Raw genomic sequence first — 56,890 nt, 5'->3', positions numbered from 1 at the left:
GGGGAATGCAGAACGTCTTGTGCAGGTTCATGTGTGAAACATCGGCCCCAATGTCTGCGGGGCGCGCCAGGCCCACCTGGGCATTGAGGTTGGCACCGTCCATGTAAACCTGGCCACCGTGCTGGTGCACCACAGCGCAGATTTCGCGTATCCCCTCTTCGTACACACCATGGGTCGAGGGGTAGGTGATCATCAGGCACGACAGACGCTCCCCGGCCGCGTGTGCCTTGGCTTTCAAGTCTGCCAGGTCGACGTTGCCATCGTTGTCGCAGTCGACAATCACCACTTCCATGCCAGCCATCTGTGCCGACGCCGGGTTGGTGCCGTGGGCCGACGACGGGATCAGGCACAACGTACGCATCGGCTGATGGCGGCTGCGGTGATAGCGCGTGATGGCCATCAGGCCGGCGTATTCACCCTGAGCACCGGAGTTGGGCTGCATGCAGATCGCATCGAAGCCGGTGATCGCGCACAGCCAGTTTTCCAGTTCGTCGATCATCGCCTTGTAGCCTGCCGCCTGGGCAGCAGGGGCGAACGGATGCAACTGGGCGAAGCCGGGCCAGGTAATGGGGATCATCTCACTGGTGGCGTTGAGTTTCATGGTGCACGAGCCCAACGGGATCATCGACTGGTTCAGCGCCAGGTCCTTGTTCTCCAGTTGCTTGAGGTAGCGCAGCATCTCTGTTTCGCTGTGATGCAGGTTGAACACGGGGTGGGCGAGGAATGGCGTGCGTCGCACCAGGCTGGCGGGGATGCCTTCAGGCAGGGCCAACTGGTCGAGGGCGGTGATTTCCAGGCCGTGATCCACCCCCAGGAAGATGTCGAGCAGGCGCAGCACCGTCTGCTCGTTGCAGGTTTCGTCCAGGCTCACCCCCAAGTGCCCGCGACCGAGAATGCGCAAATTGATGTGCGCGGCCTCGGCGCTTTCAATGATGGCCGCCTGGGCACCGCCAACATCCAGGGTAAGGGTATCGAAGAAGTGCTGATTGAGGCGTTTGATGCCCTTGGCCTCGAGGCCGGCAGCCAGGATGAAGGTCAGCCGGTGCACACGCTGAGCGATGCGCTGCAGGCCTTCCGGGCCGTGGTACACCGCGTAGAAGCCAGCAATGTTGGCCAGCAGCACCTGGGCCGTGCAGATGTTGGAATTGGCCTTTTCGCGGCGAATATGCTGCTCGCGGGTCTGCAGGGCCATCCGTAATGCGGTGTTGCCACGGGCATCGCGCGATACGCCGATGATGCGCCCCGGCATAGCCCGCTTGTAGTCGTCGCGACAGGCGAAATAGGCCGCGTGAGGCCCGCCATAGCCCATCGGCACACCAAAGCGCTGGGTCGAGCCCAGCACCACATCGGCGCCCAGCTCTCCGGGCGGCGCCAGCACCACCAGGCTTAGCAGGTCAGCGGCTACGCAGGCCAGGGCCTGCTGGCTGTGCACCTGGTCGATCAACGGGCGCAAGTCGCGCACTTCACCGTGGGTGTCGGGGTACTGCAGCAAAGCGCCGAACACGGAGTGCTTGGCAAGATTATCCACAGAGTCGACGATCAGCTCGAAGCCGAAGCCCTCGGCGCGGGTCTTGAGTACCGATAGGGTCTGCGGATGACAGTGCTCGTCGGCAAAGAAGGTGTTGCTCGTGTTGCGTGCCACCCGCTTGGCCAAGGCCATGGCCTCGGCGGCAGCAGTGGCTTCATCGAGCAGCGAGGCATTGGCCAGAGCCAGGCCAGTGAGGTCAATGACCATTTGCTGGAAGTTCAGCAGCGCCTCCAGCCGGCCTTGGGCAATTTCGGGTTGGTATGGCGTGTAGGCGGTGTACCAGCCGGGGTTTTCCAGCACGTTGCGCAGGATGACCGTGGGGGTGATGGTGCCGTGGTAGCCCATACCGATGAGGCTGGTCCAGACCTGATTCTGTTCGGCGTAACCGGCGAGCTTGGCCAGGGCGGCTTGCTCGTCCAGTGCCGCTGGGAGGTCGAGGGGGCGATTGAGGCGGATGTCGGGCGGAACGGTCTGCTCGATCAGCTCGTTGCGGCTGGCGATACCCAGCGCGTTGAGCATGGCCTGCTGCTCTGTGGCATCGGGGCCCAGGTGACGGCGCAGAAATGGGTTGAACTCTTGCAGTTGATGCAGGCTTGGCGACTGGGACATGACGACGCTCTCTTCCTGGACCAGGTCTCATGGAGACTTACAAGTCTAGGAAGGGATTGCCGATTGTGCGGGGAAACTTGTCTGCAGGCCCGGCCTCTTCGCGGCTAAAGCCGCTCCTACAGGGGCTGCACCCGCCTCGAATGCAGTGCTGTACCCGTGTAGGAGGCTTTAGCCGCGAAGCAGGCGACGCGGTCTTACTCGCCAATCAGGGCCTTGTAGCCAGCAGCATCCAGCAACTTGTCCAGCTCGGCCGGGTTGCTTGGCTTCAATTTGAAGATCCACGAATCGTAAGGCTCTTCGTTGAGCAGTTCCGGGCTCTCAGCCAGCTCTTCGTTGACCGCAATCACTTCGCCACCGACCGGGGCGTAGATGTCCGAAGCGGCCTTGACCGACTCCACCACACCCGCAGCGTCGCCAGCGCCAAACACTTTGCCGACTTCAGCCAGCTCGACGAACACCACATCACCCAAGGCTTGCTGGGCGTGATCGCTGATTCCCACGGTCACACTGCCGTCGGCTTCCAGGCGAGCCCACTCATGGCTTTCGGCAAAACGCAGGTCGGCGGGGATATTGCTCATGTCTTGAATTCCTCGATTGGCTCAGCGGTACGCCCGCCGGTTATAAATTGTTCAGATCAGGATCTTGCCGTGGCGCACGAAGGTCGGTTTGACCACCCGCACCGGGTACCACTTGCCGCGAATTTCTACCTCGGCCCGATCACCGGTAGCCATAGGCACGCGCGCCAACGCAATGGACTTGCTCAGCGTAGGCGAGAAACTACCACTGGTGATCTCCCCTTCGCCAATACCGGCTACACGTACTACCTGATGGGCGCGCAGTACACCGCGCTCTTCCAGCACCAGACCCACCAGTTTTTCCTGCACGCCGTGCTCGATTTCCGCAAGCAGGCCGGCACGGCCGATGAAGTCGCGCTCGGCCGGTTCCCAGGCGATGCTCCAGCCCAGGTTGGAGGTGAGCGGGGTGTGGTTTTCGTCGATGTCCTGGCCGTACAGATTCATGCCGGCTTCCAGGCGCAGGGTATCGCGGGCGCCCAGGCCGCTTGGGGCGATACCGGCACCGACCAGGTCGTTGAAGAAGGCCACCGCCTGATCGCCCGGGAAGATGATCTCCAGGCCGTCCTCACCGGTATAGCCGGTGCGGGCAATGAACCAGTCGCCGTCGGCAACGCCCTCGAACGGGCGCAGTTCGCGGATGAGTGCAGCGCGCGCGGGGCTGAGCAAGGCCGCGACCTTTTCGCGGGCACGCGGCCCCTGGATGGCAAGGATGGCCAGATCAGGGCGGACCTGGAAGTCCACGGAAAAACCGGCACGTTGCAATTGCAGCCAATCGAGCACCTTGGCACGGGTGGCGGCATTGGTGACCAGGCGATAGCCGGTTTCAGTGCGGTAGACAATCAGATCATCGATCACCCCGCCCTGTTCGTTCAGCAGCGGGCTATACAGCGCCTTGCCGGTGTCGTCGAGGCGGGCCACGTCGTTGGCCAGCAGACGCTGCAGCCAAACAGTGGCATCAGTGCCGTCGACATCGATCACGGTCATATGAGAAACATCGAAGACGCCGCAATCGCTGCGCACCTGATGGTGCTCCTCGACCTGCGAGCCATAGTGCAGGGGCATGTCCCAGCCACCGAAATCGACCGTCTTGGCGCCTAGCGCCAGGTGCAGGTCATACAAAAGCGTGCGCTGTCCCATGGGTTTCTCCTTCCGGGCGTGGCGAAGCGGCGGCGGTCGATGACGTTGGGTCGTCAGCTGTTCTTGTTACTCACACCCGCCGCGCGAATGCCGCGCATTGTAGCCGCAAGGTCGCAAGCTGACATCCTCAGTGACTGTGACCGGGTCGGCGGGCCGAACGGCGAATCAGTCCGATGACCGGCAGCAGCCCCACCATTACCAAGGTCAGTGCCGGCAGCGAGGCTCGCGCCCATTCGCCCTCGCTGGTCATCTCGAACACCCGCACAGCGAGGGTGTCCCAGCCGAACGGCCGCATCAGCAAGGTGGCGGGCATTTCCTTGAGCACGTCGACGAACACCAGCAGCGCGGCACTAAGGGCACCGGGTACCAGCAGCGGCAGATATACCTTGAAAAACAATCTTGCGCCGCCGACACCCAGGCTGCGCGAGGCTTCGGGGAGTGAGGGGCGGATGCGTTCCAGGCTGCTCTCCAGCGGCCCGTAGGCCACCGCGATGAAGCGCACCAGGTAGGCCAACAGCAACGCCGAGAGGCTGCCTAGCAGCAGCGGCTTGCCGGCGCCGCCCAGCCAGCTGGACAGCGGAATGACCAGGTGGTTGTCGAGGTAACTGAAGGCCAGCATGATCGACACCGCCAACACCGAACCGGGCAGGGCATACCCCAGATTGGCCAGACCAACCCCGGCGCGGATACCGCCCGTCGGTGCCTGGCGCCGGGCAAAGGCCAGCAGCAGCGCCACACATACCGTGACCAGCGCCGCCATGCTGCCCAGGTAAAGGGTGTGCAGCACCAGGCCGATATAACGCTCATCCAGGTCATGCCGGCCGCGCTGCCAGAACCACGCCAGCAACTGCAGCAACGGGATGACGAAAGCGCAGGCGAACACCAGCAGGCACCAGCCACTGGCCAGCAGCGCCTTGAGTCCACGCAGTTGATAAAGCGCCTGCACGCGTGGTCGTTCGTTGCCGCTGCGGCTGGCACCACGGGCGCGGCGCTCGCCGTACAGCACCAGCATCACCGCCAGCAACAGCAAGCTGGCCAACTGGGCCGCACTGGACAAGCTGAAGAAGCCGTACCAGGTCTTGTAGATGGCCGTGGTGAAGGTGTCGAAGTTGAATACGGCCACTGCACCGAAGTCGGCCAGGGTTTCCATCAGCGCCAGGGCGATACCGGCACCGATCGCCGGCCGCGCCATGGGCAGGGCCACCCGCCAGAACGCCTGCAGGGGTGACAACCCAAGTACCCGCGCCGCCTCCATCAGCCCCTTGCCCTGAGCCAGGAAGGCCGTGCGTGCCAACAAGTAGACATAGGGGTAGAACACCAGCACCAGAACGGTGATTACCCCTCCGGTGGAACGCACCCGGGGCAGGCGCATTGGCCCGAACACCTCGCGCAGGGCGCTTTGCACCGGGCCGGCAAAGTCCAGCAGGCCGACGAAGACAAACGCCAGCACGTAGGCCGGGATGGCGAACGGTAACATCAGCGCCCAGTCCAGCCAGCGTCGACCAGGGAAGTCGCAGAGGCTGGTGAGCCAGGCCAGGCTGACGCCCAGTACGGTGACACCAATGCCCACACCCACCACCAGGGTCAGGGTATTGCCGAGCAGGCGGCCCATCTGGGTGTCGAGCAGGTGGGACCAGATCTGCAGGTCGATGGATTGCCAGGACAGCAGCAGCACGCTCAGGGGCAGCAGCACCAAGGCGGCGATCAGGGAGACCGGGAGGTACCAGCGGCGTTGGGGGGTGTGGGGCAAGGCTGAAATCTCGAGTGCGATGGCGACCGCTGCGCGGTCGTTCGCGGGTAAACCCGCTCCTACGGGGACCGCGCAAGGCAGTGCAGATCCTGTAGGAGCGGGTTTACCCGCGAAAGGGCCCTAACGGGCCCAAAGAGGATAAAGCCTGGCGCTTAGTTGTAGCCAGCCCGATCCATCAGGCGAATGGCTTCAGCCTGGCGCTTGCCGGCAATTTCCACCGGAATGCTGTCGGCCTTGAAGCTGCCCCACGCCGCCACTTCCTCCGATGGTTTCACCTTCGGGTTGGCCGGGAATTCCTGGTTGATGTCAGCAAACAGCTTCTGAGCTTCTTCGCCGGTCATCCATTCAACCAGTTTCTTCGCGGCTTCCGGGTGTGGCGCGTGCTTGGTCAGGCCGATACCCGAGAGGTTCACGTGAACGCCACGGTCACCCTGGTTGGGCCAGAAGATCTTCACCGGCAGGTTCGGGTTCTGCTTGTGCAGACGGCCGTAATAGTAGGTGTTGACCACGCCCACATCACACTGCCCGGCCTCGATGGCCTGGATCACCGCGTTGTCGTCGGAGAACACATCGGTGGACAGATTGTTGACCCAACCTTTGACGATTTGCTCGGTCTTGGCCTCACCGTGGGTTTCAATCAGGGTGGCGGTCAGCGACTGGTTGTACACCTTCTTTGCCGTGCGCAGGCACAGACGGCCTTCCCACTGTTTGTCAGCCAGGGCTTCGTAGGTGCTCAATTCTTCGGGTTTGACCCGCTCGGTGGAGTAGATGATGGTGCGGGCGCGCAGGCTCAGGCCGGTCCAGTCGTGCGACGAGGCGCGGTACTGCGACGGGATGTTCTGGTCGATGACGTCGGACTCGATCGGCTGCAGGATGCCCATCTGCTCAGCCTGCCACAGGTTGCCTGCATCGACGGTCAGCAACAGGTCGGCCACGCCGTTGTCGCCCTCGGCCTTGATGCGCTGCATCAGCGGGGCTTCCTTGTCGGTAATGAACTTGATCTTGACACCGGTCTTGGCGGTATAGGCATCGAACACCGGCTTGATCAGCTCGTCGATGCGCGAGGAGTACACCACCACTTCGTCCGCTGCCTGGGCAGTGCCGCCGAACAGGGTCAGGGCCAAGGCGGCCAGTAGGGGCTTGCGTGGCAACATTTTAAGCACTCCTCGATCGTATGAGAGGTGCGAATGGTAGTGAATCCCATTTTCTGGCTCACCTACCTAGGCGTTACCGGATGTTGCAAAGGACTACCACAGGTGATTGCGCCACGCTGTGGGAGCGGCCTGGTGTCGCGAAAGGGCCGCAAAGCGGCCCCGCCACTCTCAAGCCTTGGCCAGATCCGGCAGGTCACCACTCAAACCCAACGCTTGGCGCACAAACAGCGCCTTGGCCTCCGGCATCTGCTCCACCAGCTTCAACCCGCTGTTGCGCAACCAGCGCAACGGCAGCGGATCGGCCTGGAACAACCTCTCGAACCCCTCCATCGCCGCCATCAACGCCAGGTTGTGTGGCATGCGCCGCCGCTCGTAACGGCTCAGCACCTTCACATCGGCCAGCCTCTCGCCACGCTCGCAGGCATTGACCAACACCTCGGCCAGCACCGCCGCATCGAGAAAGCCCAGGTTCACGCCCTGCCCGGCCAACGGGTGAATGGTGTGTGCAGCATCACCGATCAAGGCCAGGCCTTCATCCACATAGCGCTTGGCGTGACGCTGGCGCAGCGGCACGCACACCCGTGGGTCGGCCTGCAGCACGTCCCCCAGACGCCCTTCGAAGGCCCGCTCCAGGGCCTGCAGGAAGGCCGCTTCATCCATCGCCATCAGCTGCTCGGCATGCTCCGGGGTGGTCGACCAGACGATCGAGCACCAGTCCTGCAGGCCATCGCGGGTCAACGGCAGGAACGCCAGCGGACCTTCGTCAGTGAAGCGCTGCCAGGCCGTGGCCTGGTGCCCGGCGCTGCAACGCACGCTGGTGACAATGGCATGGTGCAGGTAATCCCACTCGCGGGTTTCGCAGCCGGCCAGACGCCGCACCGCCGAATTGGCACCGTCGGCAGCGATCACCAACGGTGCCCGCAGTTGCCGGCCATCCGCCAGGGTCAGCAGCCACTCATCGCCGGAGCGACGCAATTGCTCCAGCCGCGCATTGGCCAGCAGGCCGATGTCGCTGTCGTGCAGGCGCTCCAGCAGGCCGTCCTGCACCACCCGGTTCTCGACGATATGGCCGAGCACCTGGGCATGCACACTGGCCGCCGAAAAGTGAATCTGCCCGGTGCCGCTGCCATCCCACACATGCATGTCGGAGTACGGCGTGGCGCGCCGCTGGGCAATGCCGTCCCAGGCGCCAAGGCGCTCGAGGATGCGCTGGCTGGCCGCCGATAGCGCGCTGACACGCGGCTCGAACGGGGCCTGGGCATCGAAGGGTACAACCGTCAGCGGGCCACCATCGAGCAACAAAATTTGCAGGCCACTGTGGCGCAACGCCAAGGCCAGGGCGCTGCCGACCATACCGGCACCGACAATCAACAGATCTGCGCGCATTTCCATGCCTTACGCCTGCCTCGCTTGCGGCTTGAGCCGCACGTATAGGGTTTTATCGACCCGCGCCACCAACTCGCCGGCGCCATCGCGGATATCGACCTGCAAACGCGGCAGGCATTTCTTGCCGGTGGCGGCCTGCTGGCGAATTTCGTCCAGCAGCGCATCATCGACGTGGAGTTCGGCATACACCGGGCCTTTGCCCGGCGAGATGAAATCGATGCTGGCGGCCTTGTCCCAGACGATGTAGTCACGCCCCAACTGCTCGATCAGCAGCAGCATGTAGAACGGGTCGACCATGGCATACAGGCTGCCACCGAACTGGGTACCGACGTAATTGCGGTTCCAGCGGGTCAGCTTCATCGCCACCTTGACGCTACGCAGGTCCGGGCTGATGTGCTGCACACGGATACCGGCACCCAGGTAAGGTGGGTAGAGGTTCAGCATCCAGCGAAGCATGCGCGCCCGGCGCGCCAGTTTACGCGGGTTGCTCATGCCTGGCCCCGCGGATCAGGGCGGGTGCCCAGGCCCATGGCCTGGCGGGCGAACCAGCTTTTTGCCGGTGGCAACAGGTCGAGCCCGAGCAGGCCAAGGTTGCGCCCGGCCGTCAGCAACGGCTGATTGCTGCCGAACAGACGGGTGACCTGGTCGGAGAAGCCGATGGTCATCGCCTGGTCCAGGCGCTGGCGCTGGTGATAGGCCTGCAACGTGGTCAGGTCGCCAGGCTGCTGTGGACCCGCCAGCAGTGCTTCGGCCAGGGCCTGCACGTCACGCAGCGACAGATTGAAACCCTGGCCCGCGATGGGGTGCAGGCTGTGTGCTGCGTTGCCCAGCACCACCAGGTGCGGCCGCACCTGCTCCTGGGCCTCGATCAAGGACAGCGGGTAGAGGTGCCGTACACCCACCTGGCGCAGCGCGCCCAGGCGGTAGCCGAACACACCCTGCAGTTCGCGCAGGAAACTGCGCTCGTCGATGTCGGCCAGGCGCCGCGCATCCATGCCCTGGCGGGTCCACACCAATGCGCAGCGGTTTTCCGGCAACGGCAGCAAGGCCATGGGGCCCTCCTCGGTGAAGCGCTCGAAAGCCTGGCCGCCGTGGGCCTCACCCGGGGTAATGTTGGCGATCAACGCGCTCTGCTGGTAAGGCGTGTGCCGCACATGGATTCCCAACTGCTCGCGCAGGCCAGAGCGACCACCATCGGCCAGCACCGCCAGGTCACATTCCAGCTGAGTGTCGTCGTTCAGCCCCAGCCGGTAGCCGCGTTCGATGGCCTGCATCGAGGTCACTTCCGCCGGGCAGCGCCAGCTCACCACCTCGCTGTCCAGCCCTTGCCACAGGCACTGGCCGAGCCAGGCGTTTTCCACCACGTAACCCAGCGCCGGTACGCCCTCTTCCAGGGCATCCAGGCGGGTGGCGCCAAAGCGACCACGGTCGGACACGTGAATCTGGCGAATAGGCTCGGCGCGGCGGCCGATGGCCTGCCACAGGCCCAGTTGCTGATAAATCTGCTGGGTGCCGAATGACAACGCCGACGAGCGCGCATCGTAGCTGGGTTGGTAGTTGTCGCCGGGGGCGAACGGCTCGATCAGCAGGATCTTCCAGCCGCGCGCCTTGGCGCCGGCCTGCAGGGCCAAAGCCAGGCTTGCGCCAACCAGGCCACCGCCGATGATCGCCAGGTTTACCCGGCTCATGCCACGGCCTTGCGGGCAGCCTGCATCAGCGCCTCGATCTCGGCGACCGTACGCGGCACACCCGAAGTCAGGATTTCACAACCTTGCCTGGTCACTACCACGTCGTCCTCGATCCTTACCCCAATGCCGCGCCACTTTTTGGCCACGGCCTGATTGTCGGCGCCAATGTAGATACCCGGCTCCACGGTCAGCGCCATGCCGGGTTCCAGCACCCGCCACTCGCCGCCCACCTTGTACTCGCCCACGTCGTGCACATCCATGCCCAGCCAATGCCCGGCGCGGTGCATGTAGAAGGCGCGATACGCTTCGCTGTCGATCAGCGCCTGCACATCCCCTTCAAGCAAGCCCAGCTCCACCAGGCCCGCAGTGATGACCCGCACGGTCGCCTCATGGGCGTGGTTCCAGTGCTTGCCGGGGGCTATTTCGGCAAACGCCGCCGCCTGCGCCTTGAGCACCAGCTCGTAGATGGCCTTCTGCTCGGGCGAAAACCGCCCACTGACCGGGAAGGTGCGGGTGATGTCGCTGGCATAGCAGTCGATTTCGCAGCCGGCGTCGATCAGCACCAGGTCGCCGTCCTTGAGCGGCGCATCGTTCTGTTGGTAGTGCAGGATGCAGCCGTTGCGCCCGGCCGCAACGATCGAGCCGTAGGCCGGCATCTTCGCCCCGCCCTTGCGGAATTCGTAGTCCAGCTCGGCTTCCAGGCTGTACTCGTGCAGCCCGGCGCGGCAGGCCTGCATGGCCCGCACGTGGGCTCGCGCAGAAATGTCTGCGGCAGCACGCATCACCTTCACTTCCGCCGCCGATTTATACAGGCGCATATCGTGCAGCAGATGATCCAGCGCAACGAACTCGTTTGGTGGCTGGGCGCCCAGGCGTGCCTTGGAGCGGATCACGTTGATCCAGTCCATCAGCCGGCGATCGAACTCCGGGTTGCTGCCCATGGCGCTGTAGACCCGCTCGCGGCCTTCGATCAGGCCAGGCAGGATCTCGTCGATATCCGTGATGGGGAAGGCATCGTCGGCGCCGAAATCACGCACCGCCCCTTCCTGGCCGGCCCGCAGGCCGTCCCACAGCTCGCGCTCAGGGTTGCGTTCACGGCAGAACAGCACGTACTCGCCATGCTCGCGCCCTGGAATCAAAGCAATCACCGCCTCGGGCTCCGGGAAGCCGCTGAGGTACTGGAAGTCGCTGTCCTGGCGGTACACGTGTTCGACGTCGCGGTTGCGGATGGCAACCGCGGCGGCGGGCAGAATAGCGATGCTGTTGGGGACCATCTGCGCCATCAGCGCCTTGCGCCGACGGGCATATTCGGCCTTGGGAATGTGGCTCATGGGCAGACTACCCCTGGTTGATCAGTGCAGCGACGGCTTGGGCGCGGGTGCGGCCGGCTTGGCCAGTTCGGAGAACAGCAGCAGGGGCGCCACGCGCAGGTATTCCATGACTTCCATGTAGTCGCTCTCGCCGTCCTCGGATTCTTCGAGCGCTTCCTGGACCTGCGAAATGGCCACCAGGTCCTGCAGCACTTCCTTGGCCTCGTCGGACAAGTCCTTACCGCCAGCGTTCAGGCCGAAACCGGTCACGAAGCCTTGGCACCACTGGCCCAGCGCGGTGGCGCGGTCGCTCAGTGCAGCATCATCGGTAGGCAGCAGCAGGACGATCGCCATGTCGTCGCTGGTCAGCTCGCCCTTGACCATTTCCTGCAAGCCGATCAAGGCATTGCGGACACTGTCACCAGGCTCGGTTTCCAGCAGTTGGGCGGCATCGGCCAACCAGGCATCGGCATCGAAGCCGGCGCCGGCGCAGCTGCGGCCAATCAGCAGGCCGTGCAGTTCGGCCGGGGTGACGGGATGACCATTGCTCGAGAGCAGCATGGCGAAGGCGTTGTAGGGCGATTGAGTATTGGGCATGGGCAGCTAGGCGCCAGACGGCGCAATGTCTAGAATGAAGACCTTGTATCCTAGCACCGGCAGGCGCGCCAAGACCATCTGCACTGGCCGTTGCCGCCCAGGGGGAGGCATCATCGCCAGGTGACTCAACGACGGAGCGAATCGAGTGCAACCCACGCAAGAGAACGACCTGCAGGCACTGATGAGCCGATTCGAGTTGCTGATCGAACGCGTCGAGCAACTAAAACGGCAAAATGCACTCCTAGTAGCTCAGGAAAAGTCCTGGCGCGAAGAGCGCGCCCACCTCATCGAAAAGAACGAGATCGCCAAGCGCAAAGTCGAGTCGATGATTTTACGCCTCAAGGCTCTGGAGCAAGACTCATGAGTTCAAGCAATAGCGTCACCGTGCAGATCCTCGACAAGGAATACTCGATCATCTGCCCGCCGGAAGAGCGCAACAACCTGGTCAGCGCTGCGCGCTACCTGGACGGCAAGATGCGCGAGATCCGCAGCAGCGGCAAGGTGATCGGTGCCGACCGCATCGCGGTCATGGCAGCATTGAACATTACCCACGAAATGCTGCACCGCCAGGAAGATCGCAACGATGCACCGGTCAGCGGCACAAACCGCGAACAGGTGCGCGACCTGCTGGATCGGGTAGATAAGGCTTTGTCCGACGACACGGATACCAAAATCGGCTGAGATTGGTATACTGGCGCCACTCCCTGGGGGATGCGCCAGTCGGTTATGTCCCTGAGCCGATACGCACAACCACGGGGGTTGCACGCTGGGGCCGGTGTGCATGTCCGCCCGACGGAAAGCCTTAACGCCCCCTGCAATCTCCACCTTGAACTTTCGGGTTCAAGGGCTACACCGATAGCGGTCTTATCGGGGAGCCTGAATTTTCTTGCCCGCCCTCCCCGGCGGGCAATTCGTTTTGGCCGACTTTATTCAAGCTTTGTACGAATAGTCACCGCGCAGGCACTTTTCGTATAAGGCAGCACATCTGGGACCGCCTGTGCCATGACCGAAACCGTGCCGCTCACCCGCCCCCAGCTACGTCGCCTGCTTCGCAATGCCCGCCGCGCCCTTACCCCTGCGCAGCAACGCCAGGCCACCCTCGGCCTGTACCGCCAACTGGCGCAACACCCCTTGTTCCGCCGCGCCCGCCACATCGCCCTGTACCTGCCCAACGACGGTGAAATCGACCCTCGCCTGCTGATGCGCGAAGCCCAGCGTCGCGGCAAGCGCACCTACCTGCCGGTGCTGCACGCCTGGCCGCGCACGCGCATGGTGTTCCAGCTTTTTGAGCAGGGTGAGAAACTCAAGCCCAATCGCTTTCGTATTCCAGAGCCGATAATCGATCGCAAACGCCAACGGCCAATCTGGGCGCTGGATCTGATTCTGCTACCGCTGGTCGGTTTTGACGAAGTGGGCGGACGCCTGGGAATGGGCGGTGGCTTCTATGATCGCAGCCTGGCCTACCAGGCGCGTCGGCAAACCTGGAAAAAACCGTTGCTGCTGGGGCTGGCGCATGAATGCCAGAAGGTCGAGCGGCTGGCGCAGGCCAGTTGGGACGTACCGCTGCAGGGTACGGTCTCTGACCGTGGCTGGTACCTGGCGCCACGTTGAGCGGCGCCAGCGGGGATATCAACGTTGTGGCTGGCCGGCGTCGACCGGCATCTGATAGGCGCTGTCCAGCTTGCGCTCCCAGAACCCTTGCGCATAACCGGTAGTGACCACACCCAGGCCAAAAATGAACACCAGGATCCACAGTAGATCCGGCTTTTTACGTTGATTCATCGAAGATTGCCCCCCAGGCAAACTGTTCTGTACTCGGCGATATTCTGGGTACCGCCGGTGCACGCGCTTTAAACGGTGCGCATTTTCCGACAACATGCGTCCGCACGCAAACCTTGACGCCAACCGACTGTCGGTTTCGTGCAACAGGTTATTTCAAACCTTTTCAGGAGCAGCATTCATGGCTTACTGGCTGATGAAATCCGAGCCCGACGAGCTCTCCATAGAAGCCCTCGCACGCTTGGGTGAAGCGCGCTGGGACGGCGTGCGTAACTATCAGGCGCGTAATTTTCTGCGGGCCATGAGCGTGGGTGACGAATTTTTCTTCTACCACTCCAGCTGCCCACAACCCGGCATCGCCGGCATTGCCAGAATCACCCGCGCGGCCTACCCGGACCCTACCGCGCTGGACCCGGAAAGCCATTATCACGATGCCAAGGCCACCACCGACAAGAACCCGTGGAGCGCAGTGGATGTGGCCCACGTACAAACCTTCCCAAGGGTGCTGGAGCTGGGATGGCTGAAACAGCAGGCCGGGCTGGTCGAGTTGCCGCTGGTGCAAAAAGGCAGCCGCCTGTCGGTCATGCCGGTAACGCCCGAGCAGTGGGCGGTGATTGTCGCGTTGCGCTGAATGCGCAGCTAAGGTCAAGGGCTTGACCAATATCAACACGCCACACATGGCCGCAAGGCATGATGGACCGTGCATGACCGCAAGGATGCAGAACGATGAACCGATACGCCCCTAGAATCTTCGCCACTGCACTGATCGCACTGCTCGTTGCAGCCGGCGGGCTGGGGTACTGGAAGTCGCTCCACGACCAGTTGCCCGAAGGCCTGAGCATGGGCAACGGCCGCCTTGAAGCCACCGAAGTGCAGATCGCCAGCAAGGTCCCCGGTCGCCTGGCCGAGGTACTGGTCGATGAAGGCGACAACGTTACCCAAGGCCAGCTACTGGCACGCATCGACACCCGCACCATGGAAGCCCAGCGCAGCCAGGCCGAAGCCGAAGTGCTGCGCGCCCGGGAAAACTACGCCGCCGCCCAGGCCAGCGTGCAACTGCGCCAGAGCGAACTGCTGCTGGCCAGCCAGGAGCTCAAGCGCGTGCGCGAAATTTTCCAGCGCAAGTACGCCAGCCAGCAGTTGCTCGACCAACAGCAGGCGCGCTTTGACACAGCCAGCGCAGCAGTGGTCGCTGCCCGCGCCCAACTGGCAGCGATCAAGGCTGCAATCGGCGCCGCCGAAGCTCAAGTGGCACAGCTCACCAGCGAAATCGACGACAGCAGCCTGCGAGCGCCCATCAACGGCATCATCCAGCTGCGCCTGGCCGAACCCGGTGAAGTGCTGGGTGCCGGCGGCCGCGTCCTGATGCTGATCGACCCCAGCGACCAATACATGAACCTGTACCTGCCGGCGTCCACCAGCGGCCGGCTGACCGTAGGCGATCAGGCGCGCATCGTGCTCGACGCCCTGCCCGAGCGCGCGCTGCCGGCCAAGGTGGCCTTTGTCGCAGCCAAGGCCCAGTTCACCCCCAAACAGGTCGAAACCCGCGACGAACGGCAAAAGCTGGTGTTCCGGGTCAAACTGCGCCTGAGCGACCCGGGCGCCGTGCCGCAAGCCAAACCAGGCATGCCAGGCGCCGGCTATGTCCGCACGGCTGAAGTGGACTGGCCGGCCAACTTGCAATGAACGCCCCGGCACTGCTGGCCGAAGGCATCAGCCACCGTTACGGCGACCTGGTAGCCCTGCACCCGCTAGGCTTCAGCCTGCCTGTGGGCACCCGCTGCGCGCTGATCGGCCCCGACGGGGCAGGCAAATCAACCCTGTTGGGGCTGATCGCCGGCGTAAAACGCCTGCAACAGGGGGAGCTGCAGGTGCTGGGCGGCTCGATCCGCCAACGCCGCCATCGCACGGCGCTATACCCCAAAGTAGCGTTCATGCCGCAGGGGCTGGGCAACAACCTGTACCCGGAACTGTCGATCAGCGAGAACATCCGCTTTTTCGCCACCCTGTTCGGGCTGGGCCGCCGCGAGTGTGAGCAGCGCATGGCCAATCTGTTGCAGGCCACCGACCTGCAGCGCTTTGCCCAGCGCCCGGCCGGCAAGCTGTCGGGTGGCATGAAGCAGAAGCTGGGTCTTTGCTGCGCGCTGATCCACGAGCCAGACCTGCTTATCCTGGACGAGCCGACCACCGGCGTCGACCCACTGTCGCGGCGGCGCTTCTGGGAGCTGGTTGAGCAGGTTCGCGTACAACGCCCGCAACTGACCCTGCTGGTGGCTACCGCCTACATGGAAGAAGCCGAACAGTTCGAGCATTGCCTGATGCTCGATGGCGGCCGGCTGCTGGCCGCCGGCCCTAGCCACGAACTGGCTGCGGTAACCCCCAGCGGAAAGCTGGATGACGCCTTTACCCACTACCAGGGCGCTGGCAAGACGCAGCATCAACCACTGGCAATCCCGCCGCGCCAAGCCACGGACGGCCCGGTCGCCATCGAGGCACACGACCTGACCCTGCGCTTTGGCGACTTCACAGCGGTGAACAAGGTCAGTTTCGCCATTGGCCGTGGGGAGATCTTCGGCTTCCTGGGTTCCAACGGTTGCGGCAAGACCACCACCATGAAAGTGCTCACTGGCCTGATGCCGGCCAGCGAAGGCAGCGCCAGCCTGCTGGGTCGCCCGGTGGACGCCAGCGACCTGGCCACACGCAAGCGGGTCGGTTTCATGTCGCAGAGTTTCTCTCTGTATGGCGAGCTCAGCACCCGGCAGAACCTGGCCCTGCATGCCCGCTTGTTCGACTTGCCCAAAGCCGAGAGCGCCCAGCGCATCGATGAGCTGATCGAGCGCTTCGAGCTCGCCACTATCGCCGACCAACCGTCTGGCGCCCTGCCCCTTGGTTTGCGCCAGCGTCTGTCGCTGGCAGTGGCGGTTCTGCATCGCCCGGAAGTGTTGATCCTCGACGAACCGACCTCCGGCGTCGACCCGGCCGCCCGCGACGACTTCTGGCGCCTGCTGGTAGAACTGTCCCGCGAGCAAGGCGTGACCATTTTCCTCTCCACCCACTTCATGAACGAAGCCCAGCGCTGCGATCGTATTTCGCTGATGCACGCCGGGCGAGTGCTGGCCTGCGACACACCCGATGCCCTGCAGCATCAGTACCAGGGCGCCACGCTGGAGGACGCGTTCGTCCGCTGCCTGGAGCAGGCCCAGGAGCTGGCGCCAGCCGCCACCGACAGCAGCGTGCTGGAACAGGCGTCCACCCCCACCCTGCCGCTACGCCAGGGATTCAGCCTACGCCGCCTGCTGGCAGTGGCCGGCCGTGAGGGCAAGGAGCTGCTGCGCGACAAGGTGCGCCTGGCCTTCGCCTTACTGGGTGCAATGTTCATGATGGTGATCTTCGGCTACGGCATTTCACTGGATGTGGAAAACCTCGCCTTCGCCGTGCACGATCAGGACCAGAGCCCGCAAAGTCGCGCCTACCTCGAAGCCTTCCGTGGTTCACGCTACTTCGCCGAACAGGCACCCATCCGCGATAGCAGCGAGCTGCACCAGCGCCTGCAACGCTCGGAAATCAAACTGGCACTGGAGATTCCGCCCGGTTTTGGCCGCGACCTGTACGCAGGGCGCCAGCCGGTGGTGGCTGCCTGGCTCGACGGTGGCATGCCGTTCCGCGCAGAAACCAGCCGCAACTACGTGGAAGCCGTGCACCAGGCCAACCTGGAGCAACTGGCACAGGCCAGCCCGCAACCGCAGCCACGCCAGGACCCGGTGCGCCTGGAAACGCGTTTCCGCTACAACCAGGATGTGGTCAGCGTGAACGCCATCGGTCCGGGCGTGATGGCACTGATACTGGCCTTCATACCGGCCATGCTCACTGCACTGGGCATCGTGCGCGAGAAGGAACTCGGCTCCATCACCAACTTCTACGCCACACCCCTCACCCGCCTGGAATTCCTGCTTGGCAAGCAGATGCCCTACCTGGCTGTGAGCCTGGTCAACCTGGCGCTGCTCGTCGCGATGAACTGCTGGCTGTTCGCCGTACCGCTCAAGGGCAGCGTACTGGCCCTGGCGTGTGGCGGCGTGGCCTACCTGCTGGCAACCACCAGCCTGGGCCTGCTGATTTCGGCATTCACCCGCACCCAGATCGCCGCCATTCTCGGCACCATGATCATTACCAGCCTGCCGACCATCCAGTTTTCCGGGCTGATCGTGCCACGCTCGTCGCTAGACGGCGCAGCAGCGGTGATGGGCCAGTTGTTCCCGGCGGGCTACTTCCTCGACATCGCAGTCGGCACCTTCACCAAGGCGTTAGGCCTGCGCGAGTTGTGGCCGCAGTGCCTGATCCTGCTGAGCTTCTTTGCCGCATTCACCGGCCTGAGCCTGGCAATGCTGAAGAAGCAGGAGGCCTGACATGTCGCGCCTGAACCACACCTTGCGCCTGGGCCTGAAAGAACTGACCAGCCTGCGCCATGACAGCGTACTGCTGCTGTTCCTGCTATATGCCTTCAGCGTGGCGATCTACATGCCGGCAGCCGGCTCGGTGATCGGCGTACACAACGCCAGCGTGGCGGTGGTGGATGAAGACCATAGCCTGCTCTCGCGCAAGCTCAGCGAAGCCCTGCAACCCCCCGAGTTCCAGCCAGCCGTGCCGCTGCCCCCGCAGCGCCTGGACCAGGCCATGGACAGCGGCCAGTACACCTTCGTCATCAACGTACCGGTGAACTTCCAGAGCGACCTGCTGGCCGGGCGCTCGCCGGAGCTGCAGATCAACGTCGACGCCACGGCCATGAGCCAGGCATTCATGGGCGCCGGCTACATCGGCCGCATCTTCGAGCGTGAGCTGCTCGACTACAGCCAGCGTGGCAACGTGCAAAGCCCGGTGCTGATCAACCCCAAGGCGCTGTTCAACCCCAACCTGGAGGGGGGCTGGTTTCTGGCAGTGATCCAGATCGTCAACAACATCACCATCCTGGCGATCATCCTCACCGGCACCGCGCTGCTGCGCGAGCGTGAGCACGGCACCCTCGACCACCTGCTGGTGCTGCCGTTGACCGCGCTGGAGATCATGCTGGCCAAGATCGGCAGCAACGCGCTGGTGGTGGTGATCTGCACCTGGATTTCGTTGGTGGTAGTAGTCAAAGGCGCACTGGGCGTGCCGCTGTCTGGCTCGATGGGGCTGTTCCTGGCTGTGACCGCGCTGTACCTGTTCGCCAGTACTGCGCTGGGCATTTTCCTCGCCACCCTGGCGCGCTCGACGCCGCAGTTCGGCCTGCTGGCGATCCCGGTGATCATCCCGATGCTGTTGCTGTCCGGCGGCAGCACACCACTGGACAGCATGCCGCAGTGGCTGCAGTGGGTGATGCAAGGGTCACCATCGACGCACTTTGTCAGCCTGAGTGCCGCAATCCTGTTCCGGGATGCCGGGTGGACGGTGGTATGGCCGGATATCCTGGCGCTGACGCTGATCGGCCTGGTGTTCTTCAGCGTGGCCCTCGCGCGGTTCCGCCGTACCCTGGCGTCCTGAGCAAGGACGAGGGCCTGCACAATCCCCACGGGGCCGGACTGGCAACTATCAGCGGTTATTGCACAATCAGGTTGTTGAACAGCAGGTCCTCAACGATCGGCTTGCCCTCTTCCGCCTCCAGCACCTGCTGCACCTGTTTCAGCGCCTCTTGGCGAAGATGCTCCTTGGCCTCGACGTTGCTCATGCTGTCCACCGTCTGCTGGGTGAACAATGCCACCAGCTGGTTACGGATCAGCGGTTCGTGGTGTTTCACCGTCTTGGCCGCTTCGTCACCCGTCACGCGCAGGGCCACGTCAGCCTTGTACACGCGCAGCCGCGGGCTGCCGTCGAGCGCATAGTTGCCAACAAAGGGCGGGCTCAGGCTGATGTAGGCGACCTTGGGCGCCCCTTCCTTGGCTTCTTCGGCCATGGCCGCAGCCGGCAGCAGCAGCGCCAGCACCATCAAGATCCACGCTTTCACGAATTCGCTCCTCAATACAATTGGCGCCAGCTTACCCAGCACACCGCTCAAACCCAAGCCCGGGCTTATGCCGGCCCATCAGGGCGGGCCATGCTCGTTGACCTGCCAAGCGGCCCTCCTACACTTATCGGCCACTACCCGCAAAGGAATAGCCCCGATGAAAGCTGTGTTGTGCAAAACCCTGGGTCCAGCGCGCAACCTGGTGCTGGAAGAGGTGGCCAGCCCACTGCCGAAGAAAAACGAGATCCTGCTGGACGTGCAGGCCGCTGGGGTCAACTTCCCCGACACCCTGATCATCGAAGGCAAGTACCAGTTCCAGCCACCGCTGCCGTTCTCTCCAGGTGGCGAGGCAGCGGGCGTGGTGGCCGCCATCGGTGAAAAGGCCGGCGCGTTCCAGGTAGGCGACCGGGTCATGGCGCTCACCGGCTGGGGTGCGTTCGCCGAGCAAGTGGCGGTGCCGTTCTATAACGTTCTGCCGATCCCGGCGAGCATGGACTTCACCACCGCTGCGGCCTTCGGCATGACCTACGGCACCTCGATGCACGCCCTTCGCCAGCGCGGCCAGTTGCAAGCAGGCGAGACCCTGTTGGTACTGGGCGCTTCCGGTGGGGTCGGCCTGGCGGCGGTGGAGATCGGCAAGGCCATGGGCGCGCGGGTGATCGCGGCGGCCAGCAGTGCCGAGAAACTGGCCGTGGCCAAGGCTGCCGGGGCGGATGAGCTGATCGATTACAGCCAGGCCAACCTGCGCGAAGAAATCAAACGTCTGACCGGCGGCCAGGGCGTGGACGTGATCTACGACCCGGTCGGTGGCGAACTGTTCGAACAGGCGGTGCGCGGGTTGGCCTGGAATGGCAGGCTGCTGGTGGTGGGTTTTGCCAGCGGCAGCATTCCACAGCTGGCGGCCAACCTGGTGCTGCTCAAGGGCGCGGCGGTACTGGGCGTGTTCTGGGGGGCATTTGCCCAGCGCCAGCCGGAGGACAATGCCGCCAACTTCCGCCAGCTGTTTGCCTGGCATGCCGAGGGCAAGTTGAAGCCGCTGGTGTCGCAGACTTATCCACTGGCAGAAGCCGGGGCTGCTATCGAGAAGCTGGGGCAACGGCAGGCTGTGGGTAAGTTGGTGGTGCTGGCCAGGTAAGGCAGTAGCGGCCTCTTCGCGGGTGAACACGCTCCTACAGGTAGGGAATATTGGACTGTAGGAGCGGGTTTACCCGCGAATACGGGGGTGGCGACAACGGGGAACGGCGGGTGGAGATTGGCCGGCAGGCCCGGCCCTTTCGCGGGTAAACCCGCGCCTACAGGTGACAGCGCAGGGTTTGCCGGCGAAGAGGCCGGAACAGGTTGCTCACACTTCGCGCAGATTGTGGCAACGCCTGAATCGCGCCTCCAGATTGCGATCGGGCATCTGGTGACTACGCAATGCATTCAAGGTCTGCTCGACATAGTCGCGCGTGGTGCCATAACGCCCCTTGGCACTGGCCAGGATCTGGCTGAGCAAGGTATCCGGCAAGTTGCCGGCATAGCACGGCAAATGCCGCTCCAGCACAAAGCCCAAGGCCTGCACCTTGCTACCATCGCCCAGGCGGCAGTGGAGCCAGTGCGGCCGGTAGGCCGGATACGGCATCTCGCGTTGCCACAGGGCCATCAGTGAGTCGTCCAGATTGCGCTCATCCAGCCGGTAGGCAAAACCGCTGCAGGAACCACCGCGGTCCAGGCCAAACACCAGGCCGGGGGTTTCCGGGGTGCCGCGATGTTCATGCGACCACAGGTACAAGCCACGGTGATAACCATGTACCCGCGCGCGCTGGCGCTCCACCGAATTGCACTCCGGACGCCAGATCAACGAGCCATAGGCAAACAGCCACACCGGGCCACCCTGATGCCTGGACATGGTTGTCTTCATGGAGCTGAACAACTGTTCGCGAGTATGTTGCTGACCGAAATCGAGAGCTGGAGGGTATGAAACTTCCCAAGACATACGTTCAAGAGCCGACATAAGCTGCCGCCATTAATCCTTTGAACTACGGAGGTAGCGAGATTCGATTACGCTGCGCCGCCAGGCCGCTGTACCAAGGGCGCTTGCAGTAACCATAGGCCAGAATTGCAGGAATACTCAAGCCCTTGAACACGCGTTTCGTGCACGGCTCCGACGACTGGGAAGTACTGTTTCAGCAACGGTGAAAGTTATTGGCGAAGGCGGTAATAATTACCGCCTTATACCCATACTTTCAAACTTTGGTTATTAACCGCGCGGCGCGTAGGCGAACACATCGGCACGCATGCGGTGCGCATCCATACCGGCTTCGACCAAAGCGTCGAGTGTGGCGTAGATCATGTTCGGTGAGCCGCTGGCATACACATGCACGCTATTGAGGTCGGCAATGTCTTCGCAGACCGCTTCATGCAGCATGCCGCAACGGCCTTCCCAACCGCACAGGTCGCTGACCACTTGATGCAGGAACAGGTTGGGCAGGCGCTGCCATTCGTCCCAGTGCTCGATCTGGTAGAAGTCCTCAGGCCGGCGCACACCCCAGTACAGGTGAACCGGGTGCTTGAAGCCCTGGGCCCGGCAGTGCTCGACCAGGCTGTGCATCTGGCCCATGCCGGTGCCGGCGGCAATCAGCACCAGAGGCCCGTCGGGCAGTTCGGCCAGATGGGTATCGCCAAACGGCATTTCGATGCGTGCCAGGCCATCTCGCCTGATCTGGTCGATCAGTTGCACCGCACTAGGCTCACGCGCCAGCACGTGCAATTCCAGTTCACGCCCGGCATGCGGCGCGGATGCCAGCGAGAAGGCCGCCTGCTTGCCGCCCTCACGTTCGATCATCAGGTATTGCCCTGCGTGGTAGCGCAGTGGCTTGCCGGCAGGCGCACGCAGGCGCACCCGCCAGACGTCGCCACCGACGTCGACGCACTCACTGACGCTGCACGCCAGCTTGCGCACTGGCAGCTCGCCCAAGGCAAGCACACCGTCCCAGAGCAACACGCAGTCCTCCAGCGGTTCGGCAATGCAGGTGAACAACTCGCCATGGTCGCGGACTTCGCCATCCTGGCGAACCCGGCCTTCAACCAACAATGCGGCGCAAACATGGCAATTGCCATTGCGGCAGCTGTTTGGGCAGTCATAGCCCAGCCGCCGTGCTCCATCCAGGATCCGTTCCCCGGGTTCAAGCGCCAGCACCGCCCCGGACGGCTGCAACGTTACCTGCATCAATCTATTCCCAACTGATCCCACAGCTCATCGATACGGCGGGTGACGGCCTCATCCTTGACGATGACCCGGCCCCATTCGCGTGTAGTCTCGCCCGGCCACTTGTGAGTAGCGTCCAGGCCCATCTTCGAACCCAGCCCCGATACCGGTGACGCAAAGTCCAGGTAGTCGATCGGGGTGTTGTCAATCATTACCGTATCACGCTTGGGGTCCATGCGCGTGGTAATGGCCCAGATCACATCGTTCCAGTCACGAGCGTTGATATCGTCATCGGTGACAATAACGAACTTGGTGTACATGAACTGTCGCAGGAACGACCACACACCCAGCATTACGCGCTTGGCGTGGCCTGGGTACTGTTTCTTCATGGTCACCACCGCCATGCGGTACGAGCAGCCTTCCGGCGGCAGGTAGAAGTCAGTGATTTCCGGGAACTGCTTCTGCAGGATCGGCACGAAGACTTCGTTCAGCGCCACGCCGAGAATGGCCGGCTCATCTGGCGGCCGGCCGGTGTAGGTACTGTGGTAGATCGGTTTTTGCCGGTGGGTGATGCGCTCGACGGTGAACACCGGGAAACTGTCCACTTCGTTGTAGTAGCCCGTGTGGTCGCCGTACGGGCCTTCCGGGGCCATTTCGCCCGGGTGGATCACCCCTTCCAGGATGATCTCGGCGGTTGCCGGTACCTGCAGGTTGCTGCCGCGGCACTTGACCAGCTCGGTGCGGTTGCCTCGCAGCAGGCCGGCGAAGGCGTACTCGGAGAGGGTGTCCGGTACCGGGGTCACGGCGCCGAGAATGGTCGCTGGGTCAGCGCCCAGCGCCACGGCGACCGGAAACGGCTGGCCGGGGTTCTTCTCGCACCACTCTCGGTAGTCGAGGGCGCCGCCACGGTGGCTGAGCCAGCGCATGATCACCTTGTTGCGGCCAATCACCTGCTGGCGATAGATGCCCAGGTTCTGACGGTCCTTGTTCGGGCCACGGGTAACGGTGAGGCCCCAGGTAATCAGCGGCGCCACGTCGCCAGGCCAGCAGTGCTGAATCGGCAGTGCGCCGAGGTCGACATCGTCACCCTCGACCACCACTTCCTGACACACCGCGTCCTTGACCACTTTTGGCGCCATCGACACGACCTTCTTGAAGATCGGCAGCTTCGACCAGGCGTCCTTCAGGCCCTTGGGCGGCTCGGGCTCCTTGAGGAAGGCCAGCAGCTTGCCGATTTCCCGCAGTTCGCTGACCGACTCGGCGCCCATGCCCATGGCCACCCGCTCCGGGGTACCAAACAGGTTGCCCAGCACGGGGATGTCGAAGCCGGTGGGCTTTTCGAACAGCAATGCCGGGCCCTTGGCGCGCAGGGTGCGGTCGCAGACCTCGGTCATTTCCAGGACGGGGGAGATCGGTACCTGGATGCGCTTGAGCTCACCGCGCTGTTCCAGGCCACGGATGAAGTCGCGCAAGTCGCGATACTGCATGCAGGAGCCTCGTGTTGGCCGTATCGGTCGGGGTGCAGAGTGTAGCGCCGTTCGAGGCCTGTTTGGGGGCAAAAATGCACTGGGGCCACCTTGCGCCCCTTCGCAGGCACGCCCGCCCCCACAAGGATTGTATTTAACCTGTGGGAGCGGGCGTGCCCGCGAAGGGCCGCAAGGCGGCCCCAATTACTGCCTGATCGGGAAGCTTACTTGCGCTTCATCGACAGGAAGAACTCATCGTTGGTCTTGGTCTGCTTGAGCTTGTCGACCAGGAACTCGATGGCAGCGATTTCGTCCATCGGGTGCAGCAGCTTGCGCAGAATCCACATACGCTGCAGTTCGTCGTCAGCGGTCAGCAACTCTTCGCGGCGGGTGCCGGAGCGGTTGATGTTGATGGCCGGGAACACACGCTTCTCGGCGATGCGGCGGTCCAGCGGCAGCTCCATGTTGCCGGTGCCCTTGAACTCTTCGTAGATCACTTCGTCCATCTTCGAGCCAGTTTCAACCAGCGCAGTGGCGATAATGGTCAGCGAACCGCCTTCCTCGATGTTACGCGCAGCACCGAAGAAGCGCTTGGGCTTCTCGAGGGCGTGGGCGTCGACACCACCGGTCAGCACCTTGCCGGAGCTCGGGATCACGGTGTTGTAGGCACGTGCCAGTCGAGTGATCGAGTCCAGCAGGATAACCACATCCTTCTTGTGCTCGACCAGGCGCTTGGCCTTCTCGATCACCATCTCGGCAACCTGCACGTGGCGGGTTGGCGGCTCGTCGAAGGTGGAGGCAACCACTTCGCCACGCACGGTGCGCTGCATTTCGGTCACTTCTTCCGGGCGCTCGTCGATCAGCAGGACGATCAGGTGGCACTCGGGGTTGTTGCGGGTGATGTTGGCCGCAATGTTCTGCAGCATGATCGTCTTACCGGCTTTCGGCGGGGCAACGATCAGGCCGCGCTGGCCTTTGCCGATCGGGGCGCACAGGTCGATGACGCGACCGGTCAAGTCCTCGGTGGAGCCGTTACCGGCTTCCATCTTCAGGCGCTTGTTCGGGAACAGCGGCGTCAGGTTTTCGAACAGGATCTTGTTCTTCGCGTTTTCCGGGCGGTCGAAGTTGATGGTATCGACCTTCAGCAGGGCGAAGTAACGCTCCCCTTCCTTCGGTGGGCGGATCTTGCCGACGATGGTGTCGCCGGTACGCAGGTTGAAACGGCGGATCTGGCTGGGCGAGACATAGATATCGTCTGGGCCGGCCAGGTAGGACGCATCAGCCGAACGCAGGAAACCGAAACCATCCTGGAGAATCTCCAGCACGCCGTCACCCGAGATCTCTTCGCCGCTTTTCGCATGCTTCTTCAGCAGGGCGAAAATCACGTCCTGTTTGCGCGAACGGGCCATGTTTTCGATGCCCATCTGTTCGGCCATTTCCAAAAGATCGGTAATCGGCTTTTGCTTGAGTTCAGTCAGGTTCATAAGGGGAATGACGTAATCATGTAAGAAGGGAGAATTAAGCTTCTGGCTTAATGAGGCCGCGCCGCTGGATGGCGACAGGATCGCGTACTGATTCGAATTAGGGATGCTTCGGCGACGGCATGTAGAGGGCACTGGAAAAGCAGTGCGAGGCCGAATGTAACACTTGCTTTTTTCTGCGTCTAGTGCTCTGAAAAAGAAAAGCCCCGCATTTGCGGGGCCTATTCACATCACAGGTGGGCGTCGAGGAATGCGGCCAACTGCGATTTGGACAGTGCACCAACCTTGGTGGCCTCGACGTTGCCGTTCTTGAACAGCATCAGCGTCGGGATACCACGCACACCGTGCTTGGCCGGGGTTTCCTGGTTCTCGTCGATATTCAGCTTGGCGACGGTCAGTTTGCCCTCGTAGGTGGAAGCGATGTCGTCCAGAACCGGAGCGATCATCTTGCATGGACCGCACCATTCAGCCCAGTAGTCGACCAGTACCGCGCCTTCGGCCTTCAGGACATCGGCTTCGAAGGAGGCGTCGGTGACATGTTTGATCAGATCGCTGCTCATGGATATCTCCAGGGTCGTAAGCAAAAAACGTGGCCCATGATAGCCGCACCCACGCCGGACAGGAAGCCACGGACGATTGAGTGTAACTATAGTTGCGCAAGACGCCGCGAATCGAAACTGTCATATGGCCGTCATAGAATCGAATGGCACATTGCCTTGCATCAAGGCCAGTACAACGGCGGAGTGCCACGCGTTGGCGATAGCCTGCTATCGTGGCACGATTGCCAGGTTAACGACCGAGAACAACCAGATCATGCCGCATACCATCGCGAAGAACCTGTCCCTGATCGCCGCCATTGACCTTGGCTCCAACAGTTTTCACATGGTCGTGGCCAAGGCCCACCATACCGAAATCCGCATCCTTGAGCGGCTCGGCGAGAAGGTTCAGCTGGCCGCCGGCATCAACGAAGAGCGCATGCTCAGTGAAGAGGCAATGGAAAGAGGCCTGGATTGCCTCAAGCGCTTTTCCCAGCTGATCAACGGCATGCCGGCAGGCTCCGTGCGTATCGTCGGTACCAATGCCTTGCGCGAAGCGCGCAACCGTAACGAATTCATCCAACGCGCCGAAGCCATCCTCGGCCACCCGGTGGAGGTCATCTCCGGCCGTGAAGAGGCGCGCCTGATCTACCTGGGCGTGTCACACACCCTGGCCGACACCCCCGGCAAGCGCCTGGTGGCCGACATCGGCGGCGGCAGTACCGAATTCATCATTGGCCAGCGCTTCGAGCCGCTGCTGCGCGAAAGCCTGCAGATGGGTTGCGTAAGCTTTACCCAGCGCTATTTCCGCGACGGCAAGATCACCCCGGCCCGCTATGCCCAGGCCTACACTGCCGCGCGCCTGGAACTGATGAGCATCGAAAATGCCCTGCACCGCCTGACCTGGGATGAGGCGATCGGCTCATCCGGCACCATTCGCGCCATCGGCGCCGCCATCAAGGCCGGCGGCCTGGGCAATGGCGAGGTCAACGCCGAAGGCCTGGCCTGGGTCAAACGCAAACTGTTCAAGCTGGGCGAGGTCGACAAGATCGACTTCGACGGCGTCAAGCCAGACCGCCGCACCATCTTCCCGGCTGGCCTGGCGATTCTCGAAGCGATCTTCGATGCCCTTGAACTGCACCGCATGGACCACTGCGACGGCGCCCTGCGCGAAGGCGTGCTGTTCGATCTGCTCGGCCGCCACCACCACGAAGACGTGCGCGAACGCACCCTGAACTCGCTGATGGAGCGCTATCACGTGGACCAGGGCCAGGCTGCGCGCGTCGAGCGCAAGGCGTTGCACGCATTCGACCAGGTGGCCGATGCTTGGGATCTGAAAGAAGGAAACTGGCGCGATCTACTGGGCTGGGCCGCGAAAGTGCACGAAATCGGGCTGGACATTGCCCATTATCACTACCACAAGCACGGCGCTTATCTGATCGAGCACTCGGACCTGTCGGGCTTTTCTCGGGAAGATCAGCAGATGATGGCCCTGCTGGTGCGCGGGCACCGCCGCAACATCCCCAAGGACCGTTATGCCGAACTGGGTGAGGAAGGGGTCAAGCTGCTGCGCCTGTGCGTGCTGCTGCGCTTTGCCATCCTGTTCCACCACATCCGCGGCACCCAGCAAATGCCAAAAGTAGAACTGCACGGCGGGGACAACAGCCTGGATGTCGCCTTCCCTGAGGGTTGGCTGGAACAGAACCAGCTGACCCAGGCCGACTTCGCCAACGAGGCGGAGTGGCTGGCCCGGGTCGGTTTCGTCCTCAGCGTACGTTGAGGACCGGGTTGCTCAGGCGCTCCAGCAGGGTCGCCTGAACGCTGCGCGGGTTCTGGTTGCCGGTCGGGGTGCTGCGCACGTAGCGCCCGTCTGGCTGCAAGGTCCAGGCGTGGGTATTGTCGGTCAGGTAGCCTTCCAGCTCCTTCTTCACACGCAGCAACAACTTCTTGCCTTCCACCGGGAAGCAAGTCTCGACACGCTTGTCGAGGTTGCGCTCCATCCAGTCGGCGCTGGACAGGTAGATCTGCTCTTCGCCGCCATTGAGGAAGTAGAACACCCGCGTGTGCTCGAGGAAGCGACCAATGATCGAGCGCACCTGGATGTTGTGCGAAACCCCCGGAATGCCAGGGCGCAGGCAGCACATGCCACGCACCACCAAGTCGATTTTCACGCCCGACTGGCTGGCCTTGTACAGCGCCTTGATGACTTTGGCGTCGGTCAGCGAGTTGAACTTGGCGATGATGTGCGCCGGCTTGCCTTCGAGGGCAAACTGGGTTTCCCGCGCGATCATGTCGAGCATGCCCTTTTTCAGGGTGAACGGCGCATGCAGCAGCTTCTTCATGCGCAGGGTCTTGCCCATGCCGATCAACTGGCTGAACAGCTTGCCGACGTCCTCGGTGAGCGCATCGTCAGAGGTCAGCAGGCTGTAGTCGGTGTACAGGCGGGCGTTGCCGGCGTGGTAGTTACCGGTACCCAAGTGCGCATAACGCACGATCTCACCCTGCTCGCGGCGCAGAATCAGCATCATCTTGGCGTGGGTCTTGAACCCGACCACGCCGTAGATCACTACCGCACCGGCCGCTTGCAGGCGGCTGGCCATCTGCAGGTTGGACTCTTCGTCAAAGCGCGCACGCAACTCGATCACCGCAGTGACCTCTTTGCCGTTACGCGCCGCGTCCACCAGGGCGTCGACGATTTCTGAGTTAGCCCCCGAGCGGTACAGGGTCTGGCGCACGGCGAGCACGTGCGGGTCCTTGGCGGCCTGGCGCAGCAGGTCGACCACTGGCGTAAAGGACTCGAACGGGTGCATCAGCAGGATGTCCTGCTTGCTGATCACACTGAATATGTTATCGGCGTTCGCCAGCAGCTTGGGGATCGCCGGGGTGAACGGTGTGTATTGCAGCTCCGGATGGCTGTCCAGGCCGGTGATGCTGAACAGGCGGGTGAGGTTGACCGGGCCATTGACCTGGTACAGCTCGCTTTCGCTCAGGCTGAACTGCTTCAACAGGTAGTCCGACAGGTGTTTCGGGCAGGTGTCGGCCACTTCCAGGCGCACGGCGTCACCGTAGCGGCGCGAGAACAGCTCACCGCGCAGCGCGCGAGCCAGGTCGTCGACCTCTTCAGAGTCCAGCGCCAGGTCGGCGTTACGCGTCAGACGGAACTGGTAGCAGCCCTTCACCTTCATGCCCTGGAACAGGTCGTCGGCGTGCGCGTGGATCATCGACGACAGGAACACGTAGTTTGCGCCCGGGCCGCCCACCTCTTCCGGCACACGAATGACCCGCGGCAGCAGGCGTGGCGCCGGAATGATCGCCAGACCCGAGTCGCGACCGAAGGCATCCACCCCCTCGAGCTCGACTATGAAGTTGAGGCTCTTGTTCACCAGCAGCGGGAACGGGTGAGTCGGGTCAAGGCCAATCGGGGTAATGATCGGGGCAATTTCGTCGCGGAAATAGCGGCGTACCCAGGTCTTGAGCTTGGGTGTCCAGTAACGGCGGCGGATAAAGCGGATCTGGTGCTTTTCCAGCTCAGGCAACAGCACGTCGTTGAGGATCGCGTACTGGCGCTCTACCTCGATGTGCACCAGTTCGCTGATGCGCGCCAGCGCCTGGTGGGGCTGCAGGCCATCGGCTCCGGCCTGTTCACGGGCGAAGTTGATCTGCTTCTTCAGGCCGGCGACGCGAATCTCGAAGAACTCGTCGAGGTTACTGGAGAAGATCAACAGAAACTTGAGGCGTTCCAGCAGCGGGTAGCTCTCATCCAGTGCCTGCTCCAGCACCCGGATATTGAACTGCAGTTGCGAGAGTTCGCGATGAATGTACAGGCTGCTGTCGTCCAGGCCAGGGACGGCGATTGCCGGGGCCGGCGCAGGCACCGGAGCCACAGGCTCGGCCACCTGTTCCGCTTCAGGCTCGGCCGCCGGAGGCAGGTCTGGCGGGGTTTGCACCATCTCTTCTGGGAGCTCCTGAGCATCCTTGATCGCGACAGGGCTTAGCACTTCATTATTCATCTGGCGTTCCTGAGGACGTTAACGCCCTATCATCTATTGAGCGGCAAGATAAGCGCCCATTATGACGCCCGTGTGACACACATGGGCAAGCCGTGGCAAGGCCTCTGGCATTGTCTGCGCTGGAATTGTTCACGTCGAGACACATTTGGACACTTTCACGAACGCGCGCGAAGGGGTAGGCTGCGCGTTCATTTCGCCAGCACCTCAGAAAATGCTTCAACAATTCCTGCAGGATTTCGGCTACTTCGCCCTTTTTCTAGGCACCTTCTTTGAAGGCGAGACCATTCTGGTGCTTGCGGGTTTCCTTGCGTTCCGCGGTTACATGGATATCAATCTGGTGTGCCTGGTGGCCTTCTTCGGCAGCTACGCGGGCGACCAGTTGTGGTACTTCATGGGCCGACGCCACGGGCGCAGGATCCTGGCGCGCAAGCCGCGCTGGCAGGCAATGGGTGACCGCGCGCTGGACCACATCCGCCGCCATCCTGATATCTGGGTGCTGAGCTTCCGCTTTGTCTATGGTTTGCGCACGGTCATGCCGGTGGCCATAGGCCTGTCGGGTTACCCGCCACGCCGCTACCTGCTGCTGAACGGGATTGGCGCGGGCATCTGGGCAGTGGCCCTGGGCGTCGCGGCCTACCACTTCGGCGCCATCCTCGAAGGCTTGCTGGGCAACGTCAAGCGTTACGAGCTATGGGTGCTTGGTGGCCTGGTGGCGCTGGGCGGTCTGCTGTGGCTGCGCCGGCGCTTCCGCGCGTTGCGCGCGGAGCGCAGGGCGGCGAGCCAGGCCCAGCCCCCAGAGGCTGAGCAGGCTGTAGGCCACGAGCAGAAACCAGGCCAGCGGCACGACCACCGCTAAGCCCAAGGCGCCGGCCAGGTACAATGCCGGCGCATTCAGAAATAGCCGCGCCAGCTCAAGGCGTGCAGACCAGGGCCGATTCTCCAGCAACGCGCCCAGCACGAACAAGCCAAACGCCATCAGTGACCAGCCGAGCACCAGCGCGGCAACCGGCACGCGCTCGGCCACGTCCATCAAGTAGCTGCCCAAGGCCACGTAGACCACGAACTGCGCGGCCACATAGGCTTGCTGCGCGCGCCCCAGGGCAATCTCGAACTTGCGAAATAACGCCAGGTCCTGCTTGGCCTGTGGGTAGCGTGCAGCCACATCGGCCGGGCGCCAGCCGGTAGGCATGAACCAGATACGCAGCTTGTCCCACAGGCTGGTGGTGCGCCGGGCGTCATGCCAGAGCTGGGCATAGAACTGCAGGTTGGCCCATAGCGGGTTCCAACTGGCCAGCGGCGTGGTCACCCCGAACACCACCGGCTCAGCCGTGTCCTCCTCCTTGAACGTGCCGAACAGACGGTCCCAGAAAATGAACACACCGCCGTAATTGCGATCCAAGTAAGCAGGGTTTTGCGCATGGTGGACGCGATGATTGGATGGCGTGATCAACACCCACTCAAGCCAGCCAAGTTTGGGGATATGCCGGGTATGCACCCAAAACTGATACAGCAGGTTGAGCGAGGCCACGGTGATGAACACCAGTGGCGGCACGCCCAGCAGCGCCAACGGCAGGTAGAACAGCCACGAGAAAATGAACCCGCTACTGGTCTGGCGCAGCGCCGTGGTGAGGTTGTACTCCTCGCTCTGGTGATGCACAGAGTGCGCAGCCCACAGCACGTTGCGCTCATGCCCCAGGCGGTGCAGCCAGTAGTAACAGAAGTCGTACAGGACAAAGGCCAGCAACCAGACCCACCATGCCTCTGCCGGCAATCGCAGCAGCGCCAGGTGCTCGAAGGCCAGGGCATAGGTGACCAGCCCTACGCCTTTGGTCAGCAGCCCGGTACTGGTCGACAGTGCGCCGGTACTCAGGCTGTTGATCGAATCGGCCAAGGTGAAATTGCGCTGGCCACGCACACGATCGGCGACCAGTTCGACGGCTATCAGCACAAAAAAGAACGGCACGGCCAGCAGTATCAGGTCCATGGGCGCGACCTCAGACGTTATCCACCAAGATTAGGCCGCACCCGCAGGAATCCCTATGGCGACATCTGCCAAACTAGAGGACATTTAGCGCCTCGACACTGGAGTAATGAGCATGACAAAAAAAGTAGCGGTGATTCTTTCCGGCTGTGGCGTGTATGACGGCGCCGAAATCCACGAAAGCGTGATCACCCTGCTGCGCCTCGACCAGCGCGGTGCGCAGGTGCAGTGCTTCGCGCCGAACATCGCACAGATGCATGTAATCAACCATCTGACCGGCGAAGAAATGCCCGAATCGCGCAATGTGCTGGTGGAGTCGGCGCGCATCGCCCGCGGCGAGGTCAAGGATATCCGTGAGGCCAAGGCCGAAGACTTCGATGCGCTGATCGTACCGGGCGGTTTCGGGGCAGCAAAAAATCTGTCCAACTTTGCCGTGGAAGGCGCCAACTGCAGCGTGAACCCAGACGTGCTGGCCTTGGCCGAAGCCTTTGCCGACGCCTGCAAACCCGTTGGCCTGATCTGCATCTCGCCGGCGCTGGCGGCGAAGATCTATGGGCCGGGCGTGGTCTGCACCATCGGGAGCGATGCCGGCACTGCGGCGGCTGTCGAGAAGATGGGCGGCACCCATGAAGAATGCGATGTACACGACATTGTCGAAGACACCCAGCGCAAGCTCGTGACTACCCCGGCGTACATGGAGGCCAAGTCGATCAGCGAGGCGGCGGGCGGAATCTACAAGCTGGTGGACCGAGTGCTGGAGCTGACGCACGAGTAAGCGACTGCGTTGGCTTCTTCGCGGGCATGCCCGCTCCCACAGGTCCTGTAGGAGCGGGTTTACCCGCGAACACCGGCAGAGCCGGTGCCATCCACCGCGCTACGCTGGGCTGTCGCCTACAGGAACCATGTCAGCGCTCAGCTTTTCGAGAGCCGGGCAATGATCCGGTCCAATGCATTGGCAAACGCCTGCTTCTCGCGCTCCCCATAAGCCGCCTGTCCGCCCCCCACCTGGCCCTGCTCACGCAGCTCGGTGAACAGGTTGCGCGCCGCCAGGCGGTCGCCCATGTTGCGCTCGTCGAACTCACGTCCACGCGGGTCCAGTGCGGCTACACCCTTTTTCACCAGGCGGTCAGCCAGCGGTACGTCACTGCAGATCACCAGCTCGCCAGGCACGGCGTGCTCCACAATGTAATCATCGGCCGCATCCATGCCGCTGGGCACCACGATCAGGCGCACGATCGCGAACGCCGGCTTGGCCACAGCCTGCCCCGCCACCATCACCACCTCGAACTTGCGCTTGAGGGCGAACTTGACGATCAGATCCTTGGCCGCCTTGGGGCAGGCATCGGCATCGATCCATACACGCATTGGACACTCTCTACATGAACTCAATGCGCCCATCATGCCTGAAGTGCAGCGAAAGCTGGAGCAGGCCAGCGCTGGAAAAATGGCGCCAAAATTTCATTTACCGCTTATCCGACCCCGCCACTCAGGCTAAACTCGCCACAGCTTCAATGGCCTGCCCGAGCGCGCAATGAACCACCCTCACGAAATCCGCCCTGACCTGGACGAAGGCATCGACCGCAAGGTCCTGGCGACATTGCGTGCGCGCTTCCTGCATCTCAACCAGGGCCGACTGCAGCGAGCAAAGGAGGGCCTGTCAACGCGCCAGCAACAGGTACTGTCGTTGCTGCCGCTGCTGTTTCACGTGAACCACCCGCTATTGCCGGGTTACGTCTCCGGCAGCACACCCGCGGGCGTATCGGCTTACGAGCCAAGCGCCGAGCTGGTGGCAGATGCCCAACGCCTGGCCCGCTCGTTCACCTACAAGGCCCAGCATGGCAACCCGCCACGCCCAATCCACGGCCTGTTCCTGATGGGCAGCCTGGGCTCGCTGGCGCAGGCCGAGCACAGCGACATGGACCTGTGGGTGTGCCATGCACCCGGCTTGCCCGAACAGCTGCTGGGTGAGCTGCGCCGCAAGTGCCAGCTGCTGGAGGTCTGGGCGGCAAGCCTGGGGGCCGAAGCACACTTTTTCCTGATCGATACACAGGGCTTCGCCCAAGGTCAGCGCGATGGCCAGCTCGGCTCCGACGACTGCGGCACCACCCAGCACTACCTGCTGCTGGATGAGTTCTACCGCACCACCCTGTGGCTGGCCGGGCGCACGCCGCTGTGGTGGCTGGTACCTGTGTACGAGGAGCACAACTACTACAGCTACACCCAGACCTTGCTGTCCAAACGCTTCATCCGCAACCAGGACGCCCTAGACCTTGGCAACCTGGCGCACATCCCGCCCGGTGAGTTCGTCGGCGCGGGCCTGTGGCAATTGTTCAAAGGCATCGACTCGCCCTACAAATCGCTGCTCAAACTGCTGCTGACCGAAGCCTACGCCAGCGAACACCCTGCGGTGCGCTGCCTGAGCCTGGACTACAAGCAGGCAGTGTTTGCCAACCAGCTCGACCTCGACGAGCTGGACCCCTACGTGATGGTCTACCGGCGCATCGAACGTTACCTGCTGCAACGCGGCGAACCCGCGCGCCTGGAGCTGGTAAGGCGCAGCCTGTACCTGAAGGTGAACAAGAAGCTCAGCGCCCAAGGCCGCAGCCAAGGCTGGCAACGCCGGCTGCTGCAGCGCCTGGCCGACGAGTGGGGCTGGGACCAGCGCCAGCTGGCCCTGCTGGACAGCCGCAGCCAATGGAAAGTGCAGCAGGTTGCCGTCGAGCGCCGCGAACTGGTGGCCGAGCTTAACCTCAGTTATCGCTTCCTCAGCCAGTTCGCCCGCACCCAGAACGCGAGCAGCCGCGCTGACCAGCGCGACCTCAATGTGTTGGGCCGGCGCCTGTACGCAGCCTTCGAGCGCCGCGCCGGCAAGGTCGAAGTGATCAACCCCGGCATCGCCCCTGACCTCGCCGAAAGCACCCTGACGCTGGTTCAGGCACCCAACCGCAAGGAGCCGGGCAGCTACCACTGGGAGCTGTACAGCGGCAACCTGAACACCCACGAGGTGCAGCACTTCAGCCCGATCAAGCGCTGCCGTGAGCTACTCGAACTGCTGACCTGGGCCCATCGCAACGGGGTCATCGACAACAGCACCCGCCTGGCGCTGCATCCAGGGGTCAGCGACCTCGGGGAATTCGAGCTGTTCAACCTGCTGGGCTGTCTGCGGCAAAGTATCACCCTGCCCTTGCCCACCGTCAGCGAAGTGCGCCTGTTGCAGCCCAGCGTTGCCGATGAGGTGTTGTTGCTGGTCAACGTCGGCGTCGACCCGCTGCGCCACCACCGCGACCTGAACGTTTTGATGACCACAGAGCGCACTGATTCGTTGAGCTACGCTGGCGTACGCGAAAACCTGGTGCTGACCCTGGACCAGGTCACCGTCAACAGCTGGAACGAGGTGCTGGTCCAGCGCTATGACGGCGAACACGCGCTGGTGCGCTGCCTGCGCGACTTCCTCAACAGCCCGGCGCAGCGCGGCCACCGGCCACGGGTGCGAGTACGCTGCTTCTGCCAAAGCCGTGCCCAGCCTATCGGCCAGCGCGTAGAGGAAATTTTCGACACCGCGCAGCTGCTGCGGGATCAAGGGCTACACCACCGCTACCTGTTGCAGGTGGCCCAACACACCCATGTGCTGGAGCTGCTGCCCGAGCATGTCAGCCTGACGACCCTGGCCGAGCATGAGGCGCTACTGGCCTACCTGGGCGAAGAGCGCAGCGCCTACAGCCCGCTGTACCTGGATGCCAATGCGCTGCAGGACCACGACCTGCGCCTGGTGCTGGAGCAAGGCCGACCAGCCTGCATTCAGGTGTTCTACCGCCTGCAGGGCGGCTGGGCCGACGTGTATGTGCTGGATGAATACAACGCATTGTGGCAACAACGCCTGCCGCTGCATGACGAAGCGCATCTGTTGTTGCCACTGCAGCGCTTTCTGCGCTCGGTGGTGATGCGCCGCGATGCACGCCTGCCCCTCGATAGCCTGCGGCCGGCCTCGCTGGATATCCACTTCGCGCAGCTGTTGCCCACCGGCCCAGGCAAGGCACGCAGCATCGAGCCGCGCCTGGCCCCGGCCGAGGGCAGCGACCAGCCTTACTATGAGGTACAGGCGATTATCCAGGCCGGTGTAGCGGGTGTGGCGCATGTGACGCTGTACTGCGACCAGCAGGAGTTTTCCGAGCTGGAACATGGTGAGCAGCTGTATGCGGTGGTGGCCCGGCAGATCATCGGTCAGCGCCGTGGTGCAGCGCAGTACCGGTGCTATATCACCGACCTGGATTTGTCCGAGCTGCTGGATGACCGCCTGGGGGCAACGCAGGTATACCTGAGCTACAAACGGGTGCTGGAGCAGGCTTTGAATGAGGGGCTGGAGCAGGTTTTGGCGGAAGGCGCCTGAACTCGCAGCACAAGATGGAACAGCCTTGTGCTGCAAATGGCCCGCGAAGCGGCCTACTGGCCCTTACAGGTCGTAATCGCCCGCCGCCTCCGGCTGGTATTCCACTTCCAGCAGCTTCAGCTTGAGGGTCTTGCCCCCCGGGGCCGGCCAATCGATCTGTTCGCCCACCGACAGCCCCAGCAAGGCGCAGCCAATCGGCGCCAGAATCGAAACCTTGCCTTCCGGCCCGGCATCCTTGGGGTACACCAGCGTCAGGTGGTAGTCCTTGCCGCTGGCTTCCTCACGGCAGTGCACCCGCGAGTTCATGGTCACCACGCCCGCCGGCACTTCCTCGTGACCGACCACCTGCTCGGCGCGGTCAAGCTCGTCCTGCAGGGCGAGCACACCCGGCGTACTCTCGTCGAGGCTGTCGATCAGACGCTCCAGACGTTGTACGTCCAATCGGGTGAGGATGAGGGAAGGCTTGGTGCTCATGATCCAGTCAGACTCCTTTGAACAGGCAGTTTTCAACGTGCAAATAAAGCAAAACCCCGCCCAAGGGCGGGGTTTGAGAAGGCTTTGGCGTCACCGACGCAGAACCCGACACTACCACAGCCGGGCAAATACTCAAGCCCCTGCGCTCAGTGTGCCTTAGCCTGCTCGCGCAAGACCTGGGCCTCGCGGCAGATCTGCCGGCGCCGTTCGTCATCGGCCGAGCGCCATTCGCGAATGTGCTCGACATGCCGATGGCAACCGGTGCACACCCGTTGTTCGTCCAGCCGGCATACGCTGATGCACGGTGACGGCACTGCAGGGCTGACATTGCTGTAAAGCGGCTTGGGCGGCCGGACCTGGGCGCTACTCATGTCAGATTTCGTCGAAGTCCAGCTTCTCGCCGGCCCGCTCCCAGACGATACGCTCGAGCATTTCCCCCAGCAACTCTTCGCTCTTTTCGCACACCCACTTGCCGCTGTCTTCGTCGTAATCGAAGTGGAAACCACCGGAGCGGTCGGCAAGCCACAGCTGGCGCAGTGGCTCCTGACGGCTGAAGATCAGCTGGGCGCCGCCCTCGAACTTGACGGTCAGGACACCGGCGGAGTTCTCCATGTCCAGGTCCAGGCCGCTCTCGTCGAACAGATCTTCCAGGGCCTGTTGGGTCGCGTCGACCAGATCATGGAAACGCGCTTCACTCAAACTCATTGCAGGAACCTCGAAATTGGCTGCGTTACAGGCAAGCCGGGCAAGATACGGGCGCTTGCCGCCGAATGCAAAGGTTTAGCCGTTGCCTTCACCGGCCTCTTCGCGGGCAAGCCCGCTCCTACAGGGGGCTGCGCAGAGGCTAAGCATAGCCCGCCCGGCGGACCGGTCCTTGCATAGGCAAGCCGCCGGTCGCTCGGTATACTCGGGCGCAATACTGCATTTTTCTAAGGATTTCACCCATGAAGCGCCTGATTTCCTCCTTCGCGGCGCTGGTCGCTGTTGCCTGCCTCGTTTCGGCCTGTGGCCAGAAAGGCCCGCTGTATCTGCCTGAAGATGGCGATAACGGCAAAGCGCACAAGTCGCACCAGCACCAGCCAAAAGCCGAGCCGGCCCCGGAACAAGAACAGCAGCCCGAGCTGCAATCCGAGCCCGAGCAATCGCCAGCGCAGTAAGGAAACCAGATGAACGCTTTCAACTACCGCGACGGTGAACTGTTCGCGGAAGGCGTGGCCCTGTCGGCCATTGCTGAACGTTATGGCACCCCAACCTACGTGTATTCGCGCGCCCACATCGAGGCCCAGTACCGGAGCTACGCAGATGCCCTGCAAGGCACCGAGCACCTGGTGTGCTTCGCGGTCAAGGCCAACTCCAACCTTGGCGTGCTGAACGTGCTGGCGCGCCTGGGCGCAGGCTTCGACATTGTTTCCGGTGGTGAACTGGAGCGTGTGCTGGCCGCTGGCGGGCGTGCCGACCGCGTGGTGTTCTCCGGCGTCGGCAAAACACGTGAAGACATGCGCCGCGCCCTGGAAGTTGGCGTGCACTGCTTCAACGTCGAATCCACCGACGAGCTGGAGCGCCTGCAAGTGGTAGCCGCCGAAATGGGCAAGGTTGCCCCGGTTTCGCTGCGGGTCAACCCGGATGTCGATGCCGGTACTCACCCGTACATCTCCACCGGCCTTAAAGAAAACAAGTTCGGCATCGCCATTGCCGATGCCGAGGCCATCTACGTACGCGCCGCACAGCTACCGAACCTGGAAGTGGTTGGTGTCGACTGCCACATCGGCTCGCAGCTGACCACCGTCGAGCCATTCCTCGACGCCCTCGACCGCCTGCTGGTGCTGGTCGACCGCCTGGCCGAGTGCGGCATACACCTGCGCCACCTGGACCTGGGTGGCGGTGTCGGCGTGCGCTACCGCGACGAACAGCCACCACGGGTGGCCGACTACATCAAGGCCATCCGCGAGCGCGTGGGCGAGCGCGACCTGGCCCTGGTGTTCGAGCCAGGCCGCTACATCGTCGCCAACGCAGGCGTGCTGCTGACCCGCGTGGAATACCTCAAGCACACCGAACACAAGGACTTCGCCATCATCGATGCAGCGATGAACGACCTGATCCGCCCGGCCCTGTACCAGGCCTGGATGGGTGTCAGCGCGGTCAAGCCACGTGCAGGCGAAGGCCGTGCCTATGACCTGGTCGGCCCTATCTGCGAGACCGGCGACTTCCTCGGCAAGGACCGCGTCCTCAACCTGGCCGAAGGTGATCTGCTGGCCGTAGAGTCCGCGGGCGCCTATGGTTTTGTCATGAGTTCCAACTACAACACCCGCGGCCGTTGCGCTGAAATCCTGGTCGACGGCGACCAGGCGTTCGAAGTACGCCGCCGCGAGACCGTCGCCGAACTGTATGCTGGCGAAAGCCTGCTGCCGGAGTAAGCCCATGCTGCTGCGTTTTACCAAGATGCATGGGCTGGGCAACGACTTCATGGTCCTGGACCTGGTCAGCCAGCACGCGCACATCCAGCCCAAGCACGCCAAGCAATGGGGTGACCGCCATACCGGTGTCGGCTTCGACCAGTTGCTGATCGTCGAGGCGCCGAACAACCCGGAAGTGGACTTCCGCTACCGCATCTTCAACGCCGACGGCTCCGAGGTCGAGCAATGCGGCAACGGTGCTCGCTGCTTTGCCCGCTTCGTGCTGGACAAGCGCCTGACCGCGAAAAAGCGCATCCGCGTGGAAACCAAGAGCGGCATCATCGTGCTGGACGTGCAGAACGACGGCCAGGTGAGTGTCGACATGGGCCCACCCCGCTTCATCCCTGCCGAAATCCCCTTCGTTGCTGACGCGCAGGCGCTGAGCTACCCACTGGAGGTCGACGGCCAGCTGCATTCCATAGCCGCCGTGTCCATGGGTAACCCGCACGCCGTGCTGCGTGTCGACGACGTGCATACTGCACCCGTGCACGAGCTGGGCCCGAAGATCGAAAACCACCCACGCTTCCCACAGCGGGTGAATGCCGGCTTCATTCAAGTCATCGACCGCCACCGCGCCAACCTGCGCGTGTGGGAACGCGGCGCCGGCGAAACCCAGGCTTGCGGCACCGGCGCCTGCGCCGCGGCCGTGGCGGCGATCAGCCAGGGCTGGATGGACTCCCCGGTGTCCCTCGACCTGCCCGGTGGCCGCCTGCACATCGAATGGGCCGGCCCCGGCAAGCCCGTGATGATGACCGGCCCGGCCGTACGCGTCTACGAAGGACAGGTTCGTCTCTAAACGAGTAACCGCCATGACCGATCAGCCCAAGGTTGTACCCAAGCAGTCCGCCGAGCTCGATGCCGAAGCGGTGGTCGCCTACCTGCGCGCCCACCCTACCTTCTTCGCCGAGCACGACGAGCTGCTGATCGAACAGCACATCCCGCACCAGCGAGGTGACAGCGTGTCGCTGGTGGAACGCCAGCTCAAGCTGCTGCGTGACCGCAACATCGAAATGCGCCATCGCCTGTCGCAACTGATGGACGTGGCCCGCGACAATGACCGGCTGTTCGACAAGACCCGCCGGCTGATCCTTGACCTGCTCGATGCCGGCAGCCTGGAAGAAGTGGTAATGGCGGTCGAAGACAGCCTGCGCCAGGAATTCCAGGTGCCCTTCGTCAGCCTGATCCTGTTCGGCGACAACGTCGCGCCGGTGGGGCGCTGGGTCAGCAATGCCGAGGCGCAGCAAGCCATCGGTGCCCTGCTGGGCGGTGGCAAGACAGTCAGTGGCAACCTGCGCGAGCACGAGCTGGCTTTCCTGTTCGGTGAAGAACAGCGCCAGGAAGTGGGCTCCAGCGCCGTGGCAGCTCTTGAGTACCAAGGGCTGCACGGGGTGCTGGCCATCGGTAGCCGCGACCCGCAACACTACAAGAGCAGCGTCGGCACCCTTTTCCTCGGCTATATCGCCGAGGTGCTCGGCCGCGTTGTGCCACGCGTTACCCAGACCCTGCGCTCGGTACGCTGATGAAACGCCAGCTGGAGGCTTATTGCGCACACCTGCGCAACGAGCGCCAAGTGTCGGAGCACACCTCGCTGGGCTACCGTCGCGACCTGGAAAAAGTCATCGCCTACTGCGAAGAGCACGGCATTGCCGACTGGCAGGCGCTGCAAATTCAGCAACTGCGCCAGTTGGTCGCTCGCTTGCACCACCATGGCCAGTCCCCGCGCAGCCTGGCACGCCTGTTGTCGGCAGTGCGCGGCCTGTACCGCTACCTCAACCGCGAAGGCCTGTGCCAGCACGACCCGGCCACCGGCCTGAGCGCGCCCAAAGGCGAGCGTCGGCTGCCCAAGGTACTGGATACCGACCGCGCACTGCAGCTGCTCGATGGCGGCGTGGACGACGACTTCATCGCCCGGCGTGACCAGGCGATCCTCGAACTGTTCTATTCCTCGGGCCTGCGCCTGTCCGAGCTGACCAACCTCGATCTTGATCACCTCGACCTCGCCGCCGGCCTGGTGCAGGTACTGGGCAAGGGTGGAAAAGCCCGCGTACTGCCGGTGGGTCGCAAGGCTCGCGAGGCGTTGCAGGCCTGGTACCGTTTGCGCGGCATCGGCAACCCACGCGACCGTGCAGTGTTCATTACCCGCCAGGGCAATCGCATCAGCCCCCGGGCCGTTCGGCTGCGGGTAAAGGCCGCCGGTGAGCGTGAGCTGGGCCAACACCTGCACCCGCACATGCTTCGCCATTCCTTCGCCAGCCATGTGCTGGAATCATCCCAGGACCTGCGCGCGGTGCAGGAGATGCTCGGCCATGCCGACATCAGCACGACGCAAATCTACACCCACCTGGACTTCCAGCACCTGGCCGCGGTGTACGACAGCGCCCACCCTCGGGCCAAACGCAGCAAAGGCACAGACTCATGAGCATCAAGCTGATCACCTTCGACCTCGACGACACCCTGTGGGACACCGCGCCGGTGATTGCCACCGCGGAAGTCGTGCTGCGCGACTGGCTCGAGGCCAACGCACCAACCCTCGGCAGCATACCGGTGGAGCACCTGTTCGCCATCCGCGAGCGCCTGGTGCAAGCAGAGCCCGGCCTCAAGCACCGCATCAGCGCCCTGCGCAGGCGCGTGCTGTTCCATGCCCTGGAAGAGGTCGGCTACAGCGAGCAGCACGCGCAAGCGCTGGCCAACGAGGGCTTCGAAGTGTTCCTGCATGCCCGCCACCAGGTGGAGATCTTCCCAGAGGTGCAGCCGGTGCTTGAGATCTTGCGCCATCAATACATCCTGGGCGTGGTCACCAACGGCAATGCCGACGTCAGCCGGCTGGGGCTGGCCGATTATTTCCGCTTTGCCCTGTGCGCCGAGGACCTGGGCATTGGCAAGCCAGACCCGGCGCCGTTCCTCGAAGCGCTACGCCGTGGCGAGGTGGATGCGGGTGCGGCGGTGCACATCGGCGATCACCCTGGCGATGACATTGCCGGTGCCCAGCGCGCCGGTTTGCGCGCGGTGTGGTTCAACCCGCAGGGCAAGACCTGGGCTGGCGAACAGGCGCCGGATGCCGAGATCCAGCGCCTGTCGCAACTACCTGACGTGCTTGCGCGCTGGCGCTGACGGGGCCGCTTTGCGGCCCATTCGCGGGCACGCCCGCTCCCACAGGGACCGCGCAGGTCCTGAACCCTGTGGTGTACCTGTGGGAGCGGGCATGCCCGCGAAGAGGCCGGAACAGGCAACACAAAACCCACAGGCATAAAAAAGCCCGCAGCGACGGCGGGCTTTTTTGCGATCAGCCACTCAGATAGGGCGGCTGCCGTACTTGTTGTCTGGCTTCTTGGGCGGGTCGGCGACCACGTTGGCCTCGACTTCCTGCACCTTGCCGCCGCGAGAAAGGAATTCTTCCATCGCCTTGGCCAGTGCATCACGCTCTTTCTGCTTGGCTTCCATGCTCGGCATCTCGTCTACCGAGACTGCTGCCTTGGATTTGCCCTTGGCAACGGGTGCCGGGCTGCTGTCATCATCGCCAGCGTCTTCCACGCCATCATCAGCCGCCGCCTCGAGGCCCTCATCACCCTCGTCTTCGTCGCCTACTTCGAGGTCATCATTTTCCAGATCGTCGTCGCTCATGTTCTACCTCATGACTTGCGAAAAGCAGGTTGGTTATAGACCAGTGCAGCCGTAGACCGGCAGCCACCAGTGAAAATTCAACTGGCCGTGGGTTAGGCCACTGCCCTTGGGTCGGCACTCCTGATGGGAGGCGGTACCCAGCAGGCCCTGCTCCTGGCAGGACCTGACAAATCCATTAGCCCCTGCTGGCCACACGCTATTGGCAAGCCTAGCAAAGGCTGGCGAAGTGTGTGGACTACTCGTCAAACACCCTTCGGCGCGCATTCTAGCGCGCCCGTGGAAAAAGCAAAGCACCATAAACGCCCTGCGACTTGTAAGTTTTTTACCTACGTCACGAACGTGTCGAATAAACCGTTTGCCGTGCGGGAAATGCTGAAAAACTGGCAAAAAAATGCCCGGCAAGCCGGGCAAGTTTTTACCGCGTCGCAGTTACAGGTTGTAGCCGCGTTCGTTGTGCTGAGCCAGGTCGAGGCCGACCGACTCTTCTTCTTCGTTGACCCGCAGGCCCATCACCACATCCAGCACCTTGAGGATCACGTAGGTGACGATGGCGGTGTAGACCACGGTGAAAATCACACCTTTGGCCTGGATCCAGACTTGCATGCCGATGTCGGTGACAGTACCGAAGCCGCCCAGCGCCGGGGCCGCGAACACACCCGTGAGGATGGCTCCGATGATGCCGCCAACACCGTGCACGCCGAAGGCGTCCAGCGAATCGTCATAGCCGAGTTTGCGCTTGAGCGTGGTGGCGCAGAAGTAGCAGACCACACCCGAAACCAGGCCGATAATCAGCGCGCCAATCGGCCCGACGGTGCCCGCAGCCGGGGTGATGGCGACCAGGCCAGCCACCACGCCCGAGGCGATGCCCAGCGCACTTGGCTTACCGTGACCGATCCACTCGGCGAACATCCAGCCCAGTGCGGCGGCGGCGGTAGCGATCTGAGTGACCAGCATGGCCATCCCGGCAGTGCCGTTGGCAGCAGCAGCAGAGCCTGCGTTGAAGCCGAACCAGCCGATCCACAGCATCGCCGCGCCCATCAGGGTATAGCCGAGGTTGTGCGGGGCCATCGGGGTGGTCGGGTAGCCTTTGCGCTTGCCCAGTACCAGGCAGCAGACCAGGCCTGCGATACCGGCGTTGATGTGCACCACGGTGCCGCCAGCGAAGTCCAGTACGCCCCAGTCCCACATCAGGGCACCGTCACCGCTCCACACCATGTGTGCGATCGGCGCATACACCAGGGTGAACCAGATGCCCATGAATACCAGCATCGCCGAGAACTTCATGCGTTCGGCAAAGGCGCCGACGATCAGCGCCGGGGTGATGATGGCGAAAGTCATCTGGAAGGTGATGAACACCGCTTCAGGGAACAGCGCGGTGGCCGAGGTCAGGCTGTCAGGCGTGACACCGCTGAGGAAGGCCTTGGAGAAGCCGCCAACGAAAGAGTTGAAGTTGAGCACGCCCTTTTCCATACCGGCGGTATCGAAGGCCATGCTGTAGCCGTAGACGACCCAGAGAATGCTCATCAGGCCGGTAATTGCAAAGCACTGCATCATCACCGACAGCACGTTCTTGGAACGCACCATGCCGCCATAGAACAGGGCCAGGCCCGGAATGGTCATGAACAGCACCAGCGCCGTTGCGGTCAGCATCCAGGCGGTGTCGCCGGAGTTCAGCGCTGGGGCAGCTTCCTCTGCCAGGGCAAGCCCGGGCATTACGAGGGACAATAGGGCTCCTAGCCCTGCGATCTTACGCAGAGTCATGTTGTTTTCTCCTGGGGCGTTGGGTTTGGTGAGGCTTTGTTGCTGCTTAGATCGCGTCGGTATCGGTTTCGCCGGTACGGATGCGGATCGCCTGCTCCAGATTCACCACGAAAATCTTGCCGTCACCGATCTTGCCGGTGTTGGCTGCCTTGGTGATGGCTTCGATTACCCGATCAAGGTCCTTGTCATCGATGGCGACATCGATCTTCACCTTGGGCAGGAAATCAACCACATATTCAGCACCGCGATACAGCTCGGTGTGGCCCTTCTGCCGACCGAAACCTTTGACTTCGGTGACGGTGATGCCCTGCACGCCGATTTCCGACAGCGACTCGCGTACGTCGTCCAGCTTGAACGGCTTGATGATGGCTGTGACTAGCTTCATGAAACTCTCTCCCGATTTGGTGGACTTGCCCCAGGAAAACAAACCCGTCTCAAGTCTAAGCGCAGCGGTTGGCTTTGTAACGCGTCGTCGGCACCCGGCTCCGCGTGCGCACTGCCTGGTCACAAGGAACTGCTTCAGTGCATGGCTCGTACAGGTCTTTGCAGAATCCTTGCCAGTTCCGACAAAGTGCCGAAAAACAGAGCGTTATGTGATTTGGTCGGGATTGGCCAGTCGCCAGCATGGGAAACATGCACAATTTCGGTGCGCAGCGGCGGGACACGTTGCGCGAAAAATGTGCAACGGATTAGAAACCGCAGATCATTCTTTTGTGGGAGCAACTGTCTTGCTCAATTTCTAAAAGTTGGCGCCATCCTGTGGGAGCGGGCTTGCCCGCGAACACGGGCGAAGCCCGTGCCATCCACCGCGGTGTCTTCTTCGCGGGTAAACCCGCTCCTGCGAAGGCCAATGTGCACTCAGGCGCCAGGTTTGTGCGTGCTACACTGGCGGCCATTTCTCCGTTTCAGTGGACAGCCCCATGCTCGCGCCCAAAGCCCTTCTCGATGCCCTGAGCGACCAGGCCTCGCGCCTGTTCAGCAGCGATGCCGCCCAGCCCCGTGCGGAACTGGAAAGCCAGTTCAAAGTGTTGATGCAAGGTGCCTTCAGCAAGCTGGATCTGGTCAGCCGTGACGAATTCGACAGCCAGATGGTCGTACTGGCGCGTACCCGCGCACGCCTTGAGGCCTTGGAAAAACAGGTAGCCGAGCTGGAAGCCCGGCTGAACCCACCCTCACAGGATGAGTGAATGCAACCCTCCAGCGCATACCCGGTACTGTTGTTTTCCTACGGCACCTTGCAGGATAAAGCCGTGCAACTGGCCAACTTTGGCCGTGAGCTGAACGGTCAGGCCGACCGCATGCCGGGCTACCGCCTGGATTGGGTCGAGATCACCGACCCAGGCGTACTGGCGACCAGCGGCAAGTCCCATCACCCCATCGTTTCCCCCAGCAGCCAGGCGAACGACAGCGTGGCCGGCATGGTCTTTCAGATCAGCGAAGACGAACTGGCTGCAGCGGACCGCTATGAAGTTGCCGACTACAAGCGCGTCGCCGTCACCCTTGCATCGGGCCTGACAGCCTGGGTTTATGTACGTGCCTGAGACGGTCCGATGCAGGCTGAACCCGCAACGACTCGGTGTGGGTAAAGGCCTGTTTCGGTGGTAGCTCACTTGCATGCAGTGTGCCGCGGAACAACGCCGCCCCGCACTGAGTAAACAGCGTCTTCACCCGATTGCGCGAATTGAGGATCTCGGCCTGGATATCACCAATGGCCGTATCCCGTGGCTGCAAGCTGGCCGCTCGCTTGACCCATTCGATGGCGGCAAAGCGGCTTTGCTTGCGGGTGCCGCGCCCCTGCATCCAGGCCAGCCCCAGTTCGGCGCAGGCACGCCCGGCAAGCCGCAGGTCCGGGTGCTCGACCAGGCTCAACAGGTAAGCAACCGCCTCGGTCCGCTCCTGCGTCTCACCAAACCGGCGTAACAAAATTCCCAGATGCAAACGCGCACGCGCGTTGATCTGCGCGTTGCCCAGCGCGTCGACAAGCAGGCGCCTGACCGCCAGCATGGCACTGCGCTCGTTCAAATCCTCATCGCCATCCATGCGCAGGCAGGCCAGATTGTACTTGGCCTGCCTGCTACCTGCCTCCACCGCACGCTGCAGCCAATACCCGGCTGCTTCATCATCCAGGTAATGCGCCGGGGTGTTGGCCAGGCCGCCGTGGTGCAGCTCGTACAAGGCCAAGGCAGCACCCGGCAGGTTCAGTTCGGCGCAGCGTTCATACAGGTAGCAGGCCACTTCATGCCGGTTGGCTGCCCACAGCAACCGTGCCACTTCAAGCACTTCGAACCCCGGTGCCTGGCCCGCACACTGGCGATTCACCGCCCGTTGCAACCATAGCCTTGCCTGCTCGGCCGAGCGTGGCAGCGCCCACAGCCCGAAACGGTGCCCGGCCGCGCGCAATGCACAGGCAGCAGCATGTGAACGGCCGTCACACAGGCGCTCAATGGCGCCGTGTAACAGTTGCTTCTCATCTGCCATGCCATCGCGCAGTATCAGCTCGGCCAAACAGCGAAAAGGCACGCCCATGGCGCGGATGGCGCCGAGATCGGCATTGCACGCCAAGCTCGCGGCAAAATCGCGCATAGCGCCAGCATGGTCGCCCAATGCCCTGCTGCGCAACGACCCCCGCCATGCCAGAACGACGGCACGCTCTCTGGGCCTTAACGGGCGCTCTAACCAGTCTTCGACCACCTGCTGCCAGTCGGCGACGGCCTGCAACGGGTCAGCCTGTGGCAGCATCAGGCGGCCTTCGACGGCCATCCAGCGCAGCGCATTACGCAAGCGCTCGTCCCAGGCTACGCACAACGGGCCATTGACCAACAGCTCGAACGCATCAAGGCTGCCGCCCCAATGGGGCAGCAGGTAAACAGCAAGGGCCTGGATCGCCTCGAAGCAACCGGGGCGAGCGATCAGCGCATGGCGCAGCCAAAAATAGCGAGGGTCTTCGTTTTCATGTTCGACCCGCCTGCCCAGGCAGAGCGGCAGCGCCTGAGGAAGCTCGGCCAAGGGCAACAACCCATGCTTCACCAGCAACGGCGCTGCAGCTTCCTGCACCTCTACATCGGCATGGGCACTGGGCCTGAAACGTGCGGGCTCCCCCTGAAACAGTTGCAGCAACCAACCAGGCTCATGGAACTGCGCACTGATGCGCAGCATGCCAATGGCCGCTGCCACGGGGTGAGCAGAGCGGTCCATTGCACGCAACAGGTGCGCGCTGGCGGATTCACAAATTTGCGCGACAGCCAGCAAGCGTGCAGCGTTGCGTTGGCCACCAACCTGCACCTGGCAGGCCCGGTGGAAGCAGTGCATACCCATTACCACTTGTGGGTGATATGCCCTGGGGCAGGCGTCAATCCAGGCTCTGAGCACTTGGCTCAGGGCCCTGTCACTCTGGTTTTCCTGGTCGAGCAGCATGTGCCCTTCAATGGCCGCCAGGTAGGCCGGGAACTCGCCGGTCGGGGCCTGACGCCACTGAGCCTCGAGCCTGTCGAAAAAGCGGTTGAGTTCAACGAATGCACTGGCCTGCACCAGTTCGCGAATTGCCTGGTGCGTGCAGGTGAGCGTTTGCACGGAGCAATACCTCAAGTCCATTTGAAAGAAGACGCAGTGCCATCCCATGGCAACTGCGGTTGCCCAACAACACTAAGTCATACCTGACGACTGCGCAAAGCCTATTGGATCCATTTTTGCCGAAGCCCATGAAAACGCAGGGAAAACCCCTGCCCTGAAAAACCACGACGCACACTTGTTGCGCCAGCCATGGCAGCACTGGCTATGCTTTGCCCAGCCGCAGGAAGCGGCATTTTCCAGCAACAACGGAGTGTTCATGTCCCTAGCCCTCGTCCACAGCCGCGCCCAGGTTGGCGTGCAGGCACCGGCGGTCAGCGTCGAAACCCACCTGGCCAACGGCCTGCCTCATCTCACCCTGGTCGGCCTGCCGGAAACCACGGTCAAGGAAAGCAAGGACCGGGTGCGCAGCGCCATCGTCAACTCCGGGCTGAAGTACCCACAGCGGCGCATTACCCAGAACCTCGCCCCCGCCGACCTGCCCAAGGATGGCGGCCGATATGACCTGGCCATCGCCCTGGGCATCCTCGCCGCCGACGGCCAGGTGCCGATTGCCACCCTGGCCGATATGGAATGCCTGGGCGAACTGGCGCTGTCGGGGAAATTGCGCCCGGTGCAGGGCGTGCTGCCTGCGGCACTGGCGGCACGCGAAGCAGGCCGGGCGCTGGTGGTACCACGGGAAAATGCCGAGGAAGCCAGCCTGGCCGGCGGGTTGGTGGTGTATGCGGTGGGCCACCTGCTGGAGTTGGTCGCCCACCTGAACGGCCAGGTGCCGCTGCCGCCCTACGCTGCCAACGGCCTGATCCTGCAGCAACGCCCCTACCCGGACCTGAGCGAAGTGCAGGGCCAACTGGCAGCCAAGCGTGCCTTGCTGCTGGCTGCGGCCGGTGCGCACAACCTGCTGTTCACCGGGCCGCCCGGCACCGGCAAGACCTTGCTCGCCAGCCGCCTGCCCGGGCTGCTGCCACCACTGGACGAGCACGAAGCGCTGGAGGTGGCGGCAATCCAGTCGGTCAGCGGGAAAGCGCCGCTGAACAGCTGGCCACAGCGACCCTTTCGCCACCCCCATCACTCTGCGTCCGGCCCGGCGCTGGTCGGTGGCGGTAGCCGACCGCAACCAGGTGAAATCACGCTCGCCCATCACGGCGTGTTGTTTCTCGACGAACTTCCGGAGTTTGAGCGGCGCGTACTGGAAGTGCTTCGCGAGCCACTGGAGTCAGGTGAAATCGTGATTGCCCGTGCCCGCGACAAGGTGCGTTTCCCCGCGCGCTTCCAGCTGGTGGCGGCGATGAACCCCTGCCCTTGCGGCTACCTGGGCGACCCCACTGGCCGCTGCCGCTGCAGCACCGAGCAGATCGCGCGCTATCGCAACAAACTTTCCGGGCCACTGCTGGACCGCATCGACCTGCACCTGACCGTGGCTCGCGAAAACACTACGCTGAACAACCAGCCCTGCGGTGAAACCAGTGCCGATGTCGCCGTCAGGGTAGCTGAAGCGCGGGAGCTGCAGCACAGGCGACAAGGGTGTGCGAATGCATTTCTAGACCTTGAAGGTTTAAGGCATCACTGTGGGTTGGTAGCGGCGGACCAAGTCTGGCTGGAAGGGGCCTGCGAGCGGCTGACCTTGTCGCTACGGGCGGCGCACCGATTGTTGAAGGTGGCGCGGACGTTGGCGGACCTGGAGGGATGCGAGACGATTGGCCGGGCGCACCTGGCCGAGGCCCTGCAGTACCGGCCGGGGAGCAGTTAGATTGCCAGGGCTGGATGCCCTGTAGGAGCGGGTTCACCCGCGAAGAGGCCGGCACAGCCATACCTCACTGACAGCCAGCCAAAGCCTCTTCAACCACCCTCAGCAGCACCTCTTCAGAAAACGGCTTGCCCAGGCAGGCCAGTGCCCCAAGGCCCATCGCTGCCCGTACCGAGCCATCGTCCCAATGTGCCGACATGCAGATCACCGGCAAGCGCCACCCCCGCTGTGCCAGCTCACGCTGTACCTCCAGCCCGCTCATCCCCGGCATCCTCAGGTCCAGCAGCACACAGCCTGCCTCGCCCGCCAATGGCGAGGCCAGAAATGCGTCCCCGGCGGAAAACGACAAGGTCTCGAACCCCGCCGAGCGCAGCAGGTTGGCCAGGCTTTTGCGCACCGAGGCATCGTCGTCGACGATGCACACCCCTCTGCTCATGCGCCGCCCAGGCTCGCAGACCGCGCTCCGAGGAGGTTGTGCATGGCCGCAAGCTCCAGCAGCGAGCGGGACTGCATTTTGTTCATGATGTTCTTCTTGTGCACCTTGGTCGTCACCTCGCTGGTGCCGATCTGCCTGGCGATCTGCTTGTGCGACAAGCCGCCGACCACCAGCGAGAAGACCTGGCGCTCACGGTGAGTCAGGCGCTGGTACTTTTCCTCGACCTGCCGCGCATGGAGCCACTTGCGGCCTTCGGCCACGGCACGGGCGCGCACTGTCTGCAACAGGGTCAGCAACTGGTCTTCATCGAATGGCTTGGTCAGAAACTCCACCGCCCCGGCGCGCATGGCCTGAACGGTCATCGGGATGGTGCCGAAGCCGGTCATGAACACGATCGGCCAGGGCAGCGCCAGCCGGCACAGCGCATCCTGTACCTCCAGGCCGCTTGTGCCAGGCAAGTGCATGTCCAGCAGCAGGCAGGCACAGGGGGTTTCCAGGCGGGCCTCGAACAGCGCCTCGGCGCTGGCAAACAAGTGATGCGGGATGTTCTGCGAACGCAACAGCCGGCCCAGAGCGGTGCGCACCGACGGGTCGTCATCCACCACCAGCACCGGCACGTTCACACGCTCATCGAGCGGCTCGACAGTCTCGGCCACGCTGCGCAGCAGCGACCTGCCCAGTGCCTGACCAGGCACCTCGAGGCTGATCTGCGCGGCCAGACGGTAGCCCCGGCGCGGCACGGTCTGGATCAGGCCGCGGTCGCCAAAGGCCTTGCGCAGCAAGGACACCTGGACCTGCAAGTTATTGTCCTCGACCACCGTGCCAGCCCACACCTGACTGAACAGCTCGTCCTTGCCGACCACGCGGCCCTTGGCCCTGATCAGCGTGGCCAGCACTTCGAAAGCACGCCCACCCAACAGGATCGGCTTGCCGTCGACAAAGACTTCGCGCCGCTCCAGCGACACCAGGGCATTGCCTATTCGGATCATGGCTTCCTCGCGCGGGCACGGGCGTTTTCGCTGCATGGGCAGCCTAAGCCAGCATACGCATTCAGACAATTATCCCGAGGGATAGGTTGGCCTGAGGACTATACAAAAGTCCGCCAGCCCTCAGGGGACGATAACGGACAACAGCGTGCCCGTTCCTGCCAAGCAGGCTGTAACCCGCATCCATGCTGGGCCCGCTGCGTATACTCGCGCCTCAGGATGTCGCTAGCGGGGGTGCTTTATGCTCGATGAACGCCTTGCCCACAGGCCCATCGATTACGACCAGTCAATCGACGAGGGCTGGCTGAACCGATGCGAGATCAGCGCACTGGGCAAGGAAGGTGAGCTCAGCTACTTCCGACTGCGTGACCCGGCCACACTCCAGGCCTGGATCGCCGTGCGCGCCCCGCTTGAGGCCCCTTCCGCCTGTCAGCGCCTGGAACGTGACTACCGCCTGCAACTGGACCCGCAGTGGGCGGTGATCCCCTCGGCGTTCGTGCGCTCGGCCGAAGGCCCATTGCTGGTGTACCCGGCCGGGCGCTCAGTCGCCGACCTGATCACTGAAGGCCCTGCGCCGCTGGAGCCGTTTCTCGACATCGCGGTTAACGCCGCCCTTGCGTTGGCGCAAGCGCATGAACGCAATGTGCTGCACGGTACACTGCAGCCGGAGCATGTGTGCCTGCACGCCCATCAGCAGGTGCGCCTGGGCTTCTTTCACGCCGACCCGGCAGAGCAGTTCAGCGAACAGGGATCCCCGCTCGGCAACTGGGCCTACCTGGCGCCGGAGCAGATTTGCCCGCACGGTAGCAGCTGCGACCGACGCAGTGACATCTATGCCCTGGGGGCGATCCTCTACCAGCTATTGGTAGGCGAGCTGCCGCTCGCCGGGCGCGACACCCAGCACTGGCGACAGCTGCATGCCGGCGCGCAGCCGCGGCCGGCCTGCGAAGTGCGCAGCAACGTACCGCCGCCCCTCAGCCTGATCCTGGCAAAGGCCTTGGCCAAAGAGCCGGACGCCCGCTACCAGAGCGCGCGCGCCCTTGCAGTGGATTTGGCTCACTGCCAGCGGCAGTGGGTCGCCCACAAAACCATGGCACCCTTCACCCCAGGCTGCGCCGACCCGGTAGCACCCGGCCACGCACGCCTGTATGGCCGCGGCGCCGAGCAAAAGGCTATCACCCTGCTGCTCAAGGCCTTGCATCGCGACAGCAAACCACAAGCCCTGGTCATCAACGGCGCTACTGGCATGGGCAAGTCGAGCCTGGTCGAAGCAGCGCTCAAGGCCAACGCTGAAGGTTACTGGGCCGTCGGCAAGTGCAACAGCCAGGCACAAGCCGTGCCCTACACGCCCTGGATCGAAGTGCTCGGAGCTCTGACTACCCAGTTGCTGGCCAAGAACAGTCAGGACCTCGACACCCTGCGCCGCGAGATCCTGCGCCGCATCAAAGGTCATGGCCGTCTGCTCGGCAAGCTGGCCCCGGACCTGCAACTGATTCTCGGCCCCCTGCCACAGTTACCCGCCAAGCCCACGCGCCTTGCGTTGCACAAGGAACTGCACGCGATCATTGAGTTCCTGCAGGTTTTCAGCCGGCCGGGCCAACCGCTGGTGCTGTTCTTCGACGACCTGCAATGGGCCGACGACGCCACCCGGCAACTGCTGGCCCAACTGCTGGCTGACGCACCGGCCAACCTGCTGCTGATTTTCACCCGGTGCAACGATACGCCCACCACCAGCGCACAGCTGGCCATACCCGCAGCGGTGCGCAGCACCACGCTGAACCTGCGGCCGCTGGCCGTTGGGGCGGTGGCCGAGCTGATTGGCGAGCGCTTCCATGTTGCCCCCGAAGACGCATTTCAACTGGCCGAACGGGTGCACGGCAAGACGGCGGGCAACCCGTTTTTCATCAACCAGATCCTCAGGGCCATGGTCGAGGACCAGCTGTTCATCTTCGACACCCAGGCCATGCGCTGGTCTTGGTGCCTGCAGGCCGTGGCCCGGCACTGCTATTCCGACAATGTCGCCGACCTGATGGTCCACCGCCTGGGGCGCCTGGCGGCACCGCAACGCGAGCTTTTGCGAGTCGTCAGCGCGGCGGGCAGCCACTGCGATGAGCGCCTGCTTCGGCAAGTGCTTGCCCAACCGCCAGGCGAACCGTTGAAAGCCTTGATTGGCGCTGGTTTCGTGCAACCGGGCCAGAACGGCTTGGGCTTCACTCATGACCGGGTGATGGAGGCTGCTTATGCACTCACGCCCGTACACGAGCGCGCCTCGCTGCATGCACGCATCGCCCTGGCCATGCGCCAGGCTTGGCCAGACCACATGCAGGAGGGGCTGTTCGAGCTCGCCAGCCAGCTGCAACGTGCCACCCCCCGCGGGTTTGCAGCGGATGATTGCGAAGCGTTCCTGCAGCTTTTACGAGATGCCGCATCACGCGCACGCGATGCCGGCGCCTTCGAACAGACCGCAGGCTACCTGCATACCGCCGAGCAGTTGTTGCACCACAGCGCCACACTGGAAAGCCGCGCCACGCATGGCTTTGCCATCGCCTGCATGGCGACGGAGTGCGACATGCAACTGTCACGAACGGTCGCGGCCGAGGCACGCCTCACTGAATGCCGACAGCGTGCCCGCTCGGTGTTGGACCAGGCACGAGCGTGCCGGCTGCAGGCATTGCTGTATACCTTGCGCGGTGACTATCAGGCAGCCATCGACAGCGCCCTGAGCGGCCTGGACTTGCTGGGTATAAGCCCGGTACGGGGCATCGACTGGCAAGAGGTCGAGGCCAGTCATGCCCATGTCCAGGCGCTGGTCGAACAGAAAGGACGGCATTGCCTGGAGTCGCTGCCGCGCACCGATTCGGAGGAGGTGATGGTTGCCATCAGCTTGTTGGCCACTCTTTCATCATCGTTCTTCGTGAAGGACGACATCTGCTTCCTGCACCTGGCCAAGCTCATGGAGATGTCGCTACTGCACGGTGTTGCGCCTGGCAGCACCTACGGCATGGCCTGGTACGGGGTGATGATTGCCGAGCGTTTTGGCGCTTACCATGATGGCCATGCCTGTTGCCTGGCCGCGCTCAAGCTGATCGAACGGCACGGTTTCGACGCTGATCTGACCAGTGCGCTGCTGGCTCTGGACCAGGTCAGCGCCTGGACCTCACCCATGGAATTCGCCCGACGCACCGCGCTGGACGCGGTCGACTCGGCGCGCCTGAGCGGTGACCTGGCGATGAGCTGCTATGCCTGCAACCACCTGGTTTCAGACTCGCTGTTCATGGGCCGCTACCTGCCGGACGTGGTCGAGGAAGTGGCGCAAGGCCTGGCCACTGTGCGTCACCACGGCTACCGCGATATCGAGCTGATCCTGCAGGCCCAGCAAGCGTTCGTCGCCAACCTGAGCGGCCTACCCAGCCCAGCCCCGGCCGCACCCTCGAGGTCGGCCACCACGCGGTTCTTCCAACATCTGTTCGCCGCCATGTGCGCCTTTTACATGGGCAATATCCCGAAGGCCATGCGCGACCTGGCATTGGCTGGTGACAACAGCTGGGCGGCACCGGCGCACATCAACCTGGCCGACTATCACCTGTTCCGCGGCCTGGCCCTGGGCAGCCCCGAAGCCCACGGCAGCCTTGCCGACAAGCTGCGCGAGCTACAGGCCCTGCGCGAGCGCTTCAGCCGCTGGGCCGGCTTCAACCCGGCCACCTTCCGCAGCAAGCAGTTGCTGATCGAGGGCGTGATCGCCAAGCTCGATGGCGACGGCCTGGCCGCGATCCGCTGCTTCGACCAGGCGCAGATCGCCGCCACTGCTGCCGGTTTCATCCACGAGCAGGCACTGGCCCATGAACAGCTGGCCGAGGTGTGCATCCCCAACGGCCTGATCTCCGGCGCCAACCTGCACCTGCGTATCGCCCGCGACTGCTTCCATATCTGGGGCGCGACCGGCAAGGTGCACCAGCTAGAGACGTTGCATCCGTTTCTGCGCACCCAGCCGGTTCAGGAAACTTATCGTGCCACCCACCAGGCCAGGCTGGACCTCGAAGCCGGTATCGAAGCTGCGCGGGCGCTGTCCGAGGAAGTACTGCTCGAAGGCCTGATCGAAACCCTGATGGGCCATCTGACCCAGCACTCCGGTGCCGATCATGGCGTGTTGCTGATTGTAAGCGGGGCCGAATTCCAGATGGCTGCCCTGGCCCACATCGACGATGCCGGGTTGCACGTGAGCATGGACAACTGCCAGAAGTTCATGACCCAGGCGCCGCTGTCAGTCATCAACGCCACCATGCGCACCCGCAAACCGCTGGTGCTCAACGATGCCCTTGATGAGTGCCCAGAGGCCTTCCGCCAACAATTGCAGGCACGCAACGCCCGCTCGGTGTTGTGCCTGCCGCTGGTGATCCAGGGCGTGCTGATCGGCCTGGTGTACCTGGAAAGCCGCCTTGTGCCGAACCTGTTCGGCAGTCAGCGCCTGGCCATGCTGGAGATCCTCGCCTCGCAGGCGGCGGTATCGCTACAAACGGCCAAGTTCTACACGCGTCTGGCCGAGGAAAACCAGATCCGCGCACAGATGGAGGCTGAGTTGCGCCGCTCGCGTGCGGAACTGGCACGCAGTGCGCACTTGCAGGCGATGAATGAGCTGTCAGCATCCATCGCTCACGAGATCAGCCAGCCGCTACTGGGCATCGCTTCCAATGCCGCGGCCAGCCTGCGCTGGCTGAAGCGCGCCAACCCCGACCTGGAAGAAGCGATTGCCGGCCTGGAAGATATCCGCAACGACAGCGAACGGGCCGGCAACATCGTGCGGGCGCTGCGGTCCCTGGCCAAGCAGTCACCGATGCAACTCAAGGCGGTGAAGCTGGACGAATTGATCCGCGAGGTGGTGCGCCTGACCTCGGCCGACGCCGCCAGGGGCAAGGTGGATGTGCAGACGCTGTTACAAGCCGGGGTATGCGTGACAGCCGACCCGGTGCAGTTGCAGCAACTGGTGTTCAACCTGATTACCAATGCCTTGGAAGCATTGGCGGGGTATCGCAGTGACGGGGTGCTGAAGATTGGATCGGCGGTGGTCGAGGATGGGGTGGAAATCTGCGTGGACGACAACGGGCCGGGGATCGTGGCGGACGAGCGGGAGAGTATATTCGATGCGTTTCATACCACCAAGACCGGTGGCATGGGGATGGGCTTGGCGATCTGCAGTTCGGTGGCTCAGGCCCACGGCGGGCAGTTGCAGGCGCTGGTGTCGCAGTTGGGTGGATGCCGGATTCGCTTCTTTCTGCCTGTGAGTCACTCATAGCCTGTGCCGGCCTCTTC

The 56,890-nt window shown here is 63.2% G+C and carries 50 protein-coding genes, 1 other RNA gene and 1 pseudogene (1 of these 52 cut by a window edge); 23 read left to right on the top strand and 29 right to left on the bottom strand.

Annotated features, from left to right (window positions below; translation table 11 throughout):
- The 10 genes from gcvP to ACF8GF_RS11180 all read right to left on the bottom strand — a co-directional run.
- Positions 1–2,137: the 5' portion of an aminomethyl-transferring glycine dehydrogenase gene (gcvP, locus tag ACF8GF_RS11225; protein WP_392487774.1), read on the bottom strand. Its footprint begins 737 nt before the window's first position; only the first 2,137 of its 2,874 coding nucleotides appear in the window; its start codon is at positions 2,135–2,137; its stop codon lies beyond the left edge, outside the window.
- A 194-nt stretch (positions 2,138–2,331) separates the two neighbouring features.
- On the bottom strand, positions 2,332–2,715 hold the full coding sequence (gene gcvH / locus ACF8GF_RS11220; protein ID WP_176682820.1) for a glycine cleavage system protein GcvH: 384 nt from the start codon (positions 2,713–2,715) through the stop codon (positions 2,332–2,334).
- Positions 2,716–2,766: 51 nt separating this feature from the next.
- Positions 2,767–3,849, bottom strand: a complete 1,083-nt coding sequence (gene gcvT / locus ACF8GF_RS11215) for a glycine cleavage system aminomethyltransferase GcvT (protein ID WP_252460452.1) — start codon at positions 3,847–3,849, stop codon at positions 2,767–2,769.
- A 127-nt stretch (positions 3,850–3,976) separates the two neighbouring features.
- Positions 3,977–5,599, bottom strand: coding sequence for an ABC transporter permease (locus ACF8GF_RS11210; RefSeq protein ID WP_392487775.1), 1,623 nt, complete (start codon positions 5,597–5,599; stop codon positions 3,977–3,979).
- 152 nt (positions 5,600–5,751) lie between these two features.
- Entirely contained in the window at positions 5,752–6,753 is a 1,002-nt protein-coding gene (locus ACF8GF_RS11205; RefSeq protein WP_012054051.1) for an extracellular solute-binding protein, read from the bottom strand.
- Between the two features lie 168 nt (positions 6,754–6,921).
- Entirely contained in the window at positions 6,922–8,139 is a 1,218-nt protein-coding gene (locus ACF8GF_RS11200) for a 2-octaprenyl-3-methyl-6-methoxy-1,4-benzoquinol hydroxylase (RefSeq protein WP_176683046.1), read from the bottom strand.
- Between the two features lie 9 nt (positions 8,140–8,148).
- A complete protein-coding gene (locus ACF8GF_RS11195) occupies positions 8,149–8,631 on the bottom strand; it encodes a DUF4442 domain-containing protein (protein ID WP_176682822.1) in 483 nt (160 codons plus the stop codon).
- A complete protein-coding gene (gene ubiH, locus ACF8GF_RS11190) occupies positions 8,628–9,827 on the bottom strand; it encodes a 2-octaprenyl-6-methoxyphenyl hydroxylase (RefSeq protein ID WP_209969241.1) in 1,200 nt (399 codons plus the stop codon). The genes ACF8GF_RS11195 and ubiH overlap by 4 nt, the downstream gene beginning before the upstream one ends.
- On the bottom strand, positions 9,824–11,158 hold the full coding sequence (pepP, locus tag ACF8GF_RS11185; RefSeq protein ID WP_003253692.1) for a Xaa-Pro aminopeptidase: 1,335 nt from the start codon (positions 11,156–11,158) through the stop codon (positions 9,824–9,826). The genes ubiH and pepP overlap by 4 nt, the downstream gene beginning before the upstream one ends.
- Positions 11,159–11,179: 21 nt before the next feature.
- Positions 11,180–11,734: a YecA family protein gene (locus ACF8GF_RS11180; RefSeq protein ID WP_176682824.1), complete on the bottom strand. Its 555-nt coding sequence runs from the start codon at positions 11,732–11,734 to the stop codon at positions 11,180–11,182.
- Positions 11,735–11,915: 181 nt separating this feature from the next.
- Here ACF8GF_RS11180 and ACF8GF_RS11175 point away from each other — a divergent pair, with 181 nt between their 5' ends.
- The 4 genes from ACF8GF_RS11175 (at position 11,916) to ACF8GF_RS11160 (ending at position 13,345) form a co-directional block, all read left to right on the top strand.
- Positions 11,916–12,098 carry a TIGR02449 family protein gene (locus tag ACF8GF_RS11175; protein ID WP_029886233.1) on the top strand — a complete coding sequence of 61 codons (183 nt, stop codon included), beginning with the start codon at positions 11,916–11,918 and terminating at the stop codon, positions 12,096–12,098.
- On the top strand, positions 12,095–12,415 hold the full coding sequence (locus tag ACF8GF_RS11170) for a cell division protein ZapA (protein ID WP_003253687.1): 321 nt from the start codon (positions 12,095–12,097) through the stop codon (positions 12,413–12,415). Before ACF8GF_RS11175 ends, ACF8GF_RS11170 begins: the two co-directional genes overlap by 4 nt.
- Before the next feature lie 17 nt (positions 12,416–12,432).
- Positions 12,433–12,612: non-coding RNA, 6S RNA (gene ssrS, locus ACF8GF_RS11165), on the top strand.
- A 124-nt stretch (positions 12,613–12,736) separates the two neighbouring features.
- Entirely contained in the window at positions 12,737–13,345 is a 609-nt protein-coding gene (locus ACF8GF_RS11160) for a 5-formyltetrahydrofolate cyclo-ligase (RefSeq protein WP_176682825.1), read from the top strand.
- Positions 13,346–13,363: 18 nt separating this feature from the next.
- On the opposite strand, the gene ACF8GF_RS11155 is transcribed toward ACF8GF_RS11160, so the two are convergent.
- On the bottom strand, positions 13,364–13,516 hold the full coding sequence (locus tag ACF8GF_RS11155; protein WP_176682826.1) for a hypothetical protein: 153 nt from the start codon (positions 13,514–13,516) through the stop codon (positions 13,364–13,366).
- A 178-nt stretch (positions 13,517–13,694) separates the two neighbouring features.
- On the opposite strand from ACF8GF_RS11155, the gene ACF8GF_RS11150 reads away from it, so the two are divergent.
- From ACF8GF_RS11150 to ACF8GF_RS11135, 4 genes are all read left to right on the top strand, one after another.
- Positions 13,695–14,144 (top strand): EVE domain-containing protein, encoded by a 450-nt coding sequence (locus ACF8GF_RS11150; RefSeq protein ID WP_103469582.1) that lies wholly within the window; start codon positions 13,695–13,697, stop codon positions 14,142–14,144.
- Positions 14,145–14,239: 95 nt separating this feature from the next.
- Positions 14,240–15,199: an HlyD family secretion protein gene (locus tag ACF8GF_RS11145; protein ID WP_176682828.1), complete on the top strand. Its 960-nt coding sequence runs from the start codon at positions 14,240–14,242 to the stop codon at positions 15,197–15,199.
- Positions 15,196–17,916 carry a ribosome-associated ATPase/putative transporter RbbA gene (gene rbbA / locus ACF8GF_RS11140; RefSeq protein WP_176682829.1) on the top strand — a complete coding sequence of 907 codons (2,721 nt, stop codon included), beginning with the start codon at positions 15,196–15,198 and terminating at the stop codon, positions 17,914–17,916. The genes ACF8GF_RS11145 and rbbA overlap by 4 nt, the downstream gene beginning before the upstream one ends.
- 1 nt (position 17,917) lies before the next feature.
- The gene (locus tag ACF8GF_RS11135) at positions 17,918–19,030 is read left to right on the top strand and encodes an ABC transporter permease (RefSeq protein WP_392460443.1); all 1,113 of its coding nucleotides are present in this window, start codon (positions 17,918–17,920) and stop codon (positions 19,028–19,030) included.
- A 55-nt stretch (positions 19,031–19,085) separates the two neighbouring features.
- Here ACF8GF_RS11135 and ACF8GF_RS11130 read toward each other — a convergent pair whose 3' ends face one another.
- Positions 19,086–19,490, bottom strand: coding sequence for a flagellar basal body-associated protein FliL (locus tag ACF8GF_RS11130; RefSeq protein ID WP_021783527.1), 405 nt, complete (start codon positions 19,488–19,490; stop codon positions 19,086–19,088).
- A gap of 157 nt (positions 19,491–19,647) precedes the next feature.
- Here ACF8GF_RS11130 and ACF8GF_RS11125 point away from each other — a divergent pair, with 157 nt between their 5' ends.
- Positions 19,648–20,625: an NADPH:quinone oxidoreductase family protein gene (locus ACF8GF_RS11125; RefSeq protein ID WP_176682831.1), complete on the top strand. Its 978-nt coding sequence runs from the start codon at positions 19,648–19,650 to the stop codon at positions 20,623–20,625.
- A gap of 207 nt (positions 20,626–20,832) precedes the next feature.
- Here ACF8GF_RS11125 and ACF8GF_RS11120 read toward each other — a convergent pair whose 3' ends face one another.
- The 5 genes from ACF8GF_RS11120 to trxA form a co-directional block, all read right to left on the bottom strand.
- A complete protein-coding gene (locus tag ACF8GF_RS11120; RefSeq protein WP_176682832.1) occupies positions 20,833–21,483 on the bottom strand; it encodes a gamma-glutamylcyclotransferase in 651 nt (216 codons plus the stop codon).
- A gap of 246 nt (positions 21,484–21,729) precedes the next feature.
- Complete coding sequence (locus tag ACF8GF_RS11115) at positions 21,730–22,698, bottom strand: CDP-6-deoxy-delta-3,4-glucoseen reductase (RefSeq protein WP_392460444.1); 969 nt, start codon at positions 22,696–22,698, stop codon at positions 21,730–21,732.
- Complete coding sequence (gene ubiD, locus ACF8GF_RS11110; RefSeq protein ID WP_020192776.1) at positions 22,698–24,164, bottom strand: 4-hydroxy-3-polyprenylbenzoate decarboxylase; 1,467 nt, start codon at positions 24,162–24,164, stop codon at positions 22,698–22,700. The genes ACF8GF_RS11115 and ubiD overlap by 1 nt, the downstream gene beginning before the upstream one ends.
- A gap of 203 nt (positions 24,165–24,367) precedes the next feature.
- Entirely contained in the window at positions 24,368–25,627 is a 1,260-nt protein-coding gene (gene rho, locus ACF8GF_RS11105) for a transcription termination factor Rho (protein ID WP_003253661.1), read from the bottom strand.
- A gap of 227 nt (positions 25,628–25,854) precedes the next feature.
- Positions 25,855–26,184 (bottom strand): thioredoxin TrxA, encoded by a 330-nt coding sequence (gene trxA / locus ACF8GF_RS11100; RefSeq protein WP_003253660.1) that lies wholly within the window; start codon positions 26,182–26,184, stop codon positions 25,855–25,857.
- A 253-nt stretch (positions 26,185–26,437) separates the two neighbouring features.
- On the opposite strand from trxA, the gene ppx reads away from it, so the two are divergent.
- Positions 26,438–27,940, top strand: coding sequence for an exopolyphosphatase (ppx, locus tag ACF8GF_RS11095; protein WP_176682835.1), 1,503 nt, complete (start codon positions 26,438–26,440; stop codon positions 27,938–27,940).
- Here ppx and ppk1 read toward each other — a convergent pair.
- Positions 27,927–30,170 carry a polyphosphate kinase 1 gene (gene ppk1, locus ACF8GF_RS11090; RefSeq protein WP_274118877.1) on the bottom strand — a complete coding sequence of 748 codons (2,244 nt, stop codon included), beginning with the start codon at positions 30,168–30,170 and terminating at the stop codon, positions 27,927–27,929. The two genes, ppx and ppk1, sit on opposite strands and share 14 nt — an antisense overlap.
- 211 nt (positions 30,171–30,381) lie before the next feature.
- Between ppk1 and ACF8GF_RS11085 the strand changes: the two genes are divergently transcribed.
- Complete coding sequence (locus tag ACF8GF_RS11085; RefSeq protein ID WP_176682836.1) at positions 30,382–31,026, top strand: DedA family protein; 645 nt, start codon at positions 30,382–30,384, stop codon at positions 31,024–31,026.
- Positions 31,027–31,527: 501 nt separating this feature from the next.
- On the opposite strand, the pseudogene ACF8GF_RS11080 reads toward ACF8GF_RS11085, so the two are convergent.
- Positions 31,528–32,154: pseudogene (locus tag ACF8GF_RS11080) on the bottom strand (sterol desaturase family protein); the annotation flags it as partial.
- 112 nt (positions 32,155–32,266) lie between these two features.
- On the opposite strand from ACF8GF_RS11080, the gene elbB reads away from it, so the two are divergent.
- Positions 32,267–32,926: an isoprenoid biosynthesis glyoxalase ElbB gene (elbB, locus tag ACF8GF_RS11075; RefSeq protein ID WP_017148021.1), complete on the top strand. Its 660-nt coding sequence runs from the start codon at positions 32,267–32,269 to the stop codon at positions 32,924–32,926.
- 137 nt (positions 32,927–33,063) lie between these two features.
- On the opposite strand, the gene ACF8GF_RS11070 is transcribed toward elbB, so the two are convergent.
- Entirely contained in the window at positions 33,064–33,516 is a 453-nt protein-coding gene (locus ACF8GF_RS11070; RefSeq protein WP_003253654.1) for a YaiI/YqxD family protein, read from the bottom strand.
- A gap of 166 nt (positions 33,517–33,682) precedes the next feature.
- Here ACF8GF_RS11070 and ACF8GF_RS11065 point away from each other — a divergent pair, with 166 nt between their 5' ends.
- Positions 33,683–36,538, top strand: a complete 2,856-nt coding sequence (locus ACF8GF_RS11065; protein ID WP_392487776.1) for a class I adenylate cyclase — start codon at positions 33,683–33,685, stop codon at positions 36,536–36,538.
- A gap of 63 nt (positions 36,539–36,601) precedes the next feature.
- Here the strand turns inward: ACF8GF_RS11065 and rnk are convergent, their stop codons facing one another.
- The 3 genes from rnk to cyaY form a co-directional block, all read right to left on the bottom strand.
- Positions 36,602–37,012, bottom strand: a complete 411-nt coding sequence (gene rnk / locus ACF8GF_RS11060; RefSeq protein ID WP_003253652.1) for a nucleoside diphosphate kinase regulator — start codon at positions 37,010–37,012, stop codon at positions 36,602–36,604.
- A 146-nt stretch (positions 37,013–37,158) separates the two neighbouring features.
- Positions 37,159–37,383 carry a DUF1289 domain-containing protein gene (locus ACF8GF_RS11055; protein WP_176682838.1) on the bottom strand — a complete coding sequence of 75 codons (225 nt, stop codon included), beginning with the start codon at positions 37,381–37,383 and terminating at the stop codon, positions 37,159–37,161.
- Position 37,384: 1 nt separating this feature from the next.
- A complete protein-coding gene (gene cyaY / locus ACF8GF_RS11050; RefSeq protein WP_004575827.1) occupies positions 37,385–37,717 on the bottom strand; it encodes an iron donor protein CyaY in 333 nt (110 codons plus the stop codon).
- A 239-nt stretch (positions 37,718–37,956) separates the two neighbouring features.
- Here cyaY and ACF8GF_RS11045 point away from each other — a divergent pair, with 239 nt between their 5' ends.
- From ACF8GF_RS11045 to ACF8GF_RS11020, 6 genes are read left to right on the top strand one after another with little or no spacing between them, the layout of a single operon-like run.
- The gene (locus ACF8GF_RS11045) at positions 37,957–38,169 is read left to right on the top strand and encodes a lipoprotein (protein WP_176682839.1); all 213 of its coding nucleotides are present in this window, start codon (positions 37,957–37,959) and stop codon (positions 38,167–38,169) included.
- Positions 38,170–38,178: 9 nt separating this feature from the next.
- Entirely contained in the window at positions 38,179–39,426 is a 1,248-nt protein-coding gene (lysA, locus tag ACF8GF_RS11040; protein WP_010955746.1) for a diaminopimelate decarboxylase, read from the top strand.
- A 4-nt stretch (positions 39,427–39,430) separates the two neighbouring features.
- On the top strand, positions 39,431–40,261 hold the full coding sequence (gene dapF, locus ACF8GF_RS11035) for a diaminopimelate epimerase (protein ID WP_014592814.1): 831 nt from the start codon (positions 39,431–39,433) through the stop codon (positions 40,259–40,261).
- Positions 40,262–40,274: 13 nt separating this feature from the next.
- On the top strand, positions 40,275–40,985 hold the full coding sequence (locus ACF8GF_RS11030) for a DUF484 family protein (protein WP_209969222.1): 711 nt from the start codon (positions 40,275–40,277) through the stop codon (positions 40,983–40,985).
- Positions 40,985–41,884, top strand: a complete 900-nt coding sequence (gene xerC, locus ACF8GF_RS11025) for a tyrosine recombinase XerC (protein WP_176682842.1) — start codon at positions 40,985–40,987, stop codon at positions 41,882–41,884. The genes ACF8GF_RS11030 and xerC overlap by 1 nt, the downstream gene beginning before the upstream one ends.
- The gene (locus ACF8GF_RS11020) at positions 41,881–42,576 is read left to right on the top strand and encodes an HAD family hydrolase (protein WP_176682843.1); all 696 of its coding nucleotides are present in this window, start codon (positions 41,881–41,883) and stop codon (positions 42,574–42,576) included. The genes xerC and ACF8GF_RS11020 overlap by 4 nt, the downstream gene beginning before the upstream one ends.
- Before the next feature lie 180 nt (positions 42,577–42,756).
- On the opposite strand, the gene sutA is transcribed toward ACF8GF_RS11020, so the two are convergent.
- The 3 genes from sutA to glnK all read right to left on the bottom strand — a co-directional run bounded on the left by sutA (position 42,757) and on the right by glnK (position 45,232).
- On the bottom strand, positions 42,757–43,086 hold the full coding sequence (gene sutA / locus ACF8GF_RS11015) for a transcriptional regulator SutA (protein ID WP_021783509.1): 330 nt from the start codon (positions 43,084–43,086) through the stop codon (positions 42,757–42,759).
- Positions 43,087–43,515: 429 nt separating this feature from the next.
- Positions 43,516–44,847: an ammonium transporter gene (locus tag ACF8GF_RS11010; protein ID WP_176682844.1), complete on the bottom strand. Its 1,332-nt coding sequence runs from the start codon at positions 44,845–44,847 to the stop codon at positions 43,516–43,518.
- A gap of 46 nt (positions 44,848–44,893) precedes the next feature.
- Positions 44,894–45,232, bottom strand: a complete 339-nt coding sequence (gene glnK / locus ACF8GF_RS11005) for a P-II family nitrogen regulator (protein ID WP_002555808.1) — start codon at positions 45,230–45,232, stop codon at positions 44,894–44,896.
- Between the two features lie 535 nt (positions 45,233–45,767).
- Between glnK and ACF8GF_RS11000 the strand changes: the two genes are divergently transcribed.
- Complete coding sequence (locus ACF8GF_RS11000; RefSeq protein WP_339533578.1) at positions 45,768–46,034, top strand: accessory factor UbiK family protein; 267 nt, start codon at positions 45,768–45,770, stop codon at positions 46,032–46,034.
- The gene (locus ACF8GF_RS10995; protein WP_020190994.1) at positions 46,035–46,388 is read left to right on the top strand and encodes a gamma-glutamylcyclotransferase family protein; all 354 of its coding nucleotides are present in this window, start codon (positions 46,035–46,037) and stop codon (positions 46,386–46,388) included. It begins immediately after the preceding gene.
- Here the strand turns inward: ACF8GF_RS10995 and ACF8GF_RS10990 are convergent.
- Entirely contained in the window at positions 46,342–48,438 is a 2,097-nt protein-coding gene (locus tag ACF8GF_RS10990) for a DUF4034 domain-containing protein (RefSeq protein ID WP_392461521.1), read from the bottom strand. The two genes, ACF8GF_RS10995 and ACF8GF_RS10990, sit on opposite strands and share 47 nt — an antisense overlap.
- Before the next feature lie 235 nt (positions 48,439–48,673).
- Between ACF8GF_RS10990 and ACF8GF_RS10985 the strand changes: the two genes are divergently transcribed.
- Positions 48,674–50,164: a YifB family Mg chelatase-like AAA ATPase gene (locus ACF8GF_RS10985; RefSeq protein ID WP_392487777.1), complete on the top strand. Its 1,491-nt coding sequence runs from the start codon at positions 48,674–48,676 to the stop codon at positions 50,162–50,164.
- Between the two features lie 64 nt (positions 50,165–50,228).
- Here the strand turns inward: ACF8GF_RS10985 and ACF8GF_RS10980 are convergent, their stop codons facing one another.
- Positions 50,229–50,597 carry a response regulator transcription factor gene (locus tag ACF8GF_RS10980; RefSeq protein WP_176682849.1) on the bottom strand — a complete coding sequence of 123 codons (369 nt, stop codon included), beginning with the start codon at positions 50,595–50,597 and terminating at the stop codon, positions 50,229–50,231.
- Complete coding sequence (locus ACF8GF_RS10975; protein WP_176683047.1) at positions 50,594–51,586, bottom strand: response regulator; 993 nt, start codon at positions 51,584–51,586, stop codon at positions 50,594–50,596. The genes ACF8GF_RS10980 and ACF8GF_RS10975 overlap by 4 nt, the downstream gene beginning before the upstream one ends.
- Positions 51,587–51,824: 238 nt before the next feature.
- Between ACF8GF_RS10975 and ACF8GF_RS10970 the strand changes: the two genes are divergently transcribed.
- Entirely contained in the window at positions 51,825–56,873 is a 5,049-nt protein-coding gene (locus tag ACF8GF_RS10970) for an AAA family ATPase (protein ID WP_392487778.1), read from the top strand.
- Positions 56,874–56,890: the final 17 nt, after the last annotated feature.

This window comes from Pseudomonas sp. yb_5 (assembly GCF_043103865.1).
GTDB lineage: Bacteria > Pseudomonadota > Gammaproteobacteria > Pseudomonadales > Pseudomonadaceae > Aquipseudomonas > Aquipseudomonas putida_Y.
The sequence above is the reverse complement of the archived record's forward strand: the minus strand, read 5'-3'. Positions and strand labels throughout refer to the sequence as shown.

Bases quoted from the DNA above. Each gene is read 5' to 3' on its own strand.
- gcvH (WP_176682820.1), bottom strand. From the start codon at position 2,715: ATGAGCAATATCCCCGCCGACCTGCGTTTTGCCGAAAGCCATGAGTGG.
- gcvT (WP_252460452.1), bottom strand. From the start codon at position 3,849: ATGGGACAGCGCACGCTTTTGTATGACCTGCACCTGGCGCTAGGCGCC.
- ACF8GF_RS11205 (WP_012054051.1), bottom strand. From the start codon at position 6,753: ATGTTGCCACGCAAGCCCCTACTGGCCGCCTTGGCCCTGACCCTGTTC.
- ACF8GF_RS11200 (WP_176683046.1), bottom strand. From the start codon at position 8,139: ATGCGCGCAGATCTGTTGATTGTCGGTGCCGGTATGGTCGGCAGCGCC.
- ACF8GF_RS11195 (WP_176682822.1), bottom strand. From the start codon at position 8,631: ATGAGCAACCCGCGTAAACTGGCGCGCCGGGCGCGCATGCTTCGCTGG.
- ubiH (WP_209969241.1), bottom strand. From the start codon at position 9,827: ATGAGCCGGGTAAACCTGGCGATCATCGGCGGTGGCCTGGTTGGCGCA.
- pepP (WP_003253692.1), bottom strand. From the start codon at position 11,158: ATGAGCCACATTCCCAAGGCCGAATATGCCCGTCGGCGCAAGGCGCTG.
- ACF8GF_RS11180 (WP_176682824.1), bottom strand. From the start codon at position 11,734: ATGCCCAATACTCAATCGCCCTACAACGCCTTCGCCATGCTGCTCTCG.
- ACF8GF_RS11175 (WP_029886233.1), top strand. From the start codon at position 11,916: ATGAGCCGATTCGAGTTGCTGATCGAACGCGTCGAGCAACTAAAACGG.
- ACF8GF_RS11170 (WP_003253687.1), top strand. From the start codon at position 12,095: ATGAGTTCAAGCAATAGCGTCACCGTGCAGATCCTCGACAAGGAATAC.
- ACF8GF_RS11160 (WP_176682825.1), top strand. From the start codon at position 12,737: ATGACCGAAACCGTGCCGCTCACCCGCCCCCAGCTACGTCGCCTGCTT.
- ACF8GF_RS11155 (WP_176682826.1), bottom strand. From the start codon at position 13,516: ATGAATCAACGTAAAAAGCCGGATCTACTGTGGATCCTGGTGTTCATT.
- ACF8GF_RS11150 (WP_103469582.1), top strand. From the start codon at position 13,695: ATGGCTTACTGGCTGATGAAATCCGAGCCCGACGAGCTCTCCATAGAA.
- ACF8GF_RS11145 (WP_176682828.1), top strand. From the start codon at position 14,240: ATGAACCGATACGCCCCTAGAATCTTCGCCACTGCACTGATCGCACTG.
- rbbA (WP_176682829.1), top strand. From the start codon at position 15,196: ATGAACGCCCCGGCACTGCTGGCCGAAGGCATCAGCCACCGTTACGGC.
- ACF8GF_RS11135 (WP_392460443.1), top strand. From the start codon at position 17,918: ATGTCGCGCCTGAACCACACCTTGCGCCTGGGCCTGAAAGAACTGACC.
- ACF8GF_RS11125 (WP_176682831.1), top strand. From the start codon at position 19,648: ATGAAAGCTGTGTTGTGCAAAACCCTGGGTCCAGCGCGCAACCTGGTG.
- ACF8GF_RS11120 (WP_176682832.1), bottom strand. From the start codon at position 21,483: ATGTCGGCTCTTGAACGTATGTCTTGGGAAGTTTCATACCCTCCAGCT.
- ACF8GF_RS11115 (WP_392460444.1), bottom strand. From the start codon at position 22,698: ATGCAGGTAACGTTGCAGCCGTCCGGGGCGGTGCTGGCGCTTGAACCC.
- ubiD (WP_020192776.1), bottom strand. From the start codon at position 24,164: ATGCAGTATCGCGACTTGCGCGACTTCATCCGTGGCCTGGAACAGCGC.
- rho (WP_003253661.1), bottom strand. From the start codon at position 25,627: ATGAACCTGACTGAACTCAAGCAAAAGCCGATTACCGATCTTTTGGAA.
- trxA (WP_003253660.1), bottom strand. From the start codon at position 26,184: ATGAGCAGCGATCTGATCAAACATGTCACCGACGCCTCCTTCGAAGCC.
- ppx (WP_176682835.1), top strand. From the start codon at position 26,438: ATGCCGCATACCATCGCGAAGAACCTGTCCCTGATCGCCGCCATTGAC.
- ppk1 (WP_274118877.1), bottom strand. From the start codon at position 30,170: ATGAATAATGAAGTGCTAAGCCCTGTCGCGATCAAGGATGCTCAGGAG.
- ACF8GF_RS11085 (WP_176682836.1), top strand. From the start codon at position 30,382: ATGCTTCAACAATTCCTGCAGGATTTCGGCTACTTCGCCCTTTTTCTA.
- elbB (WP_017148021.1), top strand. From the start codon at position 32,267: ATGACAAAAAAAGTAGCGGTGATTCTTTCCGGCTGTGGCGTGTATGAC.
- ACF8GF_RS11070 (WP_003253654.1), bottom strand. From the start codon at position 33,516: ATGCGTGTATGGATCGATGCCGATGCCTGCCCCAAGGCGGCCAAGGAT.
- ACF8GF_RS11065 (WP_392487776.1), top strand. From the start codon at position 33,683: ATGAACCACCCTCACGAAATCCGCCCTGACCTGGACGAAGGCATCGAC.
- rnk (WP_003253652.1), bottom strand. From the start codon at position 37,012: ATGAGCACCAAGCCTTCCCTCATCCTCACCCGATTGGACGTACAACGT.
- ACF8GF_RS11055 (WP_176682838.1), bottom strand. From the start codon at position 37,383: ATGAGTAGCGCCCAGGTCCGGCCGCCCAAGCCGCTTTACAGCAATGTC.
- cyaY (WP_004575827.1), bottom strand. From the start codon at position 37,717: ATGAGTTTGAGTGAAGCGCGTTTCCATGATCTGGTCGACGCGACCCAA.
- ACF8GF_RS11045 (WP_176682839.1), top strand. From the start codon at position 37,957: ATGAAGCGCCTGATTTCCTCCTTCGCGGCGCTGGTCGCTGTTGCCTGC.
- lysA (WP_010955746.1), top strand. From the start codon at position 38,179: ATGAACGCTTTCAACTACCGCGACGGTGAACTGTTCGCGGAAGGCGTG.
- dapF (WP_014592814.1), top strand. From the start codon at position 39,431: ATGCTGCTGCGTTTTACCAAGATGCATGGGCTGGGCAACGACTTCATG.
- ACF8GF_RS11030 (WP_209969222.1), top strand. From the start codon at position 40,275: ATGACCGATCAGCCCAAGGTTGTACCCAAGCAGTCCGCCGAGCTCGAT.
- xerC (WP_176682842.1), top strand. From the start codon at position 40,985: ATGAAACGCCAGCTGGAGGCTTATTGCGCACACCTGCGCAACGAGCGC.
- ACF8GF_RS11020 (WP_176682843.1), top strand. From the start codon at position 41,881: ATGAGCATCAAGCTGATCACCTTCGACCTCGACGACACCCTGTGGGAC.
- sutA (WP_021783509.1), bottom strand. From the start codon at position 43,086: ATGAGCGACGACGATCTGGAAAATGATGACCTCGAAGTAGGCGACGAA.
- ACF8GF_RS11010 (WP_176682844.1), bottom strand. From the start codon at position 44,847: ATGACTCTGCGTAAGATCGCAGGGCTAGGAGCCCTATTGTCCCTCGTA.
- glnK (WP_002555808.1), bottom strand. From the start codon at position 45,232: ATGAAGCTAGTCACAGCCATCATCAAGCCGTTCAAGCTGGACGACGTA.
- ACF8GF_RS11000 (WP_339533578.1), top strand. From the start codon at position 45,768: ATGCTCGCGCCCAAAGCCCTTCTCGATGCCCTGAGCGACCAGGCCTCG.
- ACF8GF_RS10995 (WP_020190994.1), top strand. From the start codon at position 46,035: ATGCAACCCTCCAGCGCATACCCGGTACTGTTGTTTTCCTACGGCACC.
- ACF8GF_RS10990 (WP_392461521.1), bottom strand. From the start codon at position 48,438: ATGGACTTGAGGTATTGCTCCGTGCAAACGCTCACCTGCACGCACCAG.
- ACF8GF_RS10985 (WP_392487777.1), top strand. From the start codon at position 48,674: ATGTCCCTAGCCCTCGTCCACAGCCGCGCCCAGGTTGGCGTGCAGGCA.
- ACF8GF_RS10980 (WP_176682849.1), bottom strand. From the start codon at position 50,597: ATGAGCAGAGGGGTGTGCATCGTCGACGACGATGCCTCGGTGCGCAAA.
- ACF8GF_RS10975 (WP_176683047.1), bottom strand. From the start codon at position 51,586: ATGATCCGAATAGGCAATGCCCTGGTGTCGCTGGAGCGGCGCGAAGTC.
- ACF8GF_RS10970 (WP_392487778.1), top strand. From the start codon at position 51,825: ATGCTCGATGAACGCCTTGCCCACAGGCCCATCGATTACGACCAGTCA.